38 protein-coding genes and 2 other RNA genes are annotated in these 41157 nt (G+C 27.5%); 21 read left to right on the top strand and 19 right to left on the bottom strand.

The window, feature by feature from the left end; translation table 11 throughout:
• Positions 1-744: 744 nt before the first annotated feature.
• The gene (locus tag F1B92_RS07825) at positions 745-2715 is read right to left on the bottom strand and encodes a TonB-dependent receptor domain-containing protein (protein ID WP_154571288.1); all 1971 of its coding nucleotides are present in this window, start codon (positions 2713-2715) and stop codon (positions 745-747) included.
• 221 nt (positions 2716-2936) lie between these two features.
• Here F1B92_RS07825 and F1B92_RS07820 point away from each other — a divergent pair, with 221 nt between their 5' ends.
• From F1B92_RS07820 to F1B92_RS07760, 13 genes are all read left to right on the top strand, one after another.
• Positions 2937-5687, top strand: a complete 2751-nt coding sequence (locus F1B92_RS07820) for a valine--tRNA ligase (RefSeq protein WP_326833131.1) — start codon at positions 2937-2939, stop codon at positions 5685-5687.
• Positions 5687-6487: a hypothetical protein gene (locus F1B92_RS07815; RefSeq protein WP_154571287.1), complete on the top strand. Its 801-nt coding sequence runs from the start codon at positions 5687-5689 to the stop codon at positions 6485-6487. The genes F1B92_RS07820 and F1B92_RS07815 overlap by 1 nt, the downstream gene beginning before the upstream one ends.
• A gap of 486 nt (positions 6488-6973) precedes the next feature.
• Positions 6974-7999, top strand: a complete 1026-nt coding sequence (locus F1B92_RS07810) for a DNA methyltransferase family protein (RefSeq protein WP_326833133.1) — start codon at positions 6974-6976, stop codon at positions 7997-7999.
• Positions 7987-8703 (top strand): R.Pab1 family restriction endonuclease, encoded by a 717-nt coding sequence (locus tag F1B92_RS07805; RefSeq protein WP_154571285.1) that lies wholly within the window; start codon positions 7987-7989, stop codon positions 8701-8703. The genes F1B92_RS07810 and F1B92_RS07805 overlap by 13 nt, the downstream gene beginning before the upstream one ends.
• A complete protein-coding gene (locus F1B92_RS07800) occupies positions 8700-9068 on the top strand; it encodes a DMT family protein (RefSeq protein WP_154571284.1) in 369 nt (122 codons plus the stop codon). The genes F1B92_RS07805 and F1B92_RS07800 overlap by 4 nt, the downstream gene beginning before the upstream one ends.
• An 80-nt stretch (positions 9069-9148) precedes the next feature.
• Entirely contained in the window at positions 9149-9586 is a 438-nt protein-coding gene (locus F1B92_RS07795) for a DUF302 domain-containing protein (protein WP_154571283.1), read from the top strand.
• A 26-nt stretch (positions 9587-9612) separates the two neighbouring features.
• Positions 9613-10575, top strand: a complete 963-nt coding sequence (locus tag F1B92_RS07790; RefSeq protein ID WP_154571282.1) for a methionine ABC transporter ATP-binding protein — start codon at positions 9613-9615, stop codon at positions 10573-10575.
• Complete coding sequence (locus F1B92_RS07785) at positions 10554-11213, top strand: tetratricopeptide repeat protein (protein ID WP_229770977.1); 660 nt, start codon at positions 10554-10556, stop codon at positions 11211-11213. Before F1B92_RS07790 ends, F1B92_RS07785 begins: the two co-directional genes overlap by 22 nt.
• A gap of 95 nt (positions 11214-11308) precedes the next feature.
• Positions 11309-12133 (top strand): methionine ABC transporter permease, encoded by an 825-nt coding sequence (locus F1B92_RS07780; protein WP_154571281.1) that lies wholly within the window; start codon positions 11309-11311, stop codon positions 12131-12133.
• Complete coding sequence (locus tag F1B92_RS07775; protein WP_154571280.1) at positions 12130-13170, top strand: hypothetical protein; 1041 nt, start codon at positions 12130-12132, stop codon at positions 13168-13170. The genes F1B92_RS07780 and F1B92_RS07775 overlap by 4 nt, the downstream gene beginning before the upstream one ends.
• Before the next feature lie 5 nt (positions 13171-13175).
• Positions 13176-13778 (top strand): hypothetical protein, encoded by a 603-nt coding sequence (locus F1B92_RS07770; RefSeq protein ID WP_154571279.1) that lies wholly within the window; start codon positions 13176-13178, stop codon positions 13776-13778.
• Positions 13778-15682, top strand: coding sequence for a DUF1998 domain-containing protein (gene drmB / locus F1B92_RS07765; protein WP_154571278.1), 1905 nt, complete (start codon positions 13778-13780; stop codon positions 15680-15682). Before F1B92_RS07770 ends, drmB begins: the two co-directional genes overlap by 1 nt.
• A gap of 4 nt (positions 15683-15686) precedes the next feature.
• Complete coding sequence (locus tag F1B92_RS07760; protein ID WP_154571277.1) at positions 15687-15908, top strand: hypothetical protein; 222 nt, start codon at positions 15687-15689, stop codon at positions 15906-15908.
• Positions 15909-16462: 554 nt separating this feature from the next.
• Here the strand turns inward: F1B92_RS07760 and ssrA are convergent.
• Positions 16463-16824, bottom strand: a transfer-messenger RNA (tmRNA) gene (ssrA, locus tag F1B92_RS07755).
• Positions 16825-16931: 107 nt separating this feature from the next.
• On the opposite strand from ssrA, the gene F1B92_RS07750 reads away from it, so the two are divergent.
• From F1B92_RS07750 to F1B92_RS07740, 3 genes are read left to right on the top strand one after another with little or no spacing between them, the layout of a single operon-like run.
• Positions 16932-17606 carry a tetratricopeptide repeat protein gene (locus tag F1B92_RS07750; protein ID WP_154571276.1) on the top strand — a complete coding sequence of 225 codons (675 nt, stop codon included), beginning with the start codon at positions 16932-16934 and terminating at the stop codon, positions 17604-17606.
• 2 nt (positions 17607-17608) lie between these two features.
• A complete protein-coding gene (ruvB, locus tag F1B92_RS07745) occupies positions 17609-18619 on the top strand; it encodes a Holliday junction branch migration DNA helicase RuvB (RefSeq protein ID WP_154571275.1) in 1011 nt (336 codons plus the stop codon).
• The gene (locus F1B92_RS07740; protein ID WP_154571274.1) at positions 18609-19658 is read left to right on the top strand and encodes an AI-2E family transporter; all 1050 of its coding nucleotides are present in this window, start codon (positions 18609-18611) and stop codon (positions 19656-19658) included. The genes ruvB and F1B92_RS07740 overlap by 11 nt, the downstream gene beginning before the upstream one ends.
• Here F1B92_RS07740 and F1B92_RS07735 read toward each other — a convergent pair.
• The 17 genes from F1B92_RS07735 to F1B92_RS07655 all read right to left on the bottom strand — a co-directional run bounded on the left by F1B92_RS07735 (position 19617) and on the right by F1B92_RS07655 (position 36345).
• Positions 19617-21428: a dynamin family protein gene (locus F1B92_RS07735; RefSeq protein WP_154571273.1), complete on the bottom strand. Its 1812-nt coding sequence runs from the start codon at positions 21426-21428 to the stop codon at positions 19617-19619. The two genes, F1B92_RS07740 and F1B92_RS07735, sit on opposite strands and share 42 nt — an antisense overlap.
• Positions 21428-23389: a dynamin family protein gene (locus F1B92_RS07730; RefSeq protein ID WP_154571272.1), complete on the bottom strand. Its 1962-nt coding sequence runs from the start codon at positions 23387-23389 to the stop codon at positions 21428-21430. Before F1B92_RS07730 ends, F1B92_RS07735 begins: the two co-directional genes overlap by 1 nt.
• A 118-nt stretch (positions 23390-23507) precedes the next feature.
• Positions 23508-24227 (bottom strand): fumarate reductase iron-sulfur subunit, encoded by a 720-nt coding sequence (locus tag F1B92_RS07725; RefSeq protein ID WP_154571271.1) that lies wholly within the window; start codon positions 24225-24227, stop codon positions 23508-23510.
• Positions 24220-26208 carry a fumarate reductase flavoprotein subunit gene (locus tag F1B92_RS07720; protein ID WP_154571270.1) on the bottom strand — a complete coding sequence of 663 codons (1989 nt, stop codon included), beginning with the start codon at positions 26206-26208 and terminating at the stop codon, positions 24220-24222. Before F1B92_RS07720 ends, F1B92_RS07725 begins: the two co-directional genes overlap by 8 nt.
• A 9-nt stretch (positions 26209-26217) precedes the next feature.
• Entirely contained in the window at positions 26218-26901 is a 684-nt protein-coding gene (locus F1B92_RS07715; protein WP_154571269.1) for a fumarate reductase cytochrome b subunit, read from the bottom strand.
• 61 nt (positions 26902-26962) lie between these two features.
• A complete protein-coding gene (gene lgt, locus F1B92_RS07710; protein ID WP_154571268.1) occupies positions 26963-27787 on the bottom strand; it encodes a prolipoprotein diacylglyceryl transferase in 825 nt (274 codons plus the stop codon).
• The gene (locus F1B92_RS07705; protein ID WP_154571267.1) at positions 27784-28323 is read right to left on the bottom strand and encodes a hypothetical protein; all 540 of its coding nucleotides are present in this window, start codon (positions 28321-28323) and stop codon (positions 27784-27786) included. The genes lgt and F1B92_RS07705 overlap by 4 nt, the downstream gene beginning before the upstream one ends.
• 34 nt (positions 28324-28357) lie before the next feature.
• A complete protein-coding gene (locus tag F1B92_RS07700; RefSeq protein ID WP_326833130.1) occupies positions 28358-29368 on the bottom strand; it encodes a bifunctional 3,4-dihydroxy-2-butanone 4-phosphate synthase/GTP cyclohydrolase II in 1011 nt (336 codons plus the stop codon).
• Positions 29369-29435: 67 nt separating this feature from the next.
• The gene (locus F1B92_RS07695) at positions 29436-29930 is read right to left on the bottom strand and encodes an HIT family protein (protein ID WP_154571266.1); all 495 of its coding nucleotides are present in this window, start codon (positions 29928-29930) and stop codon (positions 29436-29438) included.
• Positions 29930-30718, bottom strand: a complete 789-nt coding sequence (gene trpC / locus F1B92_RS07690) for an indole-3-glycerol phosphate synthase TrpC (protein WP_154571265.1) — start codon at positions 30716-30718, stop codon at positions 29930-29932. Before trpC ends, F1B92_RS07695 begins: the two co-directional genes overlap by 1 nt.
• Before the next feature lie 7 nt (positions 30719-30725).
• Positions 30726-31913: a tetratricopeptide repeat protein gene (locus F1B92_RS07685; protein ID WP_229770976.1), complete on the bottom strand. Its 1188-nt coding sequence runs from the start codon at positions 31911-31913 to the stop codon at positions 30726-30728.
• 53 nt (positions 31914-31966) lie between these two features.
• The gene (locus F1B92_RS07680) at positions 31967-32347 is read right to left on the bottom strand and encodes a YkgJ family cysteine cluster protein (RefSeq protein WP_154571263.1); all 381 of its coding nucleotides are present in this window, start codon (positions 32345-32347) and stop codon (positions 31967-31969) included.
• Positions 32340-33029, bottom strand: a complete 690-nt coding sequence (locus F1B92_RS07675; RefSeq protein WP_154571262.1) for a tRNA1(Val) (adenine(37)-N6)-methyltransferase — start codon at positions 33027-33029, stop codon at positions 32340-32342. Before F1B92_RS07675 ends, F1B92_RS07680 begins: the two co-directional genes overlap by 8 nt.
• Positions 33029-33979 carry an NAD(P)-binding domain-containing protein gene (locus tag F1B92_RS07670; protein WP_154571261.1) on the bottom strand — a complete coding sequence of 317 codons (951 nt, stop codon included), beginning with the start codon at positions 33977-33979 and terminating at the stop codon, positions 33029-33031. The genes F1B92_RS07675 and F1B92_RS07670 overlap by 1 nt, the downstream gene beginning before the upstream one ends.
• Before the next feature lie 100 nt (positions 33980-34079).
• Positions 34080-34397, bottom strand: an RNA gene (gene rnpB, locus F1B92_RS07665) — RNase P RNA component class A.
• Between the two features lie 48 nt (positions 34398-34445).
• On the bottom strand, positions 34446-35564 hold the full coding sequence (truD, locus tag F1B92_RS07660) for a tRNA pseudouridine(13) synthase TruD (RefSeq protein WP_326833132.1): 1119 nt from the start codon (positions 35562-35564) through the stop codon (positions 34446-34448).
• Positions 35533-36345 (bottom strand): thiamine-phosphate kinase, encoded by an 813-nt coding sequence (locus tag F1B92_RS07655; protein WP_154571260.1) that lies wholly within the window; start codon positions 36343-36345, stop codon positions 35533-35535. Before F1B92_RS07655 ends, truD begins: the two co-directional genes overlap by 32 nt.
• Before the next feature lie 88 nt (positions 36346-36433).
• On the opposite strand from F1B92_RS07655, the gene F1B92_RS07650 reads away from it, so the two are divergent.
• From F1B92_RS07650 to F1B92_RS07630, 5 genes are all read left to right on the top strand, one after another.
• Positions 36434-37471: an HdrB C-terminal domain-containing protein gene (locus tag F1B92_RS07650; RefSeq protein ID WP_154571259.1), complete on the top strand. Its 1038-nt coding sequence runs from the start codon at positions 36434-36436 to the stop codon at positions 37469-37471.
• A 176-nt stretch (positions 37472-37647) separates the two neighbouring features.
• Complete coding sequence (locus F1B92_RS07645) at positions 37648-38211, top strand: YceI family protein (protein WP_154571258.1); 564 nt, start codon at positions 37648-37650, stop codon at positions 38209-38211.
• Between the two features lie 476 nt (positions 38212-38687).
• A complete protein-coding gene (locus F1B92_RS07640) occupies positions 38688-39416 on the top strand; it encodes an ABC transporter permease (protein ID WP_154571257.1) in 729 nt (242 codons plus the stop codon).
• 16 nt (positions 39417-39432) lie between these two features.
• Positions 39433-40392: an ABC transporter substrate-binding protein gene (locus F1B92_RS07635; RefSeq protein ID WP_154571256.1), complete on the top strand. Its 960-nt coding sequence runs from the start codon at positions 39433-39435 to the stop codon at positions 40390-40392.
• The gene (locus F1B92_RS07630; RefSeq protein WP_154571255.1) at positions 40373-41083 is read left to right on the top strand and encodes an ATP-binding cassette domain-containing protein; all 711 of its coding nucleotides are present in this window, start codon (positions 40373-40375) and stop codon (positions 41081-41083) included. Before F1B92_RS07635 ends, F1B92_RS07630 begins: the two co-directional genes overlap by 20 nt.
• Positions 41084-41157: the final 74 nt, after the last annotated feature.

Here is a 41157-nt window from a genome sequence, read left to right as displayed (position 1 = left end):
GAAATTTATTCTGTTTTATTTAGGGGTTGGATAAAGTGGATTTTTTGTAAAGATATTTAAAATTTTTTATGAATTTAGTATTGATAAATATCGTATTTTGTTATGATTTCATAATGTGATTAATTGCCAATTAAATACCAATTTTATCAAAAAGATTAAAATAGATATCTCTTAAATTCATAAGAAATTTTTTGATTTAAAGTCATAATGGTTACTAAATAATCTTTAAATAAATAAAAATTAATGTTAAAAAAGAGTAAAACTAAGAAGTAAAATAGATAAAAGTTGTTTTATAGAAACATATTTTTATTTTACATAAAAAAGGGTCGTGGTAAATTTAATTGTTAAATTTAATAAAATACTTTAACTAATATAGTAAAACTTTCTCTTTACTTCTTCTTTACACACAGTGATCTTAAAAATAAATTTATAAATTTTAGGGATTGTAAGATTAAAATGACTAAATTTAGAGGAATGAAGAGAAGAAATTTTTATATTTAAGAGTGCGAGTTTTGGTGTTGTGTTAAATAGTAAAATAATTTATTAAATATATTGAAATTGGGTTTATTTTGTTTGGTTTAAAAATTATATAAGCCAAAAGATAATTTAAAATTAAAAATGATAAATATAATTTTTTATCATCTAGTATAGATTTTCATAAATTCACTACAAGTCATTGGCTAATTTTATCAAAATTTACATACTATAAATTTGCATAAACTAGCCATTTTAACTTATAGTTTTCTAAAATTTAGCTTCAAAACCTACGCTATATCTTCTTCCATCCAAGCTCTTACCATATTCTTCATTAGTTAAACTCTTATCAAAAACATTATAAATGCCTCCAAAAATTGTAAAATTATCATTTATACCATAGCTTACTCCCATATCTGAAATAATATATGACTTAACCATTTTTCCATTTTTTTCTCTTGTAGAGCCTTTGTATTTAATTTTTGTCCATAAATTTAAATTTCTATTATAATTATAATCAAGCTTTAAATTTGCCATATGTTTTGGTGTGTTAAAAAACGGCTGACCTTTATATTTTCCAGTTTTAAGTTCACTTTTTGAGTATGTATAATTTGCACTTGCTTTAAATTTGTCAAATTTGTATGATAAATCTAATTCCAGACCTCTAATATTTGCTTCATCTACATTGATATATTGATGAATTCTATTGTAATTTTTGCCATTATATAGACATTTTAGAAGATCTCCTTTTTTCTTTGCACCACTATCACAGTTAGTAGTTTTATCAATTTTATCTTTAAAATTTGTGTAAAAAATAGTCGTTTGTGCTTCAAATTGACTAAATTTTAAAAGCATAGATAATTCATAATTAATACTTGATTCAGGTTTTAGATCATAATTTCCTATATCTATACTGCCTATACCCATTTTTTGAGCCTTTCCACCACCGCTTTGTTCGCCTATTTTTGGATCTGATTGCTTTAAGCTAGGTGATTTATAGCCCTTACCTACCCCTCCTTTTATAGTTAAATAATCATTTGGATTATATATCGCATAAAATCTAGGTATAAATTCGCTTCCATAATGCTCATTTTTATCATATCTAAGACCAAAAGTAAAAATTAAATCATCCGCTATATTAAATTCATCCTCAACAAACAAAGCGCCTTGCCACCTCTTTAAATTTGTATTATTGTTTGAGCCGTGAAATCTAGCTTTTGCATGTTTTGTTTCTTCTTTTTTAAAATCAACCCCAAAAGTCAAAATATGCTTACTGAATGGCAAAAGAGTTTTTGTATTATAAATGGTCTTTTTATATGCTGATTTAGTGGTTTTGCCATTATCTATATGGACATTTTCATGACTTATAAAACTTGTTGTATTTGCACCATCTGCCCAATTGTGATCGTGAGTTATAGAGAGTTGTCTTCTATCATTTTCTAAAAAAGTATCACCGGTTTTATTTTTTGTTCCTATATTTTTTGTTTTAGCATAACCGACAAATAGTTCTAAATTACTACCATCTGTAATAACAAAATTTAATTTTGAGTTTATATCGTATTTATCTTTTTGCCTAAAACCGCCACTAAATTTATCCTCAATTCGATTAAAAGTTGAACCATAAACTATAAATCCAATCTTATCTTTAAGAATTGGTGTGCCTAAATAAAATCTATTATTTGTATAATTTCCACTTTTTTTATCTTCTTGCAAAGTAATCTCGCTTCCAATACTTCCTGTAAATTTATTAGGAACTTTCTTGGTTATAACATTAATAACTCCGCCCATCGCTTCTGATCCATAAAGTGAACTCATTGGACCTTTTATAACTTCAATTCTCTCTATCATACCAGCAGGTGGAAGCCAATTTGCCTCCATTCCTACCCCAAAACCATTATAGTAAGCATCATTTGAACCTTGTGGTTTTCCATCAGACATAAAAAGAGTATAATCGCCCGAGAGCCCTCTGATATAAACAGAGCTATTATCTAGCTTTCTACTCCCTCCCCCTTCTATACTTACACCAGATATATCATCAAGGACATTATATATGTTAGAAAATGATCTTTTTTCAATAACATCTTTTGAGACTATATCTATGCTAGCAGGAGCGTATTGTAAAGTTTTGGAAAAACCAGAAGCTGTTACAACAACCTCATCTAAGTTTATAGAGTTTTCATTTGCAGCTAAATTTGCAGTAATTACACAAAATAGATAAACTAAATTTTTATTTCTTGGCATTCATATCCTTTATAAATTAAATTTAATATTATTGTAGCTTTATTTTACTTTAATAAAAATTAAATAATAATTATAATTATAATAAATTTATTTTATTCTTTGCTTTTTTGTCTAAAAATTTATAAAGGTAAAATTTTGTAGGAATAGCCTTATTTTGAGTTTTTATAAAATTAAAAGCTAAATTTAGCTATAATCTGCCCATTTTTATTTAAGGAATTTAAGTGAGTAAAGATTTTTATAACCCAAAAGAGATTGAAGAAAAATACTATGAAATTTGTGAAAAACGTGGATATTTTGAAATAAACAGCAACCAATCTAAACAAAACAATAAAACATTTTGTATAATGATGCCACCACCAAATGTTACAGGGGTACTTCATATCGGACATGCGCTAACTTTTACACTTCAAGATATTATGACAAGATACAAAAGAATGGATGGTTTTAAAACTCTTTATCAACCAGGACTTGATCACGCAGGAATCGCTACTCAAAATGTTGTCGAAAAGCGTCTTTTAGAGCGTGGCATAACTAAAGAAAGCCTTGGTAGGGAGAAATTTTTAGATGAAGTTTGGAAATGGAAAGAAGAAAGTGGCGATACCATAATAAAGCAGATGAGAAAGCTTGGCATAACTCCTGCTTGGTCAAGGCTTAGATTTACTATGGATGAAGGTCTTAAAAATGCCGTAAAAAAAGCTTTTGTGAATTTATATAATGCTGGACTGATTGTTCGTGGTAATTATATGGTAAATTGGTGTACTCACGATGGAGCTTTAAGTGATATTGAGGTTGAGCATAAAGAAAACGCTGGAAAGCTTTATCATTTAAGATATTATCTATCTGATTTTGTTAATTTACCAGATAATAATAAGGCGTTAAATTTGGAAAATTCGAGCGAAGAACAAATAAGATGCACTAATAGTGCTTCACAGTTCAACTCAAATGAGAATTTTTCAAAAATGGCGTGCGAGACGAGTACTTATATAGTCGTTGCAACGACTCGCCCTGAAACTTTCTTTGGCGATACTGCTGTGATGGTAAATCCAGCTGATGAAAGATATAAAGATTTAATTGGCAAAAAAGTAATTTTACCTATCATAAACCGCGAAATTGAAATAATTGCTGATGAATATGTTGATATGAGCTTTGGAACAGGTATTGTTAAGGTAACTCCAGCTCATGATCAAAATGACTATGAAGTTGGAAATCGCCATAATTTGGAATTTATAACCATCTTTGATGAAAATGGAATTTTAAATGATGAGTGTGGAGAATTTAAAGGACTAGAGCGACTCAAAGCAAGAGATAAGGTAGTAGAAAAGCTTCAAAATCTTGGAAATATTGAAAAAATAGAAGATTATAACAATCAAGTTGGATACTGCTACCGCTGTGGAAATGTGGTTGAGCCATATATTTCAAAGCAGTGGTTTGTAAAAAAAGAGATTGCAAATGACGCCATAAAAGCTGTAAATAGTGGCGAAGCTAAATTTTATCCATCTCACTGGATAAATAGCTTTAATGCGTGGATGAGAGAGTTAAAAGATTGGTGTATTTCAAGGCAACTTTGGTGGGGACATCAAATTCCTGTATTTTACTGCAATGAGTGTGGTAATGAGTGGGCTAGCGAAGATGATAATCCCAAATCTTGTCCAAAATGTTCTAGTTTAAATTTTCATCAAGACCCTGATGTGCTTGATACTTGGTTTAGTAGTGGGCTTTGGCCTTTTTCAACTCTTGGTTGGGGAAATAATGAAGCTTACAAAGATGAAAAATGGTCCCTTAGTGATTTAGATGAGTTTTATCCAAATACTATGCTTATAACTGGATTTGATATTTTATTTTTCTGGGTTGCAAGGATGATGTTTCAAAGTGAAAATGCCCTAAAAAAGCTGCCTTTTAAAGACATCTATCTTCACGCCCTTGTTAAGGCTGCTGATGGCTCAAAGATGAGTAAAAGCAAAGGAAATGTGATCGATCCTTTAGTAAAAATTGATGAGTATAGTGCCGATATTTTGCGTTTTACTTTAGCGCTTTTATGCATACAAGGACGAGATATTAGACTAAGTGAAGAAAAACTCATTCAAGTTAGAAATTTTACAAATAAGCTTTATAACGCTCATAAATACCTGCTTTTAAATGAAAATAAATTTGATGATTTAGAAAATTTAGAAATTAAAACAAAGCTTGGGCTTTATATGCTTTATAAGTTTCAAACTTGTGTTAATGAAACTAGAAAAAATCTTGATGAGTATAGATTTAACGACGCAGCAAATACTATTTATAAATTTTTATGGGATGAGTTTTGCGACTGGGGCATTGAGTTAAGTAAGGCTGAAAAAGAAAGCGTTGGCGAACTTGGAGCGATTTTTAAAGAAGCTATGAAGCTACTTAGCCCATTTATGCCGTTTTTAAGCGAGTATTTATACCACGAATTAAGTGGTTCAAATTTAGAAAATTCTAAATCCATAATGCTCTCAAACTATCCTAAAATTTCAAAAAATGATGAAGAGATAGAAAAACTTTTTAGTATTTTAATAGAAGCTGTTATTTCAATTCGCCGTGCAAAAGCTGTGATTGATTTAGGAAATTCAAAAATTCCACTTGCTTATGTAAAGTTAAGTAGCAATATTGATTTAAATGACGCTATAAAATTTATAAAACTTTTATCAAAATGCGAAGATGTTAAATTTACAGATTCTAAGATAGAAAATTCTATTACTGATGTAAGCGAGAATTTAAGCACATTTGTGCCGCTAAGTGGCGTTGATACGAGTGAGTTTGTAAGGCGACTTAATGCTCAAAAAACCAAACTTGAAAAAGAGATTGCAAAGCTAGAAAATATGCTTGGAAACGAAAAATTTATAGCAAATGCCCCAGCTTCAGTCATAGAAACAAATAAAACAGGGCTAGAAAATGCACAAAATCAGCTCAGCAAGGTTTTAAGTGAGTTAAAAAGTTTAGAGGTTATATAATGAGATTAAAAAGTACTTTAACATTTAGTGAGTGTAATTTAATTGCCAATAATTCACAAATTCCTACACTTGATATGTTTAATGGTATAAAAAGTAAATATAGTTATGAATATGAAAATACTACTTATAGATTAGAATGTGAGATAAAAGATGATATTTTGTGGATATATGCTAAATTTGGCAATAAAACACCATATACAGATAGCGTCTTTGATATAACAACACAAGAAGATAGACCAAATCCACGTACACAAGAAGAGCTAGAATTAAAAAATCAGCTCTTTTGTGTTTATTATCCAAAGAATGCTGTATTATATATTTCGGACTATAGAAAAAATACATTCTTATCAAATTTTTTGAAAGCACATTTTAATCAAGAATTTTCTATAAATAAATACTATATTGAACCAGAATCTTTTGCAAATGAAATAAATAGCATAAGTAGCATAAAATTTACTTCAACAAATCGAACTTTATTTAATAATGATATTTTTGGTGAAGTTGCTGATGTTTGTGGGTATAATATGCCTATATCGTTTAGTATCGAAGCAAAATATAAAGGAAATAATTTTATTTTAGAAAAATTAAAAGATACACTTTTAATTTTAAAAAATAAAAAAGAAAACGGTGAAATCGATAGAGTAATTTGTGTTGGAAAAGATGATAAAAATATGGAAAAAATTTTTAATTTGGATACTTTTATAAAAAAAATATCCATAAATATAGAAAAAGATGAAAATGGAATGTTTGATCCAGATACAATAAAAAATATTATTTTAGAGCGATTAAATGAGAAATAATCATATAATGCTAATAATTTCAGTATTTTTAATATTTTTTATTATTTCTTTATTTGCTTTTAAATTTTATGATTTTAGTCATATTTTTGAAGAATTAGTTTCAAATATAATAACATTTCTTGCCATAATTTTAGGTTTTTACTTTACCAGTATATCAATATTGTTTTCATCAAAATATATGCATAATTTAAAAGAAGAAGATGTAGAAATAAAAACTAAAAGACTTATTCATACATTAAGTGCTTATTTTAAGAACTCTATCTATACAGCCTTAATAACTATTATGTTATCAATACTATTTTTATTAACATATTCTTTGAAAATTTATTCTGTTAATATGATATTATTCTCCATATTGATTGCACTTTTATCAGTAAATTTTTTATTTATTATTTTATTAATAAAGGTAATTTTTAATATTTTTATTGCACAGATTATACAAGGATTGCAATGAATGTTCAATCTCATTTAAATAGTTTTCATACCATAAATTTAGGAAGTTTCTACACTCCTAAATTTATCGTTAGAAAAGCTTATGATTTGCTTGAGTCTAGGCTAAATTTAAAAGAATTTTTGCTTTTTGATAGTAGCTGCGGATATGGAGATTTTTTTATTTACGATGATATAAATTATTTAGGAGCTGATATTGATGAGATTGCGTTATCAAAAGTGCCTTTTAAAATTCCCACACTTCACACAAATTCACTTAAAAATGTTAGCAGAAATAAATTTCAAATTAGCATTAATCAAAAACTAATAATAATAGGCAATCCCCCATACAATGATAAAACTTCAATTATTAGAAATAGCATAAAAAAATCACTTTTTGAAGTAGATAAAGATTTAGCTTTTAGAGATTTAGGAATTTCATTTTTACGCTCTTATGCAGTTTTAAAGCCAGAATTTGTTTGCGTTTTGCACCCACTTTCATATCTTATAAAAGAAACAAATTTCAATGCTTTGGCTAAATTTAGAGAAAATTATACTTTAATTGACGGCTTAGTTATAAGCAGTGAAATCTTTACACCAAATTCAAGCACATTTTTCCCCATAATTATCGCACTATATAAAAAAGATAATCACGCAATGACTTATGATTTTATTAAAAATTTTGAGTTTAAAACCTTAGAAAAACATAAATTTAGGCTAAATGACTTTGATTTTATAACAAATTATGTTAGAAAGTATCCAAATCCAAACGATAAAAGAGAAGCTGTTGCGTATTTTCACACTTTAAGAGACATAAATGCTTTAAAAAGAAATCAAACTTTTCAAAAAAAACAAAACTCAAATTCCATTAAAATCTTTAAAGAAAATCTGAAATATTACTGCTATATTCATCATTTTAAACAATATGCTAATAAGCTTCCATATTATTTTGGAAATTTAGATATTTTTATAAACAATAGTGAATTTTTAAAAATATCAGATGAATTTTTAGAACTAAAAAGAAAACAAATCATAGAAAATTACTTTAAAGATCTGTTTAAAGGACATATATGCCAAATTTAATTTATGAATTTCCACTCACTAAAATAACAGGCAAAATTAGAATAAAAGAAAGACTTGCCTTTAATGATTATGGAGTACCTATTGCTCCAACTAAAACTATTATAACTCCAAAACATTATATAGAATGGCAAATAGGTTATGATAGAGTTATAGAAAAAGGCGAAAATATTCATTTTATCGGTGCAAATGGTAAAAATAAACAAATTTATGAATTAAGTGAATTTTTAAAATTTGGGCTAGAAAATAGTCTTATATCATTTGAAATTTTAGAAAATTTAAAAAATGAAATTGGAGATAACAAAATTTTTATAGATGAAAAAGAATCAATTACTCGTTCTCATTTTGTGCCAGAAACTATAAATAATATTGAATTTTTAAAATCAAAAGTTAGCTACCCACTTCTAATTAGCAAATTTCAAAACGATGATTTGCTTTGTGAAATTATTGTTCGTGAAAAGCAAAGAGCAGTTGGCACAATACCTATGCTTTATTTTTGTATAAGTTTGGCAAGCATCAAAGATAAAAACGGTAATTTTAGTTTTATAGGTAGAAAAATAAATAGTAAGGAAAGTGGATATTTAGAGATAAATAACAACAATATCTTAATTTTTATAAAAATTTTTAAGATATTTGGACTTTTAAGCAAAGCTCATAAGTACGACTGTTTAGAGATTTTAAATTACATTATCCAAGGTAATAAATGAAACCACACTACACAATTATGCTTTTAATTATGTCAAATATTTTTATGACACTTGCTTGGTATGGGCATTTGAAATTTAGTAAAATTCCTGCTTTTAGTTCTCTTAGTTTAATCTGGATAATCGTAATTAGCTGGGGGATAGCGTTTTTTGAATACTGCTTCCAAGTTCCAGCAAATCGCTATGGATTTGTAGAAAATGGCGGGGCATTTAACATTTGGCAATTAAAGGTTTTACAAGAAGTTATAACTTTAAGTGTGTTTAGCATTTTTACACTTTTGGTTTTTAAAAATGAAACTTTTAGGTTAAATCATCTAATTGGTTTTATTTTTTTAATACTAGCTGTTTATTTTATCTTTAAAGAATAATGAGTATAATTTAAATTTACTATAAAATAGAAATATTTTGTGTATAATAAACATTTAAAAATCAAATTTAAGGAAAAATTATGAAAAAAGTTATTTTCACATTCTTATTTTCAGCTATTAGTGTTTTTGGAGCAGAAAACATACTAAAAGAAAAAAAGGTAAATTTTAGTTTAGATGAAGCTACTTTAAAATTAGAAAATATCTTAAAAGAAAACAATCTTACTGTTTTTAATGTAATAAAACATTCAAAACTAGCTAAAGATGTCGGACTTAAGATGGACGGTGCTACTGTTGTGATATTTGGCAACCCAAAAGCAGGCACTTTGCTTATGCAGTGTGATACAAGAATTTCTCTTGAGCTACCTTTAAAATTTCTAATTTATAATAAAAACAATGAAACTTTTATAGCGTATGAAGATATCAAAAATATATCAAAAAGATATGATTTAAATAACTGCGACGCGGTAGAGAAACTAAGCAAAGCACAAGATAAAATCTTTAACGCTATTATTAAGTAAATTCTAAATTTTAATCAAGAGCTATAATGATAGAAGTTAAAAATTTAAGTAAAAAATATAAAGAGGTAGAAGTTTTAAAAGATATTAACTTTACCATAAATCAAGGTGAAATTTTTGGTCTAGTTGGACATAGCGGTGCTGGCAAAAGCACCCTACTTCGCCTAATTAACGGACTTGAAAATTATCAAGATGGAAGCTTAAAAGTAAATGGCGTTGAAATTAAAAATCTAAAAGGTAAAGATTTAAGAGAGCTTAGAAAAAATATAGGTATGATATTTCAACATTTTGCATTAATGAGTAGAAAAAATGTATTTGATAATGTTGCAATGCCACTAAATTTTTGGGGATATGATAAAAATCATACTCAAAAAAGAGTAGATGAACTTTTAGAAATAGTTGGCTTAATCGATAAAAAATACAGCTATCCAAGCGAGCTTTCAGGCGGACAAAAACAACGCGTTGCAATTGCTAGAGCGTTAGCTTTAAATCCTAAAATTTTACTTTCAGACGAAGCTACTTCAGCCCTTGATCCAAATATAACAAATCAAATTTTAGAACTTCTAAAACGCATAAATAAAGAATTTGGCATTACTATAGTTTTAGTTACTCATGAGATGGATGTTGTAAAAACTATAGCAAATAAAGCCGTTCTTTTAAGCAAAGGCATTATAACAAATCAAGGCGAAATTCACGAACTTTTCTTAAAACCCGATGAAAATATGCGTGAATTTTTAGGCGAAAAGATGATAGTTCCAAAAGATGGTATTAATATAGCTATTTATTTTCCAAAAGATGTTGCTTTTGAGTGCGTTATAACTCAGATGGCAAGAAATTTGGATATTAATTTTAATATAGTTTGGGGTAAGATTGAGCAATTAAGCGACCTAGTTTTAGGACATTTAGTTATAAACATAGATCCAAAAGATAAAGAAAAAGTAGTAAATTATCTCAAAAAAACTGGCGTTTTATGGGAAATTGTGAAAAAATAAAATTTGGAGATATGATGATGAAAAAGATAGCTTTAGGTATGCTTTTAGTGGTAGGTTTTAGCTTTGGAGATGATTTTGATATTGCACGCAAGGCTTACGAAACTGCTAATTACCAAAAAGCTTTTAAATACTATAAATTAGCTTGTGATGGTGGAGAGGCTTTTGGTTGCACTGGGCTTGGGGATTTATACTACTATGGCGAAGGTGTTAGACAAAATTATAAAGAGGCTTTTAAATATTTAAAATTAGCTTGTGATGGTGGAGAGGCTTTTGGTTGCACTGGTCTTGGGGATTTATACTACTATGGCGAAGGTGTTAGACAAGATTATAAAGAGGCTTTTAAATATTTAAAATTAGCTTGCGATGGTAAAGATGCTTTTGGTTGCGGTAAACTTGGATTTTTATATGGCAATGGTCAAGGCATAAGACAAGATTATAAAGAGGCTTTTAAATATTTAAAATTAGCTTGTGATGGTAAAAATGCCAATAATTGTGTTGCTATTGGTTTTTTGTATAACCTTGGTGAAGGTGTTAAACAAGATCATATTAAAGCAAAAGAGTATTTTGGTAGAGCTTGCGATTTAGGGCTTCAAATAGGTTGTGAGGAATACGCTAAATTAAATAAAAAAGGTTATTAAATTTATTAAATTTTGATAAATGAAAAGTAGTAAATTATCTCAAAAAAACTGGCGTTTTATGGGAAGTAATAAATAAATTTTAATAAGGAGCTATTATGAAAAAAATTATATTTTTAACTTTAATTTTAGGGCTATTTTTTATCTATCCTTTTTTTATGGGTGAAAATATTTTTGAAAGTATTGACAAGATATTTTTTAAACAAACTCCTTTTTTTAGGACGCTTTTTGATGGCTGGGCGGTTAGTTTAAAAGAAATTTTAGGAAACAAATCATATAAAATATTAATAGATATACTATTAGTTGCTGCTTGGGAAACTCTTTATATGACTATAACTTCTACTGTTTTTGCTGCTATTTTAGGCTTATTTTTAGCAATTATTTTAGTTTTTACCAGAAAAGATGGCTTGTTGGAAAACAGACCTATTTATAATGTACTTGATTTTATCATTAATGTTTTTAGAAGTTTTCCTTTTATCGTGCTTATAATCGTGCTTTTCCCTTTTGTTAGGCTAATTATTGGAACTAGCATTGGCACAGACGCTGCTATCGTTCCACTTACCATTGGTACGGCTCCTTTTATGGCTAGACTTATAGAAAATGCCTTGATTGAAGTTGATAAAGGGGTGATTGAAGCGGCAAAAAGCTTTGGAGCTAGTAAAACTCAAATTATCTTTAGAGTTATGTTAGTTGAAGCGGTTCCATCGCTAATTAATGTTTTAACTCTAACTATCATCGTAGTTATTGGCTTTTCAGCTATGGCAGGAACTTTAGGTGGTGGCGGTCTTGGAGATGTTGCTATAAGATATGGCTTTCAAAGATTTAGAGGCGACATTATGCTTTATACGGTTATAATTTTAATTGCTATGGTTCAAATAGTGCAAATGACGGGAAATCAAATTTATAAAAAAGTCAAGAAATGATAGAAATTTCACAAAAAAGAGAAGAGTTTGTAAATTTTATAGAAAAAGAATTAACTGGTTGCGGTAATGATATTATATTAAATATAAATCCACTAGATAGATATTTTACAGGGTTTTTGTTTCCCATCACTGAAAGAGAAAAATATGAGTTATTAGATAACTTTAAAGATTTAGAAGAAGATGAAACAGATGAAGATGCAAGCGACAAAAAAGATAAAAAAACAAGATATTATATACCACCATCTAGTGTTGGATTTTCATTTTTTAGTAGTGAAGAATCACTTGATTTTGATATTTACTTTAAAGCAGCTTATTATACTAAAGATTTAAGAGATGAGTTTGGTAGATTTAAAACAACTAGATGGGAAAAAAGTTATTTTTCAACAGATGGCGAGTATATAAACTATAAATTTAGTAAAGAAAAAACAAGATATAACATTTTTAACAATAAGGCAAGTATAGAAATTCTACCTAGAAAAATAAAAAATGGATATATTTTTACCATAACTATTATAAATCAACAAAAACTATTTGATAGCGATATAAAAACTCTTACTTTTGATCAAAATAGATTAAGTTTATTTGAGGTTGAGTTAAAATGCTTTTTAGATAGTGACAAAATAGGAAACTATCCAAACAATGATGATATTTTTTTAGATGATGAAGAAAAAGAGTTAAAGCTAAGATATCAAGATAATGAAATTTATGCTGTAGGGCATGGCTGGGCTGCTTCTTGGAAATTTCATAAAAATAATATAATTGAACTAAAAGCTGATTTTTTACCTAAATTTGAAATTCCAGTAAGTAGTGCAAGTAACTATGGTAATAATGAAATTTTAAAATTTAAAAATCTTAAAAATTTAGATGAAAATAGCTTTATAGGTTTAAATAATTTTGTAAAAAATTATATAGAATGGATAGAAAATCAAAGCCAAAAAGCTAATTTAGAAAACGATAAAAAAACTGCTAAAAATATAGTAAATAAACAAAAAATTACTGCAAAAAGGATGCTAAATTCCATCTCAAATTTAAAATAGGACTTATGATTATCAATGGTCAGCCTGGAACTACAGCTGAATATATCCAAGCAAGCAGTAGAGTTGGTAGAGCTTCAACTCCAGGAATTGTTTTTACAAATTATCATAAAACTGAAGCTAGAAATATCTCTTTTTATGAAAATTTTATTAGTTATCATAGTAATTTTTACACTTTTGTTGAGCCAACTAGCATAACACCATTTACTAAACAAGCAAGAGATAGGGCTTTACATGCGGCTTTAATTTTTTGTATAAGACACTCAAATTCTAAATTTACACCAAATGATGCACCAAAAGATATTAATTTTGATGACGATTTAGTAAAAGATATTATTAAAACTTTCATAAAAAGAATTGCTAGAACTAGTGATAGTCAAATAATTAATACCCAAAAACACATTGATGAGCTAATTTTAATGTGGCAAGAAAAACAAAAAGAAGCACTCTCTTTAAACTATAAACTTTGCTACTCAAATACATATAACTCAAGCCTAAATTTACTAAGAGGTTTTGATGATGATCCTAAAAAAGGACTTTGGAAAACACTTAGATCTATGAGAAATGTAGAAAAAAATGCACTTATAAGAACTATGAAAAAGGAGTCTTGATGAATAATGACTATATGAAAAGAAGATTTTCACACTTACTTTCATACGCTGGTATAGGCTCTATAATAAGAGATAATAACAAATTTTTTACAACTTTAAAAGATATAAAATCTTGGATAATTTCAGATGATTTAGAGATAAAACATACAAAAAGAATAAGAGACAGTTTAGGTATAAATAAAAAGCTAATTTTTCCACCAACTGGAGATATTAACAACAAAGGAGAATTAATTGGAACTTATTTGCAATCTACCATCTTTCCAAAATCTTGTTTTTGTAAAAAATGTGGGCTAATATATCAAAATCCTTTTAAAGATAACCAAGAATTAAAATGCAAATGCGGTGGTAATTTAGAACAAATTCCACATTGTCAAGTTAGTTCAAATGGCTATATGGACGATGTTTTATGGCATAATGTTGCACATCAAAATAATGATGGAAATTGCAAACGTGATTTACAAAACGCTTATCTTAAATTTAATAATCACGAACAAACACCTACTATAACTTGTAAAAAATGTGGCTCAAGTGGCAAAATAGATAGTTATTTTCCTAAATATTTTAGCAAAATTCAGCCCTGGATTTCTCAAAGTAAAAAATTAGATGATAAGCAAAAAGCACAAATTTTATCTATAAATGATTCTAGAATTTACATACCTAAAAAAACAGCAGCACTTGTAATACCACCAGAATCTAGAATTAGCAAAAACGACCTAAGAGAGATGATTTTAAACAATGAAGAGCTTTATAAAAAATTAATAATTAATAAAATTAAATTTAGACCTGAAATATATATGCATAAATTTAAATGCACAAAAGATGAGTTAATAAATGCTATAAACGATATAAAAAATGGCTATCCAGATTATGGCAAGGACTTTACAAAACTAGACCTATTAAAAGAAGAATATAAAGCTTTAACTACTAAATTTGATGATATGGACGATAGTGAAGATTTTGTTACAAAACACTATACAGATGATTTTAAAAAATTATCAGACATAGAAGATGCTAAATTTTTAGTAAAGATAGTATCAAATTTAGTATCCGTAAAAAAACTAAGAGAGATTGTAATTTTTAATGGATTTTATAGGATAGAAGCTGATATTAAAGAAAATTTAGTAAAGCCAGATATTGATGGAAGTTCTAAATACCTACCTGCTATTGAGTTATTTGGTGAGGGGATATTTTTTAGTTTAGATGAGAGATTTTTAAAAATTTGGGAAGAAAATAGCACTATAAAAAATAGAACAAGTGAATTTAAAAAAAGAATAAATGATAGCCATAACTCCGCTTTTGAAAATGTAGTAATTGAACCTAGATTTTTACTACTTCATACCTTATCACATCTTATAATAAAAGAGTTAGTTATAAACTCGGGTTACCCAGAAGCATCATTAAAAGAGAGAATTTATAGTTCTAAAATAAACAATATGGCTGGTATATTAATATACACTTCAGTTGCAGATGAGATAGGCACTCTTGGTGGTATAGAGCAAAACGCAAAACCTGAAAATTTTATAAAACTACTAAATAAAGCACTTCAAAGAGCTCTTTGGTGTTCTATGGATCCAGTTTGTAGCGAACAAACCGGTCAAGGCGTGGCGTGGTTAAATATGGCGGCTTGTCATGCTTGTGTGCTAACTTCAGAGGTGAGTTGTTCATACTCAAATTTATGTTTAGATAGAATTTTTATTAAAGGAAATGATAGAGGTGTTCCAATTCTATCATTTATACAAAATAACCTAAAAGCAGATGTTAGAAACAGTGAAATTGGTGATGGAATGGAAGTTGTAATTATGGATAGTTCTATTAAAAAATTTAGAAGATTTAATAGAAAATTTAATATCAAAAAATATATTTTTAGGCGATATTACTATCTTATCACCAAATTTATATTTTGATTCAATGGTTAAAGATTTATCACAAAAATATAAAAATTTAATTACCGTTTTAGATGATTTTGGTTGCAAGCAAGATAGAAAAATAGGCTTTTCAACGATTAAGGATTTTAAAGGATTAGAAAATGATATCATAATTTGTATTGATTTAAGCAGTGATGATATTTTAAATTCTTATGTTGGTTTTAGTAGAGTAAGAAGTTGTTTGCATATAATGAAAAAATATTAAATTTTAATTGACTCAATAAAACAAAAAACTATTTTATCTCATCAAGATACATCCACTTAAAATCTCTAAAATCCTACTCATATTTATCTAAAATTCCGTCTTAATATTTATTTAAAAGAATTTCTAATTTTACTTAGCTAAGATCGCCACGCTTTCAAACTGTTACATTTGAAAAAAATATTAATAACTTTACTTATAACATTTAACTATCAGTTAAAATATTTTACGTTTGCATTTCCAATCTTATTAAATATATCTAGCATTTATGCACATACCAAAAGTTCTATTATTGCTATCATTATGTTTTTATGCTCTACCTTAAGAACTATTATCATAATATATTAGTTTTAATGCTTTATTTTTCTTTGTTCATAACTGCAACTCTTTTACTTTATAAAGTATCATTTTAGCTATTTTTATACTATTTCTAAAATTTTAGAAATAGTATGAGATTTTTATGAAGCAATCAACATTTTTTAAAAGCTTTAAAATAACCTTTTCTAAGGAGCTTAAAGAGATTTTTTTAGATTTTCAATATATAAGATTAATACTTTTGGTGGAGGTGTGCGGTGTCGAACCGCAGTCCAAAAGCAAAATTTCAAAGCCTCTACATGTTTAGCAAAAGTGAAAAATTCATCTAAAAAGGCTCACTTTCCAAAACCATACTTTTAGACTAAGACTAAAATTTCATCTAAATGCTCGTCAAACACCTAAACTACACTATTAAAAATGACTCGCACAAGCACCTAAATAGTATCAGCACTTAGCAAGGCTCAACTGAACTTACGCTACTTTTGCGTAAGCAGGAGCAAATTTAACGTTATTTGCGTTTAATTTTAATTTGAACTTTTAACGCTTTGTTCAAAGCGACATGCCACTGTGATCACTCCACTCCTGTCGAAGCCAAGTCACCCCCAAAAAAATATAGGCGGTATTTTACTGTTTTTCAAAAAAAAAGTCAAATTTTACTATTTTTCAAGAAAATTTGGTAAAATATGGCTTCAAATTTCAAAAAGGATTTTTATGAAAAAATTAATATTTTTAAGCTTGATTATTATTTTTAGCAATGCAAATTCGATGAAAAAAGATGAAAATTCATCAAAAAGAGATTATTTTAATGAAGCATTTAGTGCTTTTGAAGATAAAAAATACGACAAATCAAAAGAAATTTATGAAAATTTATGCAAAAACAATAATGCTAAGGGATGTACAAATTTAGGCTATTTTTACGATAATGGTCTTGGTTTTAAAGTAGATAAGCAAAAAGCTATAGAGCTATACAAAAAAGGGTGTGAGTTAGGTGATGGGCTTGGATGTTCAAATTTAGGCGTTTTATATTTTAGGGGTGATGGGGTCGATTTAAATTTTATAGAGGCTTTTAAATATTTTCAAAAAGGGTGTGAGTTAAATAATGCTTTTTCTTGTTCTCAACTTGCTTATCAATATGAAAATGGAGATGGGGTAAAGCAAAATCACGCAAAAGCATTTGAATTTTATAAAAAAGCGTGTGAACTAAATGAAGGCGAAGCTTGCTCAAATTTAGGAACATTATATTTTAATGGTTTAGGTGTTGATATAAATTTTGATAGTGCTTTAAAGTATTTTCAAAAAGGGTGTGATTTAGAATATAAAAAAGGGTGTGAATTTGAAACTGAACTTAGAAAAATTATGCTAGAAAAAGGCTTAAAAGAGAAATAATTATGGATAGAATAGTTGAAATAGAAAAAATCAGCTTTGAAAATGAGTATGAAATAAGTTTAAGACCTTCAAATTTTGATGACTATATAGGACAAGAAAAAATAAAGCAAAATTTAAAAGTTTTCATCCAAGCTGCCAAAATGAGAAATGAACCACTAGATCATACTTTGTTTTATGGACCGCCTGGACTTGGCAAAACAACACTTGCACACATTATAGCAACACAAATGGAATCAAATATAAAAATTACTTCAGCTCCTATGATTGAAAAAAGTGGGGATTTAGCAGCCATTTTAACAAATTTAGAAGCTGGCGATGTGCTTTTTATAGATGAAATTCATCGCTTAAGTTCCGCTATTGAAGAAATTTTATATTCAGCGATGGAGGATTTTAGACTTGATATAATTATAGGCTCTGGACCAGCTGCACAAACTATAAAAATAGACATTCCTAAATTTACTCTAATTGGTGCCACAACAAGAGCAGGTATGATCTCTGCACCGCTTAGGGATAGATTTGGAATTTCGTTTAGACTACAATTTTATACACCTGATGAACTATCTCAAATTCTACAAAAAGCTAGCCTAAAAATAAACAAATCATCCACAAAAAACGCCGCCTTACAAATTGCTAAAAGAAGCAGAGGAACTCCTAGAATTGCTCTTAGACTCCTAAAAAGAATAAGAGATTATGCTGATGTAAATAATGAGAGTGAAATTTCGCAACAAAGAGCAGAAATTTCACTAAATGAACTCGGAGTAAATGAGCTTGGTTTTGATGAAATGGATTTAAGATATTTAGAAATTTTAACCGAACAAAACGGACGTCCTCTTGGTTTAAATACTATTTCAGCTGCACTTAGTGAAGATGAAGGCACTATTGAAGATGTTATAGAGCCTTATTTACTTGCAAATGGCTATATTCAAAGAACAGCAAAAGGCAGGATCGCTACATATAAAACATATGATACTCTTAAAATTTCATATCAAAAAGGACTATTTGATGAAAACTAGTAAATACTTTTTTATATCATTTATTTTATTTGTTTTTGGATGGCTTATTTATCTTTTTAGTCCATTTTTACTAACCATATCAATAGGTATTTTGCTAGCAGTTTCAACAGCCAACATAAATATAAAATTCCTAAAACTCACAAACAATAAAGAAACTATTAGTGCTATTTTGACAACCCTAACGGTATTTTTGTTGTTTTTGATACCTTTTATATATGCAGTAATTCAACTAGCAAAATATATATCTAATTTTGATATATCTTATATAACACAAATATTAGATTATATAAAAAATTACGATTTTAAACTACCTTCTGCGATTGAATTTTTAGAACCAAAAATAAAAGATTTTATAACCTCAATTGATATAAATGACACTATAAAACAATGTATGAGTTATGCATCGAGTGTAGGTAAATCAAGTGCAAATTTTATTGTTGATTTGGGTTTAATTTTGGTGTTTTATTTCTTTTCAAATTTATATGGAAAGCCGTTGATTAATTTTGCAAAATCATCCCTGCCTATAGAAAATTCTTTATTTAACTATATATTTGGTGAAGTCGGAAATACAATGAGTGTTGTTTTATACTCCACTATATTAAATGCTGTTTTGCAAGGGTTTTTATTTGGCTCTATGATAATATTTTTTGATTATAATGGATTTTTACTTGGAATTTTATATGCTTTTGCTTCAATGATTCCAATCGTTGGTGGAGCTTTGGTTTATGTACCAATTAGCATATATGAAATCGCTAACCACAACATAAATAATAGTATCGTGATATTTTTATACTCTATTATTATAATCTCTACCATAGCTGATAATTTCATAAAACCTTTTATCATTAAATTTATAAATTCAAAACTCGTAGATAAACCAGCAAATATAAATGAATTAATTATATTTTTCTCTATGCTTGCAGGACTTTCTACTTTTGGATTTTGGGGCATTATACTTGGACCTGCAATAGTTACGCTATTTGTAGCTACAATTCATTCATATGGATTCATTGTTGATAATACCAATACAAAAGTCTAGTTCTTTTAAAATTTCCTTGTGTTTATCAATGTGATTTATAAGGAAATTTCTATTTTTTTGAAGATTGATATTTAGTTGTTCTTTTAGCTCAATAATGCATTTTTTTATAAATGATTTTTCAGCTAAAAAATCATCTTCAAATTCATAATAATGTAAATTTTTAAGCAAATTTTCATTAAAATCATTAAAATTTGGATAAAAAATCGAAAATGTTAATGGATCGCTTTTGTAAGCATTGATTGAGTTTAAAATTCTATCTGATACATAATGCCCTGTTAATAAGATGGAATTTTCATAATTAGAAATTATTTTTATATCAACTTTCTCAAAAAACAACATAATTTTTTGCGAGATTTTTTGAAATTTATTTTCATAGTCTTTTAAGATAAACTCATAAACTTCGCTTGCAAGTTTTTGAATTTTAGATGTTTGTGTTGTAGAATGGATTTGACTTTTCTTTTGATATGTTTCAAATTTAGCTTTAAACAGCAAAATTTCATCCATTAAAATATTGTAGTTTAAATTTAAATTACTTAAAATTTCATCCCTTAATTTTATAGATTTTGATTTTAATCTTCTAAAAATCAGACCATCATTATTGTATATCATTTTTGAAAAAGCAAAGTCTTTATTAAAATTTGGAAATTCATACACGACTTTTTCATATGAATTTTTATTTAAAAAACCTTTTTTTTGAACTAAAAAATACCCCTTTTCTATTTTTATAGAATTTTCAAAAATAGTGCTAAATGAGTTTGAAATTTCTTTAATATTTGCATAAATTTTCTCAAATTCATATAAGTATATTTTTAGATTATCATCTAAATTATTTAATATTTTTTCTAAATTAAACTCTATAATTTTCATTAAATCATTATAAAATTTTATATAAAATTCTCTTTCATCTTTCAATAAATTGATGATTTGGATAAATTTATCTTTTATAATTTCATTTTTGTTGATATAAATTTTATCTAAAAAATTTATAAACTCATCAAAACCGCTATTTTTTAAGCCCATATTTTCTTCTTTTGAAGAAATTGCTACTATATTTTTAAAATAGTCCTTAAAAACATCTTTTGAATACTCCAAAACCCTATCTATCTCAGCATTACTCAATCTATCTTTTTGACTCAAAAGACAAATTGAATTATTTAAAACGCTTTTAGAAACTAAATTTAGCCCATCCTTTTCACTGCTTCTTGCTGCATTATCTATCAAACTAATCCAAACAATAGAACAAGCATCATTTAAAATTGCAATAGCTTCATTTGTATCATTTATATTTATAGAGTTTAAACCAGGAGTATCTAAAAAGGTAAATTTTTTTAAAATATCGATATTAGCATATATTTCTATAGATTGAATGCTTTTTAAATTTAATCTTTGATCCACAAAATTCGATAAATTTGTGATTTCTAAAATCTCTTCTAGACCATTGAGATGTTTTATTTTTATCATCTCAAAAGAACAATATTTTATTTTTATAACCTTTGCAGTTACTGGCACTACGCCTGTTGGTAATAAATTTGATTTAAAAAGTGAATTTAAAAAAGTAGATTTTCCGCTACTAAACTGTCCAACAACAGCGATTTCAAGAGGCTTATTTTCAAAACCCATTAAATGTTTTAATCTATTTTTTAAATAAAAACTAGCGTGATTTTTTGGATCAAGCAAGATAGAACACACTCTATCAACCCTACCCCAAAAACAACTCCTATACTCTTTTAAAAATTTCTCTTTATACTCTTTTATAAACTCATCTAGCACTAATTTATCCTTTGTTGCAAGATTTCTAAAGATCTTAAATCATCTTTAAATTGATTTATTTTTAAAAATTCATCTTGATTTTGAGAATTTTTTGATAAAGCTATGTTTTGCAAAAGAATTTGTTTTTCTTTTAACTCATTTTCTAAAATTTGAAATTTTTGTTCAATTGTTTGTTTAAATTTTTTCGTATTTTCAATAAAAAGTTTGTTTAAAATCTCTTTTAAATCAAGTTTATTGATAAAATCATTAAATTTATCTTCTAAAATTTTATTAGCGCTTAAAGGATCTAAATTTACAACTTCTTTTAATGAAATTTTTATATCATCAAATTTAAAAGTAAAATCTTGCAAAAAATTTCTAACATCAAAATTATACTCATCATCTAATTTTATATTTAAATTTAGGGCTGTATTTTTTATATCTTTAAAAATTCTATATGAAAAATCTCTCAAAACATCACTCATTAAATCTTTAAAACCATTTTCAAACATAAAATAAATTCTATCTAAATCAGTGTTTTTATTATAAATTTTATTATATTTTAAATCAGAAATTATTCTATCTTTTATAATAATAAGTCCGCTTTTAAAAGATATATCAAATTTTAAATCGCTATAATCTAAGCTTTTTAAAGCTAAATCAAAATCATTTTTTATATTTTTATGCTTTAAATTTATAGATTTAATCTCATTTTCTAAATTTATATTTTGAGAATTTAACTCAACTATACTCTTATTTAAATTTGAAAGATTTGTTTTTATGTTTTGAATTTTATCTAATATAGCTAAATTCAGGGCTTTTTTATAGTTTTGGATGATCAAATTAGCCTTTTTACTCTCATTTCCAAAAAAATTTTCAAATATAAAATTTACAAGTTCATTGATTCCATTTTTACTAACACTATCTATAGCAAAAAAGCTTACATCATCCAAAAAAGCATTTATATTTTTTTTAGTATAGTTTAAAACCTCTATCAAATCGCTTTTGCTAATGCTATCAGAGTGAGTTAAGGCTATAATAAAGGTGCTATTTTTTGTATTTTTAATAATATTTTTAATAAATTTTATATCTTTGTTTGTAAGGCTTTGAGAAACATTCATTAAGTGAATAATCGCATCGCTATTTTTCATAAAATTCATAGTTAGCTCTTCTCGTTTAAAAACATCATCATCAAGACCTGGAGTATCAACAATAATAATATTTTCTTTAAGCAAATAATTATTTAGTTTTAAATTTATATATTTTACACTATCTGAAATCTCAAATTTTGCGGAACTAAATTTTTGCACATCAAATAATTTTATATCTTCAAAAGCGCCATCTTCATAATAAACTTCTGCTTTTTCTTCATCTCCATATGATAAAACAGTTAAATTTGCAGTTTCTGGTATGTTTGAAGTGCCTAAAATTTCTCTATTTAAAATAGCATTTAACATACTCGATTTGCCAGAATTTATAACACCCGTAATAGAGATTGTAAATTTATTATTTAGCACATCTTCTTTTAAAAATTTAATGCTACTATCAAATTTTATCAACTCATCAGCCACTAAATTTAAATTATCTAGTTCTATTTTAAATTTACTACTTCTTCTTCGTTTATCAAAAATTATCTCGCTATCAACAAGTTCTAAATTATCTAAAAATTTATAAATAATTTCGTAAAAATCTTTATCAATTATTCTTTCATCATTTAAAATTTTAAGATATCCAAGGGTTTCAAATTTAGAAATTTCAAGATTTTTTATTCCATTTATTACTGAAATTTGTAAATTTTGAACACCAAAAATAGATATATCATTTACTATATTTTTAAAATTTGCAAGAGTTATGAATCTGTCGTAATTTTTAGCATTGCAAGATAAAATAATGGCAGCGCATTGCGGATTTAGTTTAATCGTGTCTAAATTTTTTATATAAAGCCTTTCAATACCCCAAATCTGATCTAAAAATTCATTCATATTTAGCCTTTTTTGGATAATTTTATCAAAATATTAAAAAAAACAGCTTAATTTATAACACTGATTTAAATTTTAAGAGTGCATTTATAAAATCTAGTCCTAAATTTAGGACTAGAATCTAATTCACGCTAGATAACTTTCGTCTAATGAAAGCGATTTGATTTTGTAAAGGCAGGTGTTTTGGGCAATTATCTTCACATCCAAGCAAGCTCATACAACCAAAAATTCCATTATCATCGCCTATTAATTCATAAAAATCTTCATCGTTTCTTTCATCCAAAGGATCGGCTTTAAATCTTGCAACACGATTTAATCCAACAGCACCTAAAAAATCCTCTCTCATTAAAGCAGTTCCGCAAGAAGCCACGCAAATTCCACATTCAATGCAACGATCTAGTTCAAAAGTTTCTTGTGCTAAAGCAGGATCTACTTTTGTTTCTATTTTTGAAATATCTGTAATCTTACTGGTATGAATCCAGCTTTCAACTCTTTTGTTCATCCTTGCCATCCACTCGCCAGTATTTACGCTTAAATCTTTTATAAGTTTAAAAACAGGAAGCGGCATAAGCTCTATTATGCCATCTTTAAAGTCTTTTGTTAAAGTTCTGCAAGCAAGCGATGGTTTGCCATTTACAACCATAGCACAACTTCCACAAATTCCAGCCCTACAAACAAAATCAAAACTTAAATCAGAATCAAATTTCTCTCTTATTTGAGTTAAAGCCACATAAAGAGTCATTCCACTAGTTTCTTCAAGCTCATATGTAGCAAAGTGTGGTTTTGAAATTTTGCTTAAAGGATTATATTTTAGAGCTTTTATAGTTATTTTTCTACTCATTATCTACTCCTACTCTTTCATTTGGTGCTTTAAATTTAGGTTGAAGTTCATAATACATTAAAGCATTTTGAATTTCAGCCCTACTCTTGCCTTCAATTTCCATTTTCTCTCTTATCTCATCAACTTCTTTTTGTCTAATAGCACTTTTTTCATTTTCTATAATATTGCCTTTAGCACCATATCCCCTAAATGCTGGCGGCATCTCCATACTCATAATATCTAAATCTTCATACGTGATAGTTGGCATTGTATCGCCATCCTTCCAAGATGAAAGAGTTCTTTTTAACCAATTAGCATCATCTCTTTTTGGATAGTCTTCTCTATAGTGAGCACCTCTGCTTTCTGTTCTATCAAGCGCTCCTTTTGCTACACAAAGTGCTAATTTTATCATTTTTGGAGTTCTATACGCATCTTCAAGCTCTGGATTTCCAAATTTGGCTTTATTTTTAATTTCAATGCTATCACACTCTTTTAGCAACTCTTCAAGCTCATTTACAGCCTTTTGAAGCCCCTCGCCCACTCTAAAGATAGCAACATGTTCCCACATAATTTCTTTCATTTTATTTTTTATTTCATAAACGTTATATTTGCCTTTTTTGTTTAGCAAATTTTGTATATAATCAACTTGTTTATCTACAAATTTAGCGATATCTTGAGTACTTATATCTATTTCATTATTTTTACAAAAATCACCAAAATAATCCCCTACTATCATACCAGAAACAACAGTCTCAGCAACAGAATTTCCACCAAGCCTATTAAATCCATGCAAATCCCAACAAGCCGCCTCACCGCAACTAAACAATCCTTTTAAAGTTTGACTCTCTCCATTTGGCTTAACGCGAATTCCCCCCATTGAGTAGTGTTGCATAGGTAAAATCGGTGCCCATCCCTTTGCACCTTCATCAGCAGGATCTATCCCGTTAAAAATTTTACAAATTTCTTGAACGTCTCTTAAATTTGTCTCTATATGCTCCCTACCCAAAATAGAAATATCAAGCCAAACGTGATCTCCATATGGACTTTTTACGCCTTTACCTTTTCTGATATGCTCCATTATGCGTCTACTTACAACATCCCTACTAGCAAGTTCTTTTTTTTCAGGTTCATAATCAGGCATAAATCGGTGTCCATCAACATCTCTTAAAATTCCACCATCACCCCTGCATCCCTCAGTTAGTAAAATTCCGCTTGGAACAATTGGAGTTGGATGAAATTGCACTGCTTCCATATTACCAAGTTGCGCAATTCCAGTCTCAAGAGCTATAGCTATACCAACACCTTCGCATATCACAGCATTTGTTGTGTGTTTATAAACCCTGCCATATCCGCCAGTTGCTATTAAAGTCCCTCTAGCTACATATGCTTCAATATTTCCATTTATCAAATCCCTCACTACAGCACCATAGCAACGATTATTTTTATGAATTAAAGCAATCGCTTCTTTTCTATCTCTAATATCTATATCATGCTTTACGCACTCATTTGCAACCCCAAAAAGCATAGTGTGTCCTGTTGCATCAGCCGTATAACAGGTTCTCCATTTTTTTGTTCCACCAAAATCTCTTGAGTGGATAAGTCCATAAACTTCATCTTTTTCTTCAATAATAGTTTTTTGTGCATTTATGACAGCACTTCTTTTCCCTTTTTTGATTCTAGTCCAAGGAACGCCCCAGCTTGCTAGCTCTCTAATAGCTTTAGGTGCTGTTTGACAAAACATTCTAGCAACTTCTTGATCACATCCCCAATCACTTCCTTTTACAGTATCTGCAAAATGTATATCCTCATTATCGCCTTCGCTCATTTTTGAATTTCCTAAACTTGCTTGCATACCGCCTTGAGCAGCTGCAGAGTGAGATCTTCTAACAGGACAAAGACTTAAAACAATAGTAGTGTTTCCTTTACTAGAAGCACCTATAGCAGCCCTAAGACCAGCCAAGCCACCCCCAATAACTAATGCATCACAATAAACTACATTCATAAATTCTCCTTATCTTATAAGCCAAATTATATCTGCTACTATAGAAAAAGCCAAAAAACAGCCCCAAATTAAGAAATTTAGTTTTTTAAATTTATGTCTTTTTGATATCATTTCTTCTTTCTTGACTCCATCTATGCTTATCCATTTAATATAAAGCCTATAAGTACCGATACTGGCGTGCGTTACTGTTACAATCAACAGCAAAATATAAAAAATATGGAGTTGATGAAATCTTGCAATTGATAGATTGGCATCTATTTTTTCACCAAAAATTATAGCAATCAAATGAGCACTAGCAAAGAAAAATAGTAAAAATCCACTTAAAAATTGAAACCACCAAAGAGTTGTATCGCAATGTTTCATACGAATTTTATGTGCCTTAAAAGCTAAGTATGCTTTATAATTTGCTGGAAATTTTCGCATTGCTAAAAAAGCATGAATCAAAAAAATAATAAAAATTACAAAAGCTATAAAATTTGTTATTTGATGAATTCCAAAAGGTTCAGCAAAACTCACAACTCCATTAAAAGCCTCTTTTCCAAAAATAATTGTACCTGTAAAAATCATATGACACAGCATAAAAACAGCCAAAATTAAACCGCTTAAACTTTGCAACTTATCTTGCAGGGCTGGGATTCGACTTTTTTTACCATCGGCAGTTTTTCCAAAAAACCCTTCAATCACACCTTCCATAAAAACTCCTTATTTTGATAAAATCATGTGCAATTATACAACTTATATGCTTTTTGAATACTTAAATTTTTGTTTTGATTTTATTTATAAAAATTATATAAGCATATAAAATTAAAGAAAAAATTATCATAATACAAGATAAAATTTGCCCCATACTCAATTCAAAAGCATAAGTTCCAAGCCCTGCATCTGGCTCTCTAAAAATTTCACTTATAAATCTCATAACTGAATATAAAAATCCATATAAACATATAAGCTCTCCATTATATTTTTTATATTTTCTATATATAAATAATATAATAAATATTATAACTCCCTCTAAAATTCCCTCATAAATTTGACTAGGATGTCTTAAAACCCCATCTACATAAATTCCCCAAGAAACGTCTGTAACTTTTCCAAAAAGTTCTTGATTTAAAAAATTTCCAACTCTTCCAAAAAAATAAGCAAGAGGTATGCTTAAAGCAACCAAATCAAGCAAAATTAAGACATTTGTTTTGTATTTTTTACAATAAAATAATGTTGCTAGTATAAATCCAATGACAGCACCATGATAACTCATTCCGCTAATTCCTACGAATTTGCCATTATAAAAAGGATTAAAAATTTCCCACGGATGAGTTAAATAATAAATTTGAGCATTAGAATAAATAAAAATATATCCAAGCCTTGCTCCTAAAATCACTCCAATTTCTACCCAAATAAAATATCTATCAAGCTCTTTTTCACTAAAAGGAAATTTATCTTTTTTTGAAAAATATTTAGCTAAATAAAGTGCCAAAATAAGAGCAATTACATACATCAATCCATACCAATGCACCTTAAGTCCAAAAATTTCAAACGCTACAGGGTCAAATGTGCTATAAATATTATTCCAACTACTCAAATTTTAAGCCCTAATGTTATTTTTATCATCTTTAAATAATCATCCAAAAACCAGCCCATCGCCTTATAATAATCACTTTTTGCATAAATTTTCAAGTGCTCGCTTAATGCTCTAAATGACAAAACAAAATAATTGCTTAGATATAATCCCAAAAAATTATGAGTTTTATCATTATCATCGCTTTTAAATATAGCTCCAAGAAGTGCTAACATATTTGCACTATGGCTAGATGGAAGATCTAAAAATGGCTTTTTGTAGCGAATTTTTTCATAAAATAGCGTTAAATCAGTATCATTTACAAGTTTAAAAAATGATATATCAAAACAATCTTTTAAATTTTCAAAATCTTTACAAATTTCATCATAATCGCTATTTATAGCCTTATGCCAAAACTCATGAGCTTTTTTATTTTCATCGCTTTCATTTTTTAATATCCAATTTGGTGCAATATTATCAAATTTATCTCTTTCTATAATGCTTTTAAAATTTGTAGCAAAAATTATGCTAATCATTGCATAAATATCTTTTACTTTCATAATTATCCTTAATAAAAAATTTTAAATTTAGCTTTTATTTATATCCTATAATATTCAACCCAAATCCGCTAAGTCCTGCAAATTCTTGATCTTTGCTTTTGCTTATAACTACTATATCTTTTATATTTAAATGTGCTAGAATTTGAGCTCCAATGCCAAAATTTTTAATCTCATCGTCATTTTGCTTATCAAAAAAAATCAAAACCCCATTTTGAGTTTTTAAAATTTCTAAAGCTCTTTGAAATTCATCAAATTTTTCTGTAGTTAAAAATTCATAATCGCTTGTTGTTTGGTAAAATTTAACATTTGTATTTTTTTGTATATCGCCAAAAATATAGGCTTTATGAGTTCTATTTTTATGATCTTTGATTTCATAAAATTTAGCTTCCCTCCCTGCTAAAAATCCATTTTTAATCTGACTAAATTTAACTAAAGTTTCATGCTTTAAACGATATTTAACAAGATCTGCTATGCTAAGCATATTTAAGTTAAATTTTTCACAAAATTTATCCAAATCATCCCTTCTTGCCATCGTTCCATCATCATTTACTATTTCACAAATCACACTCACTGGTGCAAGTCCTGCTAAAATACATAAATCAACACTAGCTTCAGTATGACCAATCCTTTCAAGAACTCCGCCATCTTTAGCAATAAGAGGAAAAATATGTCCAGGTGCTACAAAATCATTTGGTGTTGAAATTTTATAATTTGTAATAAGTTTTATCGTCATATCACGCTCAGATGCACTAACACCTGTGGTTGCATTTTTAGCATCAACAGTTATAGTAAAAGCTGTTTCGTGATTTGAAGTATTATCTTTAACCATCGGCTCAAATCCTAATTTTTTAGCCACATCCTTACTAACAGGGGTGCATAAAACCCCTTTTGCGTGAGTAATTGCAAAATTTACCTTTTCGTGATTACAAAAAGCTCCAGCAAAAACTATATCGCCTTCATTTTCCCTATCTTCATCATCAACAATTACTATCATCTTGCCATTTTTTATATCTTGTATCGCTTCTTCTACGCTAACTAATGCCACTTTCAATCCTTAAAATATACTAAAAATAAAAATTATATCAAAATATTTTATTTATAAATACTAATTTTTATAAGTTTTTTCTAATTTCTAAAAATCCACTTTTTATTTTTTCATACAAATTTGCAAATGGAACGCCATTTACTCTTACGCAAGATATTGTGGTTATAAAATTCGTATCTCCACTCCATCTTGGCACTAAATGATAATGCACATGCTCAGCTATTCCAGCTCCAGCCGCAGCACCTAAATTCATACCGATATTTACACCATTTGCATTGATTTTATCTTTTAAAATTTCAACACCGATCTTTACATAATAACTCATCTCTTGCCAAATTTCATTATCTAGATTTTCAATATTATCAATATGTAAATTTGGTATAATCATAAAAGCCCCTGGATTATATGGATATAAATTCATTATCCCGAAGCAATTTTTAGCCCTAAACAAAACTCCATTTTTCTCATCGTTTTTTGGCGAATTTAATGCGTCACAAAAAACACAATCACTTCTTTTTTTACTAAAATATTCACTTCTCCACGGAGCACAAAGATATTTCATCAAATATCTCCTTTCATCTTTTTAACCGCCATACAAACATCATCTTGTCTCATAAATGTTTCACCTATTAAAAACGCATCAACACCGATTTTGTTTAGTTCTCTTAATTGCAAATTATCCTTTAATCCACTCTCGGCGACGATAATTTTATTATTTGGAATCAAAGGAATAAGCTTTTGAGTTAAATCCATATGCATATCAAAAGTTTGCAAATCTCTATGATTTATACCAATTATATCTGCTCCAGCAAAAATGGCATTTTTGACATCTCTTGCATCGTGAGTTTCAACTAAAGCCTCTAGCCCCAATCTCCTTGCAAAATCTAGCAATCTTTTTAGCTCTTTTTGACTTAAAACCTTAGCTATTAGCAAAATAAAATCAGCACCATAAACTAAACTCTCTAAAATTTGATACTCATCAATTATAAAATCTTTTCTTAAAATTGGTAAATTTGAGTAGTGTCTAACTTCGCTTAAATATTCTAAATTTCCCTGAAAAAAGTGTGGTTCGGTTAGGATAGAAAAAGCGTTAGCTCCACCTTTTTGATACTCAACTGCTATATCAACAGGGCTAAAATTTTCTCTAATAACCCCCTTGCTAGGACTTGCTTTTTTGATTTCTGCTATTATTTTAAATGGATCATCTAAATTTGTAGTTAAAGCTTTTATAACATCTCTTGGAATATAAACATTAGAAGCCAAACTTCTACCTAATAAATCAAAAGGAAGATCTTTTTTCCTTTTTTCTAAATCATATCTTGTTTTAATTAAAATTTCATCTAGTATCATATCAGCCTCATTTTTTATTTAAGCACTCATTTATAGCATTCATATGCTCTTTGAAATCTAAATGTTCAAAAAAATTGTTCTCATTTGGATTAATGTTTTTTATAACCTCATACGCTTTTTTACAATCATTTAATTTATAATATCCCCAAGCTAAAGAGTCAAGATAAAAAGGCGAATTTGGCTGTTTTAAAAGAGCTTTATTTACAAATTCCATCCCTTTATTGATATCAATATTATGATCAATTAACACGTATCCATAAAAATTATCATAAATATCCATATCTAAATTCGGCACTGATTTTGAAAATTTATCTACCACTTCTTTTAAGTCATTATCGCTGATATTTGGTATATTTTTTTCATATAAATACATAGCTTCTAAAGCTAAAAATTCCAAATCGTTTGTATTTTTAAAACTCTCATTTGCTTTTTTTATGGCTTTGTCAAATTCATTATCGTATCCATAAAGTTCAATTAAAATTTTATTTTGATAATTATATTTTTCTAAAATTTTTTTAGCCCTTTTTGTATCTTTAAAATATAAATAAAACTCCAAAATATAATCTAAAAAAACCGTTTTTTTAGTAACCTCATAAAGATCTTGATAAATTTCAATCATCGAAGGATAGTTTTTGTTTTGTTGGTAAATGTCAGCCAAAACCGTGCAAATTGCTTGCGTGCATCCATTTAATCTTCTATGCGTTTCTAAAATCTCAATTGCTGATTTTTCGTCATTTAATTTATATAAAAACATTTTTGCCATCTTTAGCAAACTATCTTGATTTTTATCCATTTCATAAGAAATTTTATAATTTTGCAAAGCACTGCTATTTAGCCCCATATATTCTTGGATACTGCCTAAAATATGATAATTTTCAGAATTTTTTTCTAATGCAACTATTTTTTTTGCAACCTCTAAACTTTGACTTAATTTATTGATATTGACTAAATGATTTATTTTAATTTTTAAAAATTCTACGCTATTTTGCAAATTTTTATCGCCTAATTTAAAAATTTCAACAAAACTTGGAAGATTTTTTTCATAAGCAATCAGTAATCCTTCAAGAAGATATTCTTGATTTTTAGTAAGATTATATAGTTTTTTGTAAGTTTCCACGCTTTCTTGATGCTTTAATTCTTTATCTAAAAATAAAGCTTTTAATATCAAAAAATTTTCTTGTTGATCAAATTTCATCTTTTCTTCAAAGCTTTTAGCATTTAATTTTAAACTCAATAAAAGACAAAATATTAATTTGACAATAATTTTACACCTATACATTCCAACTCCAATTCTTTAAAATTTTTCTTAAAATAGTCCCAAAATGGAAAAGTTCTGCACTGATTAGGGCGAAATTCATATATAGAGCAATTTAAAGTTTTTTCATCAAAAAATTTGCATGCAAACCCAAAATTATATGGTTTTTCTCTTATGCTATATCTTGAGCCAATTTTTATAAGATATCTTTTTTTGAAATCTTCTACTTCTAAATTTAAATGTTTTGATAACCTATAAATTTCATCATCATTTATCCAAATATATCCACTCTCACCGATACAACACTTACCTTTACAAATTTCACATTTTTTAGGATCAAATGAGTATTTAAATCCGCTCTTTACTTCACACATTTTGACTCTTTAAATTTAGATTTTTAAATATTAAGTCAGCCTCTTTTGTGTATCCAAAATCATCATTTAAATAAAAACTCTCCAACACTTCACACAGAGATTTTGAACTTTTTTTTGCTTCAATTAATGCAATTTTTGCACTTTTTTTGCTTTTTGGATGTATAAATTTCAACTTAGTTAAACAAAATTTATTTTTACGCAAAACATAAATCACGTCCATAATTTGCTTGGCATCATAGCAAAATATAATCGAACCATGTGGCTTTAGATGAGAATTTGAATTTGATATTAAAATTTCTAAGCTTAAATTTGATGCATATCTGCTTATATTGATGTGAGAATTTTTGCTTTTTATAACGCCATCATGATAAAAAGGTGGATTTGAAACTATAAAATCAAATCTTTTTGATGACTTAAAATTACTAAAATCAGCATGTAAAATTTTGCACTCCAGACCATTTTCTAAAGCATTTTTTTTGCAAAGAATTATATTTTGCTCTTGTATATCCATCAAAGTTAAATTTATATCTTTTAAATCTCGTTTTAATAAAAGCCCAAGCACGCCAGAACCAGCCCCTACTTCTAAAATTTCGCCCTTAGGTTTTAAGCTAAGAGCAAAATCATAAAGCATTATCGTATCACTATTGTATCTATATCCATCTTTTAATTGATATATAAGCATTATTTGTTTACAATGTGATTTATTATAGTGTTTGAATGATTTAGTGCAAAAACTATAGAACCACCACTTCTTGTTATTAAATCTCCGCCTATATACAGCCCCTTTATTTTTGTTTGACAATACTCATCCACAATAGGAACTCCTTTATCATCAATCTCAACATTAGAATTTTTCAAAAACTCAACAGGTGTTGAACCGCCAATAGCATAAATAACTCTATCATAAATGAATTCTCGACCATCTTTAAATTTAGCTAAAATTTTACCCTCTTCATTTTCCAAGCTCTCTACATCAGTGCCCAATCTAAGAATTAAATTTCCATATTTTTCTTCATATTTTATATCTTTTAAATTTATATCATTTAATCTTGTAAATTCCATCTTTCTATAAGATAGAGTTACTGTATTTGTTCTTGATAAACTAATAGCATATTCTACGGCAGAATTTCCGCCACCTACTACTAAAATTCTCTCATTATTTCCGCACTTATCAAGATTAAAATTTACAATTCCATTTAATGATGGAGGAATTTTATAACTAGGCTTATTTGGTTTTCCCATTCTGCCAATTGCTATTATTGCAAATTTTGATTTATAGATTTTATTTGAAGTATAAATTTCAAAAATATCGCCATTTTTTATCACTTTTTCTACTTCGGTATTAAAAAAAGCATCGATATTTTCACTATCTAAAAGAGAATCAAAATAATTTAAAACGTCTTCCTTTGTGCCTGTTTCAAATTTAACTCTTCCTTTTGTTTGACTCTCTAAGCCTTTATATTCTTTATCAACTCTTTTATTATCTTTATAAAAAGTTCTTATAGTTTGAGAGTGATTAGTTCCTTTTTCGAGCAATAAAACACTTTTAATGCCAGCAACTTTTGCTTCAACTACAGAAGCCAACCCACATGGACCACCGCCAATTATAACTAAATCATAAATATTTTCCATTTTTTTCCTTCACTATTTTTTTGTATTATAGTATGATTTGTATAATATAAAAATTAATATTATACAAATTTTTAATTTTAATCTATCTCATTTAATAAAGAATTTTGGTGTAACTATAAGCCGAGTTCTGTTTTTCAAGTAATCATTTATCTAGGCTAAATTTTGCAATTTAGCTCAAGCGAAGGGTTTTATATAAGACTAAACCGCCCCTTCTTGCTGCGAGTTGGGTTTACATAGCCGTTAATGTTGCCAAAAACGCTGGTAGGCTCTTACTCTACCGTTTCACCTTTTCTGCATTTGCAGTAGTTTGCTTTCTGTTGCACTATCCCTTAGGTTACCCTAGCCATCCGTTAGATGGAACCCTGTCTTAAAGCAGCTCGGACTTTCCTCGTTTTCACGCGATTACTCATCACACCAAAGCTCGTATTTTAGCTAAATTTTAATAAATTTTAGATGAAATATAAATTTAATCAAAAATATTTTTGTGCAAAATTTCTTCTAAAATCACAGTTGCATAACTTCCCTTATCAAGCTCAAATGATAAATTAACTTGTGCTGTTTGTGGATTGTACTTTAAATTTGCATTTTTTAAATAACTCCAAGCAAATCTCCTTCCACCACTCATTAAATTTTCATACTCATAAGCATTTTTATAAATTTCATCCTCTAAATTTTTAGCTAAATTAATACTTCGAAATGATTTTTTACCAACCAAAAGCCCACATACAGTAGTATCTCTATTTTTAAATCTATTTATTTCATCCTCTAAATTTTCACATAAAAATAGTTTGCCAAACGGATAATGCCCAAGCACATCACCACTTAAAATTTTAAAAAAACTATCCTGATTTTTTAATTTTTTTATATCCAAATCGCTAAATTTATAAATTTCTTTTATCTCTTTAGGGCTAAAATCTCGTATAAATTTAGAAATTTCTACTCTCTTGCTAAGCCACTTATTGAAAAGCTCACTTTGATAAGCAGAAATTAAAAAATCTTTAATTTTAGGATTTTTAATCTTTAATTTGTTTTTTAAAATATCCTCTCCCTGTTTTGCATTATCCCCAAATTTACCAAATCTTTGATATCCAAAATAGTTCGCAAAGCCTATTTTATCGATATTTAAAAAAGCTTCTTGAATTTTAAAAGCATTAACACTATCTACTTTTTTAAGTCGCAAAAAAAATGCATTCCCCTTTAAATGTCCGATTCTTAATTTATTATTATGAGTCGTTGTATTTAAAATTTTTAACTTTTCATGACTAAAATTTTTTAAATTTTCTTCAAATTTTCTAGGCATTGAGATAAACTGAGTAGTAAAGCCTTCTTTATCTTTCAATCCAGCATATCCAAAATCACGCATCTTTGCTCCAGAAATTTCGCTTAAAATTCTAAGTGCTTCATAAGTAGTTAAATCTTTTTTACCAATATTTAAAATCAAATGCTCACCATTGCCGCTAAATTCATAAAGAGGAATTTCTCTTACCACAAAATCATCTGAATTTTTGCTAAAATAGGCATTTATAGGTGTATGATCTAATACATAAAGTGGTTTAAAAATGCCAACTTCTTGCTCTTTTTTTATATTTTCCATATGTCGTTTCTCCAAAAATTTTTAAATTTATCCTTGCTCTTTTTGCTTCGTTTATTATTCTAAATTTATGCTTTTTATTAAAGCTAAATAAAATCTCATACTCCTCGCCACTTAAAAACTCAAATTTGCTTAAATTTTTAAGAAATTTTATATTTTTATCTCGAATAAATTTAGGTAAATCACTAGCTAAACCATCGCTTATATCCATTGCTGAGTTTATAAATTTTGATGCTTTATAGAAAAATTTATCCCTTAAAATAATATTTCTAAATCTTGAATTTTTACCGATTTTACCGCCATTTTGTAAGGCTCTAAGTCCTTTTAAGCTTGAACCTAAATTTCCAGTAAATGCCAGTATCTCGCCCTTTTTCATAGCATTTCTAAAAATAGCTTTTTTACTAAAACCAATAACGCTAACACTAATGCCAAGCAAATTTGAGCCAACTGTATCGCCACCAATAATCACAACTCCAAATTTATCACAAACTTCTTTAATACCTTTTTTAAGCTCTATTATTTTTGCAAATTCCATATTTCTTGGTATCATAAGCCCTAAAAGTACGTATTTTGGTACTGCATTCATTACGATTATATCGCTAATATTAATTAACATAGCCTTTTTGCCGATTTCATAATCACTTAGCCAGCCTCTTTTAAAATGTGTATTTTCTAAAAAAATATCTTTACTATAAACATAATTTCCAACCACAGCGCCATCATCGCCTATAAATTTATTCTCAAATTTCGAAATAATAAATTTTTCTTTATCCATAATAAAGTATTTTATATAAATTTTTGTTAAAAACTCTTTATAAGATTAATTTTGATATAATTTTTTTTAAATTTTTAAAGGAAGTGATATGTTAGAGGTTGAAATTTATCGTTATGATATTAAGATGGATTGGGCAAGTTATTTTAAGCCGTATATATATAAAAATGCTGATTTTAAGGACTTAAAAGAGCTTTTTTATGACATAAAAAAACAAGATCCGTATTTTGAATTTAAGGGTGTTAAATTTGTAAAAGTAAATGACTGTTTAGTAAATTTAGATGAAAATTTTAATGAAATTTTAAATAAAACTGGAAATTTTATAAAAATTTCTCCTTTAATTGAAAAAAGATCTATAAAAGATGAGATTATAAACAATGATGATTTTATGGGCGTGTTTGATGAATTTAGTCAAAATTTAGGAGATGAAATTTTAGATGAAAAAGATTTTTATTTAAATTTAGAACCTCTTTTTTATTCTAGCGATATTAGAGATTTTAAGGATGATTTTTTAGGAAATTCTGCATTTGTTTTTGCCTATAATTTAATTCAAAAATTTCCTAATAAAAAGGAAAAAATTTTAGATTTCATAAAAGATCAAATTTATTATTATCAAAAGCCTAAATTTCTTTTAAATGATCCATTTAACACAGAAAATATAATTCAAAATTTAAGAAAAATGCTAAATCTAAAAGATTTTTCAAAACAAAAAATAGTTAATTTTGCAGATATAAAAAATAAAAATTTTAAAACTGATTTTAGCCAATTTAATATAGCAGTTTATAACGATAAGGATGCAAGAAATTTTATCAAAAAAATAGCAAATTTAAAAGAATTCAACTCTCAAGAAAGAGATTGTGGATATGAAATTTATAAATTTGATAAAGAAGTAGCTATTAAAGTAGCTTCTAATATAATTTTTGATGCCTTTGATAGCGGAGCTGATTTTTTACTAGTAAATAATGAGAGTGATTTTTTTATGTTCGACACGCTCAAAAAAGATTTACAATATGTTAAAAATAGAAGCTTGCATGATTTTTATGTATTAAAAAGCAATGAATTTTTAGATCTTTTGGATGGAAAAAGATTAAATTTTGATAGTCATAAATTAAAAGTTGGCTTATTGTAAATCATTAAATTTATAATTTAACTTTAAAACAAATAAGTCAAAATAAAAATAGCTTTTAAAATTTACTAAATTTCAAAGATTTACTTGAAATTTTAATCAAAAATTTAAATAAAACAAATTTTGTTTAATTTATAAATGTAAAATACTCGTTGAATTTATTAAGAAAAGGATCTATTATGAAAAAAATTTTATTATCAATCGCGGCTAGTTCTTTGCTGATCGTAAATTTTGCAAACGCAAAAGATTATGTAGTCGATACTGCACATTCTCAAGTTGGTTTTAAAATCAAACATATGCAAATTAGTAATGTTAAGGGAAATTTCAACAAATTTTCTGGCGATATAGATTTTGACGAAAATACAAAAAAATTAAAAAAATTAAACGCTACAATAGCAATTGATTCAGTAAATACAAATAATAATAACAGAGATAATCATCTAAAACAAGCAGACTATTTTGATGCTAAAAAATTTCCAGAAATGAAATTTGAAATGACTGAATTTATCGCAGAGAGTCAAGATGAGGGAAAGGTTAAAGGAAATTTGACAATCAAAGGTGTTACAAAGCCAATTACACTTGATTATGATTTTGGAGGAGAAATAAAAAATGATAAAGCCGATAAAATAGGATTTACTTTAGAAGGAAAAATAGATAGAACGGCTTTTGGTGTTGGAGAATCAAGTGTGGCTCTTGGAAGTGAAGTTAAGCTAGAAATCGAAATTGAAGCGAATGCAAAATAAATAAAAGAAGTAGTTTTACTACTTCTTCAAAATCTTTCATCTTTAAAATATCAAACAAAACAATAATTTTAGATTTTGTTTTATAAAATTATTTCAAATAATAATCCATAAACTATAAGAAAAAACTCACTAAATTTCTTAGTAAAATTAAATTTATAAAATAGATAATTTTTATAGGATTTAATGAAATTTATTGATTTAAAAATAGATTTCATTTTAAATTTAGGATAATAAATCACTATTTAGCGATATGACACAAGTGGTAATTTGCAAATTTTTTGATAAATATTTAAGATTGATAATATTTTTTAGTATAATATCGTTATTAAAAGTAACTGTGATACTTTGATGGTTTTAAATTTGAGGCATTGTCTATTTAATTCAAATAAATTTATAGCATTTGCTTCATAAGTAAATTTAAATCTACTAGCAATTATGCTATGAGAAATTTATTGTTTGTAAATTTAGGGGCAAATATGAAAAGTTTTAAAAAATACATATTACTGTATTTTATATTGATTATTTGGGAAATTTTCGTAAATTTAAATATAATTGATAGACTAATTTTACCATCGCCTTTGGATGTAATCAAGGCTTTTATTACTGATTTTAATCTACTACTGATGCATAGTTATCATACTCTAATGGTTGCATTTTTGGGGATTGGTATATCTATAATATTTAGCTTTATGCTGTCTTTAATTATGGATAGATATAAAATTGTGTATGAGTTAATATATCCAATAGCCCTACTTAGCCAAACCATACCGACTGTCGCAATTGCTCCATTGCTCATAATATGGCTTGGGTATTATATGAAGCCTAAAATTGTGTTAGTCATTTTATCTACATTTTTTCCACTTTTAGTCTCTTTATTAGAGGGATATAAATCAATAGATAAAGATAGTTTAAATTTATTTAAATCAATGGGTGCTAGTAAATTTCAAATTTACAAACACTTAAAAATACCAAGTTCATTTAGATATTTTTTATCGGGTTTGAAAGTTTCAATGTCTTATGCATTGATTTCTGCTGTAATAGCAGAGTGGCTAGGTGGATATTATGGACTGGGTGTCTATATGACTAGAGTAAAAAAAGCATTTGCTATAGATAAGATGTTTGCAGTAATATTTCTAATAAGCTTTCTTAGTTTAATTTTAATGAATTTAATAGATAAATTAGAGAAAAAAATAATAAAATATTAAACAACAGGAGATAAAAATGAGAAAAATTTTAATATTTATAATTGCATTTATGTTTATTATAGGTTGCAAAGAAAAAGATGAACAAAAATCAAATTTAAAAGAGATTACTTTTGTGCTAGATTGGGTTCCAAATACTAATCATACAGGGCTATTTGTCGCAAAAGAAAAAGGGTATTTTAAAGAATTAGGGATAAAGGTAAATATAGTTCAACCTGCAGAAGATAGTGCTGCAAAGATAGTGGCTGCAAAAAGAGCGGAATTTGGTATTCATTTTCAACCAAATTTAGTTAAATATTTAAATAAAGGTGCAGATATAATAGCTGTCGCTGCCATTTTACAACACAATACAATGGGCATAATGAGTCTAAGAAAAGATGATATAAAAAAACCTAGTGATTTAAATGGGCTTAGATTTTCCACTTGGGATGATAAGATTGATGATGCGATTATTAAGCATATCGTAGGAGATGATATTAAATTTATACCAGGAGAATCAACAGATGCAGTAACTGCATTGAAGATGAATTTATTTGATTATATTATGGCATTTTATGGGTGGGATTATATGAACTCAAAACTAAAAAACGTTGAAACCAATTTTTTCTTTTTAAGGGATTTTGAGCCAAAATTTGACTATTATTCACCAGTAATAATAGCAAATAAAACATTTTTAAAAGAAAATCCGAAATTAGCTAAAAAAATTTTATCTGCAATAAAAAAAGGCTATGAATTTGCAGCTAAAAATCACAAAGAAGCAGCAGATATTTTCATAAAAAATGCTCCAGAAACAGATAAGAATTTAATATATTTAAGTCAAGAATTTATATCAACACAATATCTTGATGAAAACGGTAAATTTGGATATATAGATAAAAAAAGATGGGATGATTTTTATAATTGGCTATATGAAAATAAACTTATAGACAAAAAAATGAAAAGCGGAGAAGGAATGAATAATGACTATCTTGAATATTAAAAACATATGCCATAAATTTGATGATAAAGAGATACTAAAAGATATAAATTTAAGCGTTAAAAAAGGCGAAACAATAGGAGTGATTGGACCTAGCGGAATAGGTAAAAGTACATTATTTAATATAATAGCGGGCTTATTAAAACAAACATCGGGTGAAATAATATATGATAAAAATATCAAAATAAGCTATATGTTGCAAAAAGATCTATTGCTTCCTTTTAAAACTGTATATAATAATATTGCACTGCCTTTGGTGATACAAAAAAAAAGCAAAAAATATATAAAAGAAAAAATAGAATCAAAACTAGAAATTTTTGGCCTAAAAGGTTTAGAAAATAAATATCCAAATTCACTATCTGGTGGAGAAAGACAAAGAGCAGCACTTCTTAGAACATATATGTTTAGTGATGATATAGTACTTTTGGATGAACCTTTTTCGGCATTAGATTATTTTACCAAACACGAAATACATAAGTGGTTTTTAGATATAAAAAATAAGATGAACTTAACTAGTTTAATTATCAGCCACGATATCGAAGAAGTTTTGCATTTATGCGATATAGTATATATATTATCAGGAAGACCTGCGACCATAAAAAAGATATTTGAAATAAAAGGTGTTGATAATTTAGAAAAACAAAAAAATATGATTTATGAAATCATAACAAAATACGATATTTATCAATACTAAATTCATAAAAAATTTTAAATATCTTTACAAAAAATCCACTTTATCCAACCCTTAAATAAAACAGAATAAATTTC

Origin of the sequence: Campylobacter portucalensis, assembly GCF_009690845.1 — a bacterium.
Classification (GTDB): Bacteria; Campylobacterota; Campylobacteria; order Campylobacterales; family Campylobacteraceae; genus Campylobacter_B; species Campylobacter_B portucalensis.
Note: the sequence above shows the minus strand (reverse complement) of the source record. Positions and strands in the feature narration are given on the sequence as shown.

Bases quoted from the DNA above. Each gene is read 5' to 3' on its own strand.
- F1B92_RS07815 (WP_154571287.1), top strand. From the start codon at position 5,687: ATGAGATTAAAAAGTACTTTAACATTTAGTGAGTGTAATTTAATTGCC.
- F1B92_RS07825 (WP_154571288.1), bottom strand. From the start codon at position 2,715: ATGCCAAGAAATAAAAATTTAGTTTATCTATTTTGTGTAATTACTGCA.
- F1B92_RS07800 (WP_154571284.1), top strand. From the start codon at position 8,700: ATGAAACCACACTACACAATTATGCTTTTAATTATGTCAAATATTTTT.
- F1B92_RS07720 (WP_154571270.1), bottom strand. From the start codon at position 26,208: ATGAATGTAGTTTATTGTGATGCATTAGTTATTGGGGGTGGCTTGGCT.
- F1B92_RS07770 (WP_154571279.1), top strand. From the start codon at position 13,176: ATGATTATCAATGGTCAGCCTGGAACTACAGCTGAATATATCCAAGCA.
- F1B92_RS07655 (WP_154571260.1), bottom strand. From the start codon at position 36,345: ATGGATAAAGAAAAATTTATTATTTCGAAATTTGAGAATAAATTTATA.
- F1B92_RS07760 (WP_154571277.1), top strand. From the start codon at position 15,687: ATGGTTAAAGATTTATCACAAAAATATAAAAATTTAATTACCGTTTTA.
- F1B92_RS07730 (WP_154571272.1), bottom strand. From the start codon at position 23,389: ATGAATGAATTTTTAGATCAGATTTGGGGTATTGAAAGGCTTTATATA.
- F1B92_RS07675 (WP_154571262.1), bottom strand. From the start codon at position 33,029: ATGCTTATATATCAATTAAAAGATGGATATAGATACAATAGTGATACG.
- F1B92_RS07775 (WP_154571280.1), top strand. From the start codon at position 12,130: ATGATAGAAATTTCACAAAAAAGAGAAGAGTTTGTAAATTTTATAGAA.
- F1B92_RS07740 (WP_154571274.1), top strand. From the start codon at position 18,609: ATGAAAACTAGTAAATACTTTTTTATATCATTTATTTTATTTGTTTTT.
- F1B92_RS07780 (WP_154571281.1), top strand. From the start codon at position 11,309: ATGAAAAAAATTATATTTTTAACTTTAATTTTAGGGCTATTTTTTATC.
- F1B92_RS07695 (WP_154571266.1), bottom strand. From the start codon at position 29,930: ATGAAATATCTTTGTGCTCCGTGGAGAAGTGAATATTTTAGTAAAAAA.
- F1B92_RS07790 (WP_154571282.1), top strand. From the start codon at position 9,613: ATGATAGAAGTTAAAAATTTAAGTAAAAAATATAAAGAGGTAGAAGTT.
- F1B92_RS07685 (WP_229770976.1), bottom strand. From the start codon at position 31,913: ATGAAATTTGATCAACAAGAAAATTTTTTGATATTAAAAGCTTTATTT.
- F1B92_RS07635 (WP_154571256.1), top strand. From the start codon at position 39,433: ATGAGAAAAATTTTAATATTTATAATTGCATTTATGTTTATTATAGGT.
- F1B92_RS07640 (WP_154571257.1), top strand. From the start codon at position 38,688: ATGAAAAGTTTTAAAAAATACATATTACTGTATTTTATATTGATTATT.
- F1B92_RS07680 (WP_154571263.1), bottom strand. From the start codon at position 32,347: ATGTGTGAAGTAAAGAGCGGATTTAAATACTCATTTGATCCTAAAAAA.
- F1B92_RS07650 (WP_154571259.1), top strand. From the start codon at position 36,434: ATGTTAGAGGTTGAAATTTATCGTTATGATATTAAGATGGATTGGGCA.
- F1B92_RS07725 (WP_154571271.1), bottom strand. From the start codon at position 24,227: ATGAGTAGAAAAATAACTATAAAAGCTCTAAAATATAATCCTTTAAGC.
- F1B92_RS07785 (WP_229770977.1), top strand. From the start codon at position 10,554: ATGGGAAATTGTGAAAAAATAAAATTTGGAGATATGATGATGAAAAAG.
- drmB (WP_154571278.1), top strand. From the start codon at position 13,778: ATGAATAATGACTATATGAAAAGAAGATTTTCACACTTACTTTCATAC.
- F1B92_RS07630 (WP_154571255.1), top strand. From the start codon at position 40,373: ATGACTATCTTGAATATTAAAAACATATGCCATAAATTTGATGATAAA.
- F1B92_RS07645 (WP_154571258.1), top strand. From the start codon at position 37,648: ATGAAAAAAATTTTATTATCAATCGCGGCTAGTTCTTTGCTGATCGTA.
- ruvB (WP_154571275.1), top strand. From the start codon at position 17,609: ATGGATAGAATAGTTGAAATAGAAAAAATCAGCTTTGAAAATGAGTAT.
- F1B92_RS07705 (WP_154571267.1), bottom strand. From the start codon at position 28,323: ATGAAAGTAAAAGATATTTATGCAATGATTAGCATAATTTTTGCTACA.
- F1B92_RS07670 (WP_154571261.1), bottom strand. From the start codon at position 33,979: ATGGAAAATATTTATGATTTAGTTATAATTGGCGGTGGTCCATGTGGG.
- F1B92_RS07715 (WP_154571269.1), bottom strand. From the start codon at position 26,901: ATGGAAGGTGTGATTGAAGGGTTTTTTGGAAAAACTGCCGATGGTAAA.
- F1B92_RS07795 (WP_154571283.1), top strand. From the start codon at position 9,149: ATGAAAAAAGTTATTTTCACATTCTTATTTTCAGCTATTAGTGTTTTT.
- trpC (WP_154571265.1), bottom strand. From the start codon at position 30,718: ATGATACTAGATGAAATTTTAATTAAAACAAGATATGATTTAGAAAAA.
- F1B92_RS07805 (WP_154571285.1), top strand. From the start codon at position 7,987: ATGCCAAATTTAATTTATGAATTTCCACTCACTAAAATAACAGGCAAA.
- F1B92_RS07750 (WP_154571276.1), top strand. From the start codon at position 16,932: ATGAAAAAATTAATATTTTTAAGCTTGATTATTATTTTTAGCAATGCA.